Genomic DNA, 56,744 nt, shown 5'->3' on the forward strand with positions numbered 1-56,744 from the left:
ATTGATTCTGGCAACGTATCGCTTGCTTTAAAACAATTAATAGTTGCTTGATCAAACGTCTGCAAGATGGACAATCATCCTTCCTGCAGGCGCCTTCACAAGATACCTGCGCATACTTTCAAAGATCTTGGGAAGTGGCCTCAGCGCCGTTCCCGTGTGCTGCGAAGTTTCCTTCGTAGCGAGCCGCCCATTATGCCAGACTTTTTCAGTCCGTCAACACCTTCGTTCGATCATCTCGTTCGGCGGTGGTGGGCGCCCTGTTGTCGCTGAAGCCCCTTGGTGGCGACCCCTGCGACGGGGGAAGAGAAGTATGTCCCCATTCCCACCGTTTGTGAAGGGGGTGTGGCGATTTTTTTCACCGGATGTTGCATCCGTTCATCCGTCGCGCTGCGGGAGGCCCCCGCCAAGAGCAGCCAAGCGTGGGCTTGGCTCTACAAGAGCATCAAGGAAGGGCCGGCTGCGCCGGCCCTTCCTCTGTCTCAGGCAGCGACCAGGCGCACGCGGGCGAAGGTGCGCTTGCCGACCTGCAGCAGGCCTTCGAAGCCCGGCTGCAGCACCTGCTGGCCATCCTCGACCACTTCACCGTCCACCTTGACCGCGCGTTCCTTGAGCTTGCGGTTGGCTTCGGAGTTGCTCGGGGTCAGTCCGGCCGCGGTCAGCAGTGCGGCGATACGCAGGCCTTCGGCCGGGATCGCCACGTCCTGCAGCGGCAGCTGGGTGATGTCGCCCTGCCCGGTCACCGCCGTTTCCCAGCCGGCAATGGCCTGCTCGGCCGCCGCAGCGTCGTGGAAGCGGGTCGCCAGTTCACGCGCCAGGCGCAGCTTCACCACGCGCGGGTTCAGGCCGCCATTGGCCACCTGCTCGCGCAGCTGCACGGCTTCAGCCTGGCTGATGTCGAAGGACAGCAGCTCGATCCAGCGCCACATCAGGGTGTCGTCCACCTTCATGGTCTTGGTGACGATGTCGATGGCCGGCTCGCTGATACCAATGTAGTTGCCCAGCGACTTGGACATCTTGTTGACGCCGTCCAGGCCTTCCAGCAGCGGCATGGTCAGCACCACCTGCGGCTTCTGGCCGTGGTGTTCCTGCAGGCCACGGCCCATCAGCAGATTGAACTTCTGGTCGGTACCGCCCAGCTCGACGTCGGCCTCCAGGGCCACCGAGTCGTAGCCCTGCACCAGCGGGTACAGGAACTCGTGGATGGCGATGGACTGCTGGGCGGCGTAGCGCTTGGCGAAGTCGTCGCGCTCGAGCATGCGCGCCACGGTGTGCTGGCCGGCCAGGCGGATCATGTCGGCCGCGCCCATCTTGCCGAACCACTCCGAGTTGAAGCGGACTTCGGTACGGCTGCGGTCCAGCACCTTGAACACCTGCTCTTCATAGGTACGCGCGTTGGCCAGCACGTCCTCGCGGCTGAGCGGCTTGCGGGTCAGGCTCTTGCCGGACGGGTCGCCGATCATGCCGGTGAAGTCGCCGATCAGGAAAATGACCTGGTGGCCGAGGTCCTGGAACTGGCGCATCTTGTTCAGCAGCACCGTATGGCCCAGGTGCAGGTCGGGCGCGGTGGGGTCGAAGCCGGCCTTGATCCGCAGCGGACGGCCTTCCTGCAGGCGCGCACGCAGATCCTCAAGCTTGAGGATCTCGTCGGCACCGCGGCCGATCAGGGCAAGGGCTTCTTCAATCGAGGACACGTGACTACTCCCGGCAACGCCGATTCTTGTGTGGGGTGTTAAAGCAAAGTTAACCCGATTGGCTTCACAAAAGCCAATGGGCACAAGGGTTTGACGCGGTTTTCTCAGGTGTCTATGGTAACCGGCGATCAGGCCCTCGCTCCCGGGCTGCCAGGAAAAAACCGCCGATGCACAATTCCGAACAAGGGCGCGCACGCAAGCAGCGCTTCCAGGAACGCCTCCACGTCCTGCACGACAACGCCCTGCATCGGAAGCTCAGGCAACATCTTCCCGCCGCCTTCAATGAACGCTGGACCCGGCGCCATTGGATGCACGCCAGCCTGTTCGCGACCATCGGCGCCCTGGTGGCGACCATCGTGCCCGGCTTCTCGCACACCATCGACGCGCCCTTCGCCGACAGCCATACCAGCCTGGCGCTGCCGTTGCCGCCGCTGACCATGGCCCGCCAGCAGCAGGTGCCCGGCGACAGCTGGCAGGTGCTGCGGGTGCAGCGCGGCCAGACCCTGAGCGATCTGTTCGACAAGGCTGGCATCCCGGCCACCACCCTGCACCGGGTACTGGACCATCCGGGCGCGCGTGAGGCACTGACCAAGCTGCGCCCGGGTGCCGAGATTGCCTTCGACATGCCGCTGTCGGGTGACCTGCGCAGCATCCGCTTCGACCGCGATGCCGACAACCGGGTGGAACTGAGCCTGGCCGGCGACGACATCAAGGAGAAGGTGACCCAGCGCGAGACCTCTACGCGCACCGTGGTCACCAGCGGCGAGATCACCAGTTCGCTGTATGCCGCGGCCCGACGGGCCGGCCTGTCGCCGTCGGCGATCGCGACGATGACCGACGACATCTTCAAGTACGACATCGACTTCTCGAAGGACCTGCAGCCGGGTGACCGCTTCAGCGTGGTGATGGATGAAACCTGGCGCGAAGGCGAGAAGGTGGACACCAGCAAGATCCTGGCGGCGACCTTCACCACCGGTGGCAAGACCTATTCCGGCTTCCGCTTCGACCGCAACGGCAAGTCCGAGTACTACGACATCAACGGCCGCTCGCTGAAGAAGAGCTTCATCCGCATGCCGATCCCCTTCGCACGCTTGAGCTCGACCTTCGGCGCGCGCAAGCACCCGGTGCTGGGCAAGATGCGCATGCACAAGGGCGTGGACTACGCCGCGCGCACCGGCACCCCGATCATGGCCGCCGGCGATGCCCGCGTACAGTTCGCCGGCGTGCAGCGCGGCTACGGCAATGTGGTGATCCTCGACCACGGCCGCGGCCATACCACCCTCTACGGCCACATGTCGCGCTTTGCGAACATCAAGACCGGCCAGCGCGTGGCCCAGGGCACGGTGATCGGCTATGTCGGCTCGACCGGCCTGGCGACCGGGCCGCACCTGCACTACGAATTCCGCGTCAACGGCGAGCACCGCAATCCGCTGACCGTGACCATGCCGCCGCCGGAGCCGCTGAAGGGCGCCGAGCTGGTCGCCTTCCGCTCGCAGACCGCACCGGCGATGGCCCGCATCCAGGGCATGGAGAAGCTGATCTACGCCGACGCCAGCCCGGCACCGACCAGCCGCGACGAGGCCGCCCCCGAGGTTGCCAGCGCCAAGGACAAGCAGGCGACCGGCCGCAAGCGCGGCTGAGCACCCTGCGTTGACGAAGAAGGACGCGGCAGCCCAAGCTTGCCGCGTCCTTTTTTTATGCCTGCCATGAACACGACTGCCGACGCTGACGCCCCCCTGTACCTTGGCCTGATGTCGGGCACCAGCGCCGATGGCATCGATGCCGCGCTGGTGCAGTTCCCCGCCGGCGGCGGCTGCCGCTTCGTGCACGGGCTGACCGCCCGCTGGGAGCCGGTGCTGCGTGCGCGGCTGGTGGCGCTGGGTGAGGGCGGCCCGCTGGACTCGCTGGAGGAGCTGGGCGAGCTGGATGCGCGGATCGCGATCAACTTCGCCGAAGCCGCCAACCAGCTGCTGGCCGAGGCCGGCGTGGATCGCAGCCAGGTGCGCGCGATCGGCTCGCACGGCCAGACCGTGCGCCATCGCCCGCTGGCCAACCCCGCCTTCACCGTGCAGTTGGGCGATGGCAACCGCATCGCGGAGCTGACCGGAATCACCACGGTGTCCGACTTCCGCCGCCGCGACGTGGCAGCCGGTGGCCATGGCGCACCGCTGATGCCGGCCTTCCACCTGGGCATGCTGGGCACCGCCGATGAGGACCGCGCGGTGCTCAACCTGGGCGGCATCGCCAACCTGACCCTGATCCCGCGCGAAGGTGCGGTGCGTGGCTTCGATACCGGCCCGGCCAACGCGTTGATGGATGCCTGGTGCCAGCGCCACACCGGCCGCACCTTCGATGCCGACGGCGCCTACGCCGCCAGCGGCGCGGTGGACGAAAGCCTGCTCGCCGGCTGGGGTTCGGACCCGTGGTTCGCGCTGCCACCGCCGAAGAGCACCGGGCGCGAGCAGTTCCATCTGGCCTGGGCTGAGGCGCACATGGGCGAAGGCCAATACGCTGCCGCCGATGTGCAGGCCACCCTGCTGGAGCTGACCGTGGCGACGGTGGCCGATGCGCTGCTGGCGCAGCAGCCGCAGACCCGGCGCCTGCTGGTCTGTGGCGGCGGGGTGCGCAACCGGCAACTGATGAAGCGCCTGGCGGCGCGGCTGCCGGCGGTGCAGGTGGAGTCCAGCGCGGTGCACGGGCTGGACCCGGAGTACGTGGAAGCGATGGGCTTTGCGTGGTTGGCGCAACGGACGATGGACGGGCTGGCCGGCAATCTGCCGAGCGTGACCGGGGCGAAGGGGCCGCGGATCCTGGGAGCGATCCACCTGGCGTGAGTGGCGCCATCCACGCAGGTGAGGCGCCGTTGTAGAGCCGAGCCATGCTCGGCTGCTCTTGGCCCGGCCGCGCAAAGCCGAGCATGGCTCGGCTCTACAAAGGCGCTAATCGAAGCCCTGCCCTGCGGGCAAGGCCTGCAGGGCGGCGATGGCGTCGGAGAGCGCGTCCACTTCGGGATCGCCGAAGCCGGAGCGAACCTCCAGTTCACTGCTGAACAGACCCTGCTCCAGCAAGGCAGCGCAGGTCTGTTCGTGGGTCCAGCCGCGGGCGACCGCGACACGTCGGATGCGTTCCAGCAGCAGCGGGTCCAGGTCCCGCAGCACAACGTCGGCCATGCTCACTTCCCCGTTCGCAAGGCACCGCCCCCTCGGCGCGTCGGGGGCGATGATCCCGCAGACCGGGCGGGCAGGCAATCAGGTGGCGCTGGCGGCCTGACGACGGCGCTGCTGCAGGATCAGCAGGGCGCAGAGGATCACAACCGGGATCGCCACCAGCGCGGTACCGACGAAGAACAGCGCGTAGCCTTCCAACAACGTCCGGCCCTGTGCAAGCGTCTGTACCGACCACCCCGAGAGCCCCTTGAGCGCCTTGCCGGGCATCGCGTAGAACGAACTCAGCAGCGCGTACTGGGTTGCGGTGTATCCGATGCTGGTCAGGCTCGACATATAGGCGATCAGCGCCGTACCGGCGAAACCGCTGGCGAAGTTGTCGATTGCCATGGCCACGGCGAAATGGGTCGTGTCCGGGCCCGAATAGGCCAGCCAGGCAAACGCCAGGTTGGAGGCCGGTCCCAGCACGGCACCCACCATCAGCGCCACCAGCACCCCCCAGCGCACCGAGACCAGGCCCGCCGCGGCAATGCCGACGAAGGTCGCGACCAGGCCCACCGAGCCCCGCACAGCACCCACGGTGTCCTCGTCCAGGCCGAGATCGACGTAGAACGGATTGGCCATCGGCCCCATGACGAAGTCGGCCATGCGATACACGCTGATGGCCACCAGGATCAGGATCGCACCGCTGCGATGCTCGCGGACGAAGGCGATGAACGGCCCCGCCACGGCGTCGAACAATCCGCGCGGCGTCCACAGGGAAGTCGCCTGTGCCTGCACGGCAGCCACTTCCCGCGCGGGTTCACGGGCCATGACCACGGCCACGACGCCAAGCGCCATCAGCACGGCCATGATCTCGTAGGAAACCTGCCAGCCAACACGGGCCGCGATGATCAGGATCAGCGCATCGGTAACCAGCAATGCAGTGCGGTAGCCCAGTGCAGAGGATGAGGTCAGCAGCCCAAGCTGCTCGCTGTTGTCAGCACTTTCAATGCGCCAGGCATCGATGACGATGTCCTGGGTGGCCGAAGCAAACGCCACGATCACGGCCATCACGCCGAAAACGACAATGTGCTGCCAGGCGATGCCCAGGAACTGGATCTGGCCCCCCTTCGGCTGGACCAGCGCCATGCCGACCAGGCCCACCACCACAACCAGCTGGGACAGCAGCATCCAGCCACGGCGGCGGCCAAAGCGGCCGAACAGAGGCACGTCGGTCTTGTCGACGATCGGTGCCCACAGGAACTTCATGGTGTAGGCCAGCCCGACCCATGACAGGAAGCCGATCGTGCTCAGCTCGATGCCTTCCTTGCGCATCCAGAAGCCGAGCGTGTTGCCCACCAGATAGATCGGCAGGCCGGAACTGAAGCCGAGCAGCAGCATCGCCAGCACCTTGCGCTGGCTCAGGTTGGAAACCACCTGCTGCCACGGCCGGCGCGGCTTGGCAGCCTCGGTCACAGGTCGTAGTCCACGGTGAACGGCGCGTGGTCGGAGAAGCGCTCGTCGCGGTAGATCGAGCAGCTGCGCAGGCGGTCACGCAGGCCCGGGGTGATGAACTGGTAGTCGATGCGCCAACCGACGTTGTTGGCACGGGCGGCGCCACGGTTGCTCCACCAGGTGTAGTCCTCGCCGGTGGGGTTGAGCAGGCGGTAGGCATCGGCCCAGCCGCGGCCGGCGGCGACATCAGTGGCCTGGCCGTGGTCGGCGCACAGGGCGTTGAGCCAGTCGCGCTCCTCCGGCAGGCAGCCCGAATTCTTCTGGTTGGACTTCCAGTTCTTGATGTCCAGCGCCGAACGCACGATGTTCCAGTCGCCGCACAACACATAGTCGCGGCCGCTGCGCGCCCACTCCTCCAGGATCGGCCGCAGCCATTCCATCACTTCGAACTTGAAACCCTGGCGCAGGTCGCCCGAGCTGCCGGACGGGATATAGAAGGAGACCACGCTGAGGTTGCCGTAGCGTGCCTCGATGTAGCGGCCTTCGTCGTCGAACGGGGCCCAGCCCAGCGAGGTGATGACCTGGTCCGGCTCGCGCTTGCTGTAGATCGCCACCCCGCTGTAGCCCTTCTTGGTGATGGCATCGCGGTAGAAGCAGTGGTGGCCATCCGGGCGGAACATCGGGTCGGTCAGCTGGTCTTCCTGGGCCTTGGTTTCCTGGATGCACAGGACGTCGGCGTCCTGGGCACGGAACCAGTCGAGGAAGCCCTTGGTCGCGGCGGAACGGATGCCATTGGCGTTGAAACTGATGATGCGCATGCGGGGGACCTGCGGCGGGAAACCGGGCAAGCATACCGGTTGCCTGCGGGGCTGCGCAGTCCGCCAGGCCGGGCCGCGACACCCTTCACACGGGCCCGGACGAGCGCGAAACGCCCAGCTGGATTAGGATTTGTGCTCCAAATGAAGATGAATCGAGTTTTGATGAGCGACCACCGCCACCGTTTCCTGCAGCTGGCCCTGACTGCCGACGCCCTGCGCTTCGGCCAGTTCACCCTCAAGTCCGGCCGGCTGAGCCCCTATTTCTTCAACGCCGGTCGTTTCGACTCCGGTTCGCTGCTGTCGCAGCTCGGCGCCTGCTACGCCGATGCCATCGATGCCACCGGAATCAAGTACGACGTGGTGTTCGGCCCGGCCTACAAGGGCATTCCGCTGGCCACCGCGATGGCCTGCGAGCTGGCCCAGCGCGGCCGCGACCTGCCGCTGTCGTTCAACCGCAAGGAAGCCAAGGACCACGGCGAAGGTGGCCAGCTGATCGGCGCCGACATGCAGGGCAAGCGCGTGCTGATCGTCGACGACGTGATCACCGCCGGTACCGCGATCCGCGAAGCGCTGGGCATCATCCGCGCCGCCGGTGGCACCCCGGCCGGCATCGTGGTGGCGCTGGACCGCCAGGAGATCGCTTCGGAAACCGATCGCCGTTCGGCGGCGCAGTCGGTGGCCGAGGAAGCCGGCATTCCGGTGATCGCCGTGGCATCGCTGGCCGATCTGCTTGATTTCGCCTCCGGCAATCCGGAACTTGTGGGTTACCGGCAGCCGCTGGAAGCCTACCGGGCCCAGTACGGCGTCCGTTCGATCCGCTGACCGACCCAGGGGAAAGGTCATGTCCCGAGTTCCTGCTGTGCTCTTTGCCGGCCTGCTGCTGGCCGTACCGTTCACCGTGCCGGCGCAGCCGCGGGGCGGCGACAAGACGGAAAAGAAGCTGTACTGCTGGAACGAGGGCAAGGAGCGGATCTGCAGTGATTCGCTGCCGGCCGATGCGGTCAACCATGCCCGCGAGGAATTCAACGCGAAGAGTGGCCTGCGCAATGCGCAGGTCCAGCGCGCGTTGACCGACGAAGAGCGCGCCGCCGCCAGCACGGTGGCCGCGCAGCAGCAGCTGGATCTGATGGCCGAGCAGACCCGCCAGCGCACCGAGCAGGCGATGCTGACCACCTATGGCAGCGAGGACGACCTGCGCCGGGTGTTCGCCGAGCGCCAGGAAGTGCTGGACAACAACCTGAAGACGGCCGAGTACAACGTCACCAGCCTGCGTGAGTCGCTGGTGGCTCTGTTGTCGGCGGCCGGTGACCGCGAACTGGCCGGTGCCAAGGTGGCCGACAAGCAGGCCGAGGCGATCCGCCAGCGGCACGTGCAGCTGCAGTCGCAGCAGCGCCTGCAGGCCGGGTTCCTGCAGCAGCAGCAGGCGCTGAAGGCGGAAATTGAAAGCACCCTGCAGCGCTATCGCGAGCTGAAGGGGCTGGTGCCGGCGAGCCAGGCCCCGTGATTCCCGGGTAGAGTCGAGCTTGCTCGACTGTTCCAGCCCGGGAATCAGTCGAGCAGGCTCGACTCTACGGAAAGCATCACCCGGCATGGCGGGGGATACAGAAGGCGGGGCCTGGTTACGGCTTGGCCCATCGAATTTATGCACTCTTTACGCGTCGGCCCGGTCCGGCGCGTAGTGCGTTTATGGGGGGCAGGACGACGATGACGGCCTGAGGTGGAGGGGTTCCACCAGGACGCTATTGCAATGTCCCCCTGGCTGTCGTTGTTGTGTGGCGTGCTGGTGCTGGTCGCCGCCGCCTATCTTCTTTATGTCGTGCTGCGGCCCGAGTCGTTCTGAGCGGAGCCGGCCATGACTGAGATGCTTGTGATTATTGCCGCCAGCCTGCTGCTGGCGTGGCCGCTGGGCCTGTACCTGGCCCGCGTGATGCGTGGCACGCCGATGAAGGTCGACGTGCTGTTCCACTGGATCGAGAAGCCGCTGTACAGGGTGTTCGGTGTCGATCCATCGCGCTCGATGTCCTGGCGCGGCTACGTGCTGGCCTTCGTACTGAGCAACGTGGTGGTCGCGGTACTGACCCAGGCGGTGTTCATGACCCAGGCCTGGCTGCCGCTGAATCCGGATCAGATCCCGAACATGCGCTGGGACACCGCGCTGCATACGATGATCTCGTTCCTGACCAACACCAACCAGCAGCACTATTCGGGCCAGGCGCAGCTGTCCTACCTCTCGCAGATGACCGGCATCACCGGCCTGCAGGTGGTGACGCCGATGATGGGCCTGGCGCTGGCGGTGGCCACGCTGCGCGCGTTGTTCTCGCGTGCGCCGCAGACTGCGGCGGCCACCGGCAGCGGCGATGACCGCCAGGTGGCGGTAGGCAACTACTACGTGGACGTGGTGCGCCTGTGCGTGCGCTTCCTGCTGCCGCTGTGCCTGGTGTGGACGCTGGTGCTGACCAGCCAGGGCGTGCCATCGACGATGGCCGGTGGCCCACAGGCCACACCGATCGATGCCAGTGCCGGCATGGCCGCACAGAAGCTGCCGTTGGGCCCGGTAGCGGCGATGGTCGCGGCCAAGCAGCTGGGCGCCAACGGTGGCGGCTGGTACGGCCCGAACAGCAGCTTCCCGCTGGAAAACCCGACCCCGGTATCGAACATGCTGGAAGTGGTCGGCATCCTGCTGGTGCCGATGGCGGTGATCTTCATGATCGGTGCGTTCACTGGCCGGCGTCGCTTCGGCGCCTTGGTGTTCAGCTGCATGCTGGGCATGTCGCTGCTGTCCACCGGCGCGATGATGTGGAGCGAAGGGCATAGCGCCAGCGCCGCCACCCCGCTGCTGATGGAAGGCAAGGAAGTGCGCTTCGGTGCCGACGGCACGGCGCTGTGGGCGGCGGTGACCACCCAGGTCTCCAACGGTTCGGTCAACGGCATGCACGATTCGCTGGCACCGCTGAGTGGCGGCATCGCGATGGTCAACATGCTGGTCAGCGCGATCTGGGGCGGCATCGGTTGTGGCCTGCAGCAGTTCATCGTGTACCTGCTGCTGGGTGTGTTCCTGGCCGGGTTGATGACCGGACGTACGCCGGAACTGTTCGGCCGCAAGCTGGAGACGCCACAGGTGCGCCTGCTGGCCCTGCTGGTGCTGCTGCAGCCGATCACCCTGCTGGTGTTCACCGCGATCACCCTGGCCGTACCCGGCCTGGCGGGCACCTCCAACCCCGGTTTCCATGGCATCAGCCAGGTGTTCTACGAGTACGTCTCGGCCTACGCCAACAACGGCTCGGGCTTCGAAGGGCTGGGTGACGCCACGCTGTGGTGGAACCTGAGCTGCTCGCTGGTGCTGCTGCTGGGCCGCTTCCCGCTGCTGATCATCCCGCTGGTGGTGGCCGCACAGCTGGCCGCCAAGCGCCAGGCGCCGGAGTCTGCCGGCAGCCTGCAGATCGAAACCCCGACCTTCGCCCTGACCCTGGTCTCGGTGATCGTCATCCTGACCGTGCTGCAGTTCATGCCGGCGCTGGTACTCGGCCCGATCGCCGACCACCTGAGCCTGGGACTGCACTAAGGACACCCCGATGAGTACCCACGCAAGTTCAACCCGTAGTTCCCCTGCAGCGCGCCCTGCCCTGCTCGATGCCGCCGGCCTGCGCCGTGCGCTGGTCGAGGCGGTGCTGAAGCTGTCCCCGATGCATCTGGTGCGCAGCCCGGTGATGGCGGTGGTGATGGCCGGCACGATCGTCGCCGCCATCGTCACCCTGACCGGCAATGCGCCGCTGGGCTTCGGCCTGGCGGTGACCGCGATCCTGCTGGTGACCGTGTTGTTCGGCAACTTCGCCGAAGCGGTGGCCGAGGCGCGTGGCCGCGGCCAGGCCGCGTCGCTGCGCCGTGCCCGCCAGGATCTGGTGGCACGCCGGCTGGCTGCGCCGCAACCTGGCGCGGCCGAAGCCCAGGTGCCGGCCGCCGAACTGCGCCCGGGCGACCATGTGATCGTCAGTGCCGGTGAGCTGGTGCCGGCCGATGGCGAGATCGTGCAGGGCCTGGCCACCATCAACGAGGCGGCGGTGACCGGCGAATCGGCACCGGTGCTGCGCGAGGCCGGTACCGACCGTTCCGGCGTGATCGGCGGCACCAAGGTGCTGTCCGACCAGATCATCGTGCGGGTGACCGCCGAGCCGGGCCACAGCTTCCTGGACCGGATGATCGCGCTGGTGGAAGGTGCCAACCGCCAGAAGACGCCGAACGAGATCGCGCTGACCCTGCTGCTGGCAGCGATGACGCTGACCTTCCTGGTGGTGGTGGCAACGCTGCCAGCGATCGGCGCGTCCGTGGGCGTCAAGGTCGACCCGCTGTTGCTGATCGCGCTGCTGGTGTGCCTGATCCCGACCACCATCGGCGGGCTGCTGCCGGCCATCGGCATCGCTGGCATGAACCGTGCGCTGGCCGCCAATGTGCTGGCCAAGTCGGGCAAGGCGGTGGAAGTGGCCGGCGACGTCGACGTGCTGCTGCTGGACAAGACCGGCACCATCACCTACGGCGACCGCCAGGCCAGCCACTTCCACCCGCTGGCCGGCATCGACGCCAGCCAGCTGCGCGAAGCAGCCCTGCTCTCTTCGCTGGCCGACCCCACCCCGGAAGGCAAGTCGATCGTGCGCCTGGCGCGCGAACAGGGTTGTGCCACCGCCGAACCGGACCATGCCGAATACCTCGCCTTCAGTGCACAGACCCGCATGTCCGGCGTGGATCTGGAACATGGGCGGCAGATCCGCAAGGGTGCCGCCGATGCGATCCGTGCCCATGTACAGTCGCTGGGCGGCAATGTGCCGGCTGAACTGGCCGGTCGCGTCGAGCAGGTCGCACGCAACGGTGCCACCCCGCTGGTGGTGGCCGAGGGCCGCCACGTGCTGGGCGTGATCGAGCTGTCGGACGTGGTCAAGCACGGCATGCGCGAGAAGTTCGCGCAGCTGCGGGCGATGGGCATCCGCACGGTGATGATCACCGGTGACAACCCGCTGACCGCCGCCGCCATCGCTGCCGAAGCCGGTGTCGATGACTACATCGCCGAGGCCCGCCCGGAAGACAAGCTCGCGCGCATCCGCCAGGAGCAGGCCGGTGGCCGTCTGGTGGCGATGGTCGGCGACGGTACCAACGACGCCCCGGCACTGGCCCAGGCCGACATCGGCCTGGCGATGAACTCCGGTACCCAGGCGGCGAAGGAGGCCGGCAACATGGTCGACCTGGACTCGGACCCGGCCAAGCTGCTGGCGGTGGTGGAAGTGGGCAAGCAGCAGCTGATCACCCGCGGCGCGCTGACCACCTTCTCGCTGGCCAACGACGTCTCCAAGTACTTCGCGATCCTGCCGGCGCTGTTTGCCGCTGCCGTTCCCACCATGGCCGCATTGAACGTGATGCAGCTGTCGAGCCCGCGCAACGCGGTGCTGGCGGCACTGATCTTCAATGCCCTGGTGATTCCCGCCCTGATTCCGCTCGCCCTGCGTGGCGTGCGCTTCCGCCCGGCCACCGCAACGGCGCTGCTGCGCCGGAACATGCTGGTGTACGGCCTCGGCGGCGTGCTGCTGCCGTTCGCGGCGATCAAGGCGATCGACCTTCTTCTTGTCCTGGTATTCGGCGCATGAACCGTACTGTTTCCACTTCGTCGTCCCTTCCGCGCGAACAGAAGGCCGAGACCCGCGTGGCCAGCCTGCAGGATGGCGCAAGCTGGCGCCCGGCCATCGGCCTGGGCCTGGCCACGCTGCTGCTGGCCGGCGCGGTCTACGCCGGCATCGCCACCGGCTTCGCCGGCCTGGCTTACCCGACCCAGGCCGAGGGCAGCCTGCTGCGCGATGGCAAGGGCCAGGTACGCGGCTCGGCGTGGCTGTCGCAGCCGTTCACCGGTGACGGCTACTTCCAGGCACGCCCGTCGGCCGCCAACTACGACCCGATGGCCGCGGCCGGTTCAAACCTGGCGCGCAGCAACCCGGCACTGGCCGAGCGTGTTGCGGCCAGTACCGCTGCGGTGGCTGCGCGCGAAGGTGTCGCGCCGGCGCAGGTGCCGGCGGACCTGGTCACCCAGTCTGGTGGTGGCCTCGATCCGCAGCTGTCGCCGGCTGCAGCGCAGCTGCAGGTAGCTCGCGTGGCGCGTGCCCGTGGCCTGCCGGAGGAGCGCGTGCAGGCTCTGGTGCAGGCGCATACCGAAGGACGCCAGTGGGGCCTGTTCGGCCAGCCGCGGGTGAACGTGGTGACACTGAACTTCGCGCTGGACCACGCGGCCAAGGCGCCGTGATGCCGGCCTGCACCGGCTGCGCGCACAATGGCGGCCATGACAGCGGCACCCATGACTGATGCGCGTACCCGCCAGGCCGATGCCCTGGTTGAAGGCCTGCAACGCGAGGCCGGCGGCAAGCTGACCGTGTTCCTCGGCGCGGCGCCAGGCGTGGGCAAGACCTACACCATGCTGACCCGCGCGCAGGAACAGCTGCGCCGTGGCGTTGACCTGGTGGTGGGGCTGGTGGAAACCCACGGCCGCGCCGATACCCAGGCGCTGCTGGAGGGCCTGCCGCAGCTGCCGCTGAAGGCAGTGCCCTACCACGGCCACACCCTGCAGGAGATGGACCTGGATGCCGTGCTGGCACGGCACCCGGCGCTGGTGCTGGTGGATGAACTGGCCCATCGCAACGCGCCGGGCAGCCGCCATGAGCGGCGCTGGCAGGATGTGATGGAGCTGCTGGACGCCGGCATCGATGTCTGGACCACGGTCAACATCCAGCATCTGGAGAGCCTCAACGATGTGGTGATGCGCATCACCGGCGTGCGCGTCAGCGAGACCGTGCCGGACGGTGTGCTCGACCGCCTGCACGACATCGTGCTGGTCGACCTGCCGCCGCGCGAACTGATCGCGCGCCTGCAGCAGGGCAAGGTCTATGTGCCGGAGCAGGCCGCGCAGGCACTTCAGGCGTTCTTCTCGCCGGCCAACCTGACCGCGCTGCGCGAACTGGCCATGCAGGAAGCGGCCGACCGCGTCGACAGCAGCCTGCGCGAAGCACGCGCCGCGCGTGGCGAGAGCAACCTGCCGCTGCGTCGCGGCGTGCTGGTGGCCATTGATGGCGGCGGTCAGAGTGAATACCTGGTGCGCGTGGCGCGGCGCATCGCCGAGCGCCGCGACGCACCGTGGACGGTAGTGACCGTGCAGGGCCGTCGCCAGGACGAGGCAACCCGGCGCGAGATCGATGCTGCCTTCGCGCTGGCACGGCGGCTGGGCGGCGACGCCGAACTGCTGCACGGATCGAGCATCGCCGATGCCCTGCTCGACCATGCCGCACACAACGGCGTATCGACCCTGGTGCTGGGCCGCACCCGCGAGCGTCCGCTGGCGCGGATGTTCAACCGGACCCTGACCCAGCAGCTGATCCAGCGCGGCGCGCACTACGAGATCACCATCATCAGCACCCCGCAGGCGCGAGCGCGCTCGCGCCGCGAGGGTCTGCTGCCACCGATGCGCGGTATCAGCTACGAGCCGGCACAGGCACTGATCGCCACTGCACTGGCCTGTGCAGTGGCCTGGCTGGCCGAACGCTGGGTGGGCATGGCCGACCTGTCGATGGTGTTCATCGTGGCGGTGGTGCTGGTGGCCGCACGTACGCGCGCCAGCGTGGCGGTGATGGCGGCGATCCTGTGCTTCCTCGCCTACAACTTCCTGTTCATCGCGCCGCGCTTCACCTTCGCCATCGGCGCGCGCCAGGGCGTGATCACCGTGTTCCTGTTCCTGGCCGCCGCGCTGGTGGCCGGACGCCTGGCCTCGCGCCTGCGCATGCAGGTGATCGCGCTGCGTGCGGCGAATCGACATGCGCGTGCGCGCCAGCAGCTGGGCCGCCAGCTGGCCAGTGCCGCCGGCAACGGCGAGGTGGCGCAGGCGGGTCGGCATGCACTGGAACAGGCCATGGACGTGCCGGCGTGGCTGCGGATCGGCGCCGACACCGCCACCGGTGGCCGCAGCCAACCGGGCGATACCGACCTGGCCGCCGCCGACTGGGCACTGCGCCACGGCCAGCCCAGTGGGCGCTTCACCGACACGCTGGCCGGTGCGCAGTGGTGGTTCCTGCCATTGCTGGATGGCGAGGATCGTGCGATCGGCGTGGCCGGCCTGTACCTGCCCGGCGCACAGGCGCGCCTGCTGCCCGAACAACGACAGCTGGCAGAGGCGATGGTGGATGACATCGCGCAGGCCGCGCTGCGCACCCGGCTGGTGGCCGAACTGGAACAGGCCCACGTCAGCAACGAGACCGAGCGATTGCGCTCGGCCCTGCTCTCTTCGGTATCGCACGACCTGCGCTCGCCGCTGGCGGCGATGATCGGTTCGGCCGACAGCCTGGCCAGCTACGGTGCGGCGATGGATACAGCCGATCGCCGTGCCCTGCTGGACACCATCCTGGTGGAAGGCGAACGGCTGGACCGCTACATCCAGAACCTGCTGGACATGACCCGCCTCGGCCACGAAGGATTGAAGATCAACCGCGACTGGATCGGCGTGGACGAACTGATCGGCTCGGCGGCGCGGCGCCTGCAGCGCTACCAGCCCAAGGTACGGCTGGAGCTGGATATTCCTTCCACGCTGGCGCCGATCTGGGTGCATCCGGCACTGGTCGAACAGGCGGTGTTCAACGTGATGGAGAACGCGGCCAAGTTCTCGCCGCCCGACGCCGCCGTGCAGGTCCAGGCGCGCGAACTGGACGGCCAGCTGCGCATCGACGTGATCGATGCCGGCCCCGGCATTCCCGATGACGAGCGCGCACGCATCTTCGACATGTTCTACAGCGTTGAACGCGGCGACCGCGGCCGCCACGGCACCGGCCTGGGCCTGACCATCTGCCAGGGCATGATCGGCGCGCATGGCGGCAGCGTGCAGGCGCTGCCCGGACGCGACGGTCGCGGTACCCTGATCCGCATCACCCTGCCCCTGCTCAAGCCAGCCTCCCACGATGAGCCCGACCCCGATTGACGCCAGCGTGCCGGCCGCACGCGTGCTGGTGATCGATGATGAAACCCAGATCCGCCGGTTCCTGGACATCAGCCTGCGCGCGCAGGGCTACCAGGTTCGGCAGGCCGCCACCGGCGAGGAAGGCCTGCAGCTGGCGGCCAGCGAAGACATGGACCTGGTGATCCTGGACATCGGCCTGCCGGACATGGAAGGCCACGAAGTACTGGAACAGCTGCGGCAGTGGAGCCAGGTGCCGGTGATCATGCTGACCGTGCGTGCGGGTGAAGCCGAAAAGGTGCGCGCGCTGGATACCGGCGCCAATGACTACGTGACCAAGCCGTTCGGCACGCAGGAGCTGATGGCGCGGGTGCGAGCGCTGCTGCGCACGCGCAGCGTGCCCAGTGATGGCACGCCACCGGTGTTCGACGATGGCCACCTGCATGTGGACCTGGTGCGCCGTGAAGTGGCGCTGGACGGCGAGCCGGTGGCGTTGACCCGCAAGGAATACGCGTTGCTGTCGCTGCTGCTGCGCAACGCGGGGCGCGTGGTGACCCAGCCGCAGATCCTGCAGGAAATCTGGGGCCCGACCCACCAGCACGACACTCACTACCTGCGCATTCTGGTCGGCAAGCTGCGGCACAAGCTGGGCGATTCAGCGCTGGATTCGCGCTACCTGTTCACCGAACCGGGCGTGGGGTTGCGGTTCAAGGGGTGAGGGTGTGTCGACCAAGGTCGACACCTACCAACAGCTCCAGGACATTGTCAGGGGTGGGGCGGTGTCCCACGGATAGCCGGCCTTTGACGTTGACGTTGATGTTGCTTCGGCGGGTGCCGGGCGCAGCCCGGCCCGACCTCAGAACCCCAGCGGGGTGTCGCCCAGCACCGGCTGCAGCTGGCTGCGGAACAACGCCTGGATGCGTTCCAGTGCCGCCTCGTCGTTGCCCTCGAAGCGCAGCACCAGCACCGGCGTGGTATTGGAAGCACGCACCAGGCCCCAGCCATCGGCGAAGTCCACGCGCAAGCCGTCGATGGTCGACAGGCGGCCGCCCACATACGGGTTGTCCGGCGACTGCGCCGCCGCCACCAGCATCGCCACCAGCGCATGCGGCGTGCCTTCGGCCACCGGCACCTTCAGTTCCGGCGTGGCCACCATCTCTGGCAGTTCGCCCAGCACCTCGTCCGGGGTTTCCTCGCGCTGGGCCAGGATCTCCAGCAGGCGCGCCGCCGCATACAGGCCATCGTCGAAACCGAACCAGCGCTCCTTGAAGAAGAAGTGGCCACTCATCTCGCCGGCCAGCTCGGCGTCGGTCTCGCGCATCTTCGCCTTCATCAGCGAATGCCCGGTCTTCCACATCAGCGGGCTGCCACCATTGCGCAGCACGTGGTCGGACAGCTTGCCGGTGCACTTCACGTCGTAGATCACCATTGCGCCGGGGTTGCGCATCAGCACGTCGGCGGCGAACAGCATCAGCAGGCGGTCGGCATAGATGATCTTGCCTTCACCGGTGACCACGCCCAGCCGGTCACCGTCGCCATCAAAGGCTACGCCCAGGTCGGCACCGAAGCGCTTGACCGTCGCTACCAGATCTTCCAGGTTGGCCGGCTCGCTGGGGTCCGGATGATGGTTGGGGAAGGTACCGTCGACATCGCAGTACAAGGGGATGACTTCGGCGCCGATCGCTTCCAGCAGCTGCGGTGCGAGCGCACCGGCGACGCCGTTGCCTGCATCGGCCACCACCTTCAGCGGGCGGTCCAGCTGCACGTCGTCGGCGATGCGCTGGATGTAATCGGCACTGACATCGCGCTGCTGGTAATCGCCCGGCTCGGCAGCCTGCACCAGGCGGCCCTCGACAATGCGCTGGTAGAGATCGGTGATGGCATCGCCGGACAGCGTCTCGCCGCCGATCACCACCTTGAAGCCGTTGTACTCGGGCGGGTTATGACTGCCGGTGACCGCCACGCAGGTGCCGGTACGCAGGTGGAAGGCGGCGTAGTACACCAGCGGGGTCGGCGCCAGGCCGATGTCGATCACCGCGCAACCGGCACGCCGCAGGCCCTCGGCCAGGCCTGCGGCCAGCTCCGGGCCGGACAGGCGGCCATCGCGACCGATCACCACCTCGCGCAGGCCCTGCTCCAACGCTACGGTACCGATGGCCTGGCCGATCAGCGCCGCCGTCTTCGGCGTCAGTTGGCTGCCGACCACGCCGCGGATGTCGTAGGCGCGGAAGATGCCTGCCGCCAGTTCCTCGGCCGGAACCGGCGGCGGAGGCGGCGGTGCGCTTTCAGTTGCGCCGGCCTCGGCCACCGGCGGCGGCGCCATCTGCAGGCTCTCGCTCAGGGTCGGGCCATGATCCGCTTCCGCCACGGCCGCACGGCGCGGCAGCGGCAACGTCTTCGGCAGGCGACCGCGACCGACCACCAGCAGCACGGCGATGAACGCCAGCAGCAGCGCGACGATGGCGCTGGCCAACGAACCCAGGCCCAGCGGACCGGGTTCGACATTGGGTACCGCGGCCACCAGCCGCAGCGGTGTACCGGTGACCGGCCGTGCCAGTGCCTCGGCGCTTTCCGCCAGGCCGGAATCGCCCTGGGCGACGAGGTCGTGCGCGCCCTGGCGCAATCCGAGGAAACCCGCCGAGGGCGCGCTCACCTGGTCCAGCGGTGAGGTCAGCCGCAACAACGGCTGGCGCACATACAGCACCGCCGGGCCAAGACTGCCCAGTTGCACCGGCGCTGCCAGGCCCAGGCGATTGCCACCGCCATCACGGACCACGCGCAGGCTGGGCTTGCCTTCGGCCAACGCCGCTTCCAGCAACGCCAATCGGGCATAGCCGAACGTGGCCGGGTCGGCGTAGGCGTTGGCCAGATCGGCGGTCAGCACGTCAGCCTGCTCCACGCCGGTCCAGCTCTCGCGTACTGCCAGCGCCGCTGCCGCGGCATCACCGGCCTGCAGCGCCTGCTGCACGCGTTCGTTCTTCAGCTGCTGCTGCAGCTGCTTCAGCTGGCCGGCGGCCGCCTCCTGCAGGCCCTGCACGGCCTGGTCACGTGCTTCTTCCAGCGCCTGGCCGTTGGCCTCCTGGCGCCATTGCTGCACCGCGCTCCATCCGAACCAGCCAGCCAGCAGGACCAGCAGCACCCCCAATAGTGGCGCGCTGCGTCCCAACGACCGTCCCCGCTGTCCTTCCCCGATGCCGCTCATCGATGTCCCCCGTCAACGCACCCCGGTATGGCCGAATCCACCCGTTCCCCGCACGCTGTCGGTGAAAGTATCCACCACCTGCAGGCTGACGCGGGCAATCGGCACCACCACCAGCTGCGCGATGCGATCGCCCGGCTCGATGGTGAAGGCCTCGCGACCACGGTTCCAGACGCTGATCAGCAGCGGGCCCTGGTAGTCGGCGTCGATCAGACCGGTGCCGTTGCCGAGCACGATGCCATGGCGATGGCCCAGCCCCGAGCGCGGCAGGATCACCGCGCACAGGTTCGGATCGGCGATGTGGATGGCCAGGCCGCTGGGCACCAGCGCAGTGTCGCCCGGCTGCAGGGTCAGCGCGGTATCCAGCGCGGCGCGCAGGTCCATGCCGGCGCTGGCTTCGGTGGCGTAGGCCGGCAGCGGCCAGCTGTCGCCGAAGCGCGGATCGAGCAGCTTGACCTGCAGCGGTTGGGAAGTAGAAGCCTGGGTCATGCCTGGAGTCTCCGCGCGATCAGCGCCAGCAGTTGTTCGGCCAGCTCGCGCTTGGAGGTGGCCGGGAATACCTGTTCACCGTCCTGCCAGAAGGCAGTGGCGGCATTGTTGTCGCTCTCGAAACCGCCGCCGCTGATGCCGACCTGGTTGGCGATCACCAGGTCCAGGCGCTTGTCGACCAGCTTGCCACGCGCATATTTCTCCACGTCGTGGGTTTCGGCGGCAAAGCCGACCACCAGCTTCAGCGACTGCGTCTGCGCGGCAACTTCGGCAAGGATGTCCGGCGTGCGCACCAGCTCGATCACCAGCGACTGGCTCTCGGCGGTCTTCTTCAGCTTCTGCGGAGCCACCTGGCGCGGCGTGTAGTCGGACACCGCGGCGGCGCCGATATAGATGTCGGCCGGCAGCGACTTCAGCACGGCATCGCGCATCTGCGCGGCCGAGCGCACGTCGACCCGCTGCACGCCGGGTGGCGTCGGCAGCTGTACCGGGCCGCTGACCAGCACCACCTGGGCGCCCATCGTCGCGGCAGCCGCGGCCAGGGCGAAGCCCATCTTGCCGCTGCTGCGGTTGCCGACGTAGCGCACCGGATCGATGTCTTCATAGGTCGGACCGGCGCTGATCAGCAGGCGCAGGCCCTGCAGCGCGCGGATTTCCGGCGCGGCAACGGTCGCGGCGCTGCTGCCATTGGCGGCCAGCGCGGCCACGATGTCGCCGGGCTCGGCCAGACGACCCGGACCGGACTCACCTTCGGCCAGCGGACCGTCGACCGGACCGATCACCTGTGCGCCGCGCTGGCGCAGCAGGGCGATGTTGGCCTGGGTGGCCGGATGCAGCCACATGCGGTGGTTCATCGCCGGGCAGATCGTCAACGGCGCAGTGCTGGCCAGGCACAACGTGCTGACCAGGTCATCGGCGTGGCCCTGGGCCAGCCGTGCCAGCAGATCGGCGGTGCCCGGGGCGACCACGATGCGGTCGGCCCAGCGGGCCAGCTCGATGTGGCCCATGGCCTGTTCGGCGGCGCTGTCCCACAACGTGGTGCGGGTCGGCTGCCCGGACAGGGCCTGGAAGCTGAGCGGAGTGACGAACTGCTGGGCACCGGCGGTCATCGCCACCTGCACCTGGGCACCGGCGTCGCGCAGGCGCCGCACCAGTTCCAGCGCCTTGTACGCCGCGATCCCGCCGCCGACGCACAACAGCAGTTTCTGACCTTCCAGCGCGCGGGCCGGCGCGGGGGAAGCGTTGGGGGAGTCAGCCACCTGGAATTCCTGTGCAAACGAGGGCGCTAGCTTACCCGATGGTCGGTAATGTCCCGGTGCAGGGTGCACATAGCAGACAGCTATCAGCAGATGGAGCGCGCTGCGCTTGACCCGGAGTTTGCCGGGTATGGGTTTCGGACCTTTCCTATACCTCTGCGGCCCTGCTCTTTTGCAGAATCAGGCGTTGGCTGCCTCTCACCGTGGCCTGTTCGATCCTCAAGGAGCCGCGTGCATCCACGCATCATCATCGCCGACGACCATCCCGTGGTCCTGCATGGCATCCGTATCGTGCTGCAGACCCATCTGATGGACATCGTCGGCAGTGCACGTGACGGTGCCCAGCTGCTGGAGCTGGTGGACCACCACGACTGCGATGCAGTGCTGACCGACCTGTCGATGCCGGGTGCCGGCCCGGATGGTCCAGAGCTGATCGACGCGCTGCGCATGCGCCGCCCTGGCCTGCCGGTGGTGGTGCTGACCGGCGCCCGACATCCCGGCCTGCTGGACGGACTGCTGCGGGAGGGCATCAGCGGCCTGGTCGACAAGTGTGCCGATTTCGCCGAACTGCCCCAGGCGCTGAACGCCGCGCTGGCCGGGCAGGTATTCGTCTCCCAGCAGCTGCGCCACCACCTGCAGGCGCGCGACCTGCTGTTTCCGCGCGAACCGGCGCCGCTGTCGGCACGTGAACAGGAAGTGCTGGAGCTGCTGGCGGCCGGTCTCAACGTGAACGAAGTCGCCGAGCGCTGTGGGCGCAGCCCGAAGACCATCAGCCGGCAGAAGGCCGAAGCCAAGCGCAAGCTGGGCCTGCAGAACAACCAGGAACTGTTCGACTACCTGCAGACCCGGCGCGACTGAGGCATCGACCGACCCGGGCCTGCGGCAAGCCCTGATGGGAGACGCCGCCTGGGCTGGCGATGATGCAGGCATGCCCATCCACGACTGGCCCGAACAGGAACGCCCCCGCGAGAAGTTGATCGCGCGCGGGCCCACGTCACTTTCCGACGCCGAACTGCTGGCCCTGTTTCTCGGCTCCGGGTTCGGTGGCCGCGATGCCGTGCAGACCGCGCGCGACCTGCTGCAGGCGCATGGCCCGTTGCGGGTGCTGCTCGATCGGCCCGCGCGGGAGCTGGCCCGCCTGCCCGGGCTGGGCCCGGCGCGCAGCTGTACGCTGGCTGCCGGGCTGGAACTGGCCCACCGTTACCTGGCCGCCGAGTTGGAACACGGCGAAGCGGTCGGCAACAACCCGGCCGCGGTCGGCCGCTATCTGCAGCACCGCCTGCGGGGACAGGCCCGGGAGATCTTCATGGCCCTGTTCCTGGACAATCGCCACCGCCTGATCGCCTGCGAGGAACTGTTCCACGGCACCATCAACGCCGCACCGGTCTACCCCCGCGAAGTGGTCCGGCGCGCCCTGCTGCACAACGCGGCGGCGGTGATCCTCAGCCACAACCACCCTTCCGGCGACCCGGAACCCTCCAGCGCCGATACCCGCATCACCGACGAACTGCAGCAGGCGCTGGCAATGGTGGACGTGCGCCTGCTGGACCACTTCGTGGTGGGCGAGGGCCGTCCCGTTTCATTTGCTGAACGGGGCCTGCTGTCCCCGCCCCAGCCACGCCTGTTCGGCTGAGCGCGGCCCCTTCGGGCGCCATCGGCCGCCCCCACAGGCATGTTCTGGTCAGCGTGGGCGCGGGCATCTGCGCTAAAATGGGCGATTCCGCCGCTCATTCTCACAGCAGGCCTCGTGAAAAATCTCCTCCGCGCCCTGATCAGCCAAGGCATCGAAGCCTTGCGCGCCAATGGCACCCTGCCCGCCGACTCCCTGCCGCCGGACTTCGTGGTCGAGCGCCCGAAGACCCGCGACCACGGCGACTTCGCCACCAACGCCGCGATGCTGCTGGCCAAGGCCGCGCGCAGCAATCCGCGCGCACTGGCACAGGCATTGGTCGAGGCGCTGCCGCGCAGCGAGGACGTCAGCAAGGTCGAGATCGCCGGCCCCGGCTTCATCAACTTCCACCTGGCCCCGGCCGCGTACCAGCGCGAAGCCGCCTCGGTCATCAAGGAAGCCCACGACTACGGCCGCAACCTGTCCGGCAATGGCCGCACGGTGGGCGTGGAGTACGTGTCGGCCAACCCGACCGGTCCGCTGCATGTCGGCCATGGCCGCGCGGCGGCGATCGGCGACTGCGTGGCGCGCGTGCTCGATGCCAACGGCTGGAACGCCAAGCGTGAGTTCTACTACAACGACGCCGGCGTGCAGATCGAAAACCTGGCGCTGTCCACCCAGGCGCGGATCAAGGGCATCGCGCCGGACCAGGATGGCTGGCCGGAAGGTGGCTACCGCGGTGAATACATCGCCGACGTCGCCCGTGCCTACATGGCCGGTGCCAGCGTCGACCTGGAAGGCAGCACCGTGGTCGGCGCCAAGGACCCGGACGACATGCAGGCAATCCGCCGCTTCGCCGTGGCCTACCTGCGCAACGAGCAGAATCTGGACCTGGCCGCGTTCGGCGTCGACTTCGACATCTATTTCCTGGAAAGCTCGCTGTACGCCGACGGCAAGGTGGCCGAAGCGGTGGCCAAGCTGCAGGCCTCGGGTCATACCTATGAAGAAGGTGGCGCACTGTGGCTGCGCAGCACCGACTTCGGTGACGACAAGGACCGCGTGATGCGCAAGTCCGACGGCACCTTCACCTACTTCGTGCCGGACGTGGCCTACCACCTGTCCAAGTGGCAGCGCGGCTACGAGCGCGCGATCACCGAACTGGGGGCCGACCACCACGGCTCGCTGGCACGCGTGCGCGCCGGCCTGCAGGCGATGGAAGTGGGCATCCCGCAGGGCTGGCCGGAATACGTGCTGCACCAGATGGTCACCGTCATGCGTGGCGGCGAGGAAGTGAAGCTGTCCAAGCGTGCCGGCAGCTACTTCACCCTGCGCGACCTGATCGAGGAAGCCGGCCGCGATGCCACCCGCTGGTTCCTGATCGCGCGCAAGCCCGATTCGCAGCTGACCTTCGACATCGACCTGGCCCGCCAGCAGAGCAACGACAACCCGGTGTTCTACGTGCAGTACGCCCATGCCCGCGTCTGTAGCCTGCTGCGCCAGGCGCAGGAGAAGGGCCTGGTGTACGAACAGGGCAACGGCCTGGCCAACCTTGGCCGCCTGGCCGACGAGGCTTCGCTGCTGCTGATGAACGAGATCTCGCGGTACCCGGAAGTGGTGGAGGCGGCCGGCGTGGCGCTGGAACCGCATCTGGTGGCGCAGTACCTGCGTGAATTGGCGCACGCCTTCCACACGTGGTATCACGGGACGCCGGTGCTGGTGGAAGACGCCGCCGATCGCAACGCCAAGCTGACCCTGGCCTGCGCCGCGCGCCAGGTGCTGGCCAACGGCCTCGAACTCCTGGGCGTCAGCGCCCCGGAAAAAATGTAAGCATCAGGAGACGCAGTACACATGGCAGCACGACGCGGCAAAAACCAGGCACGACGCAACAGCAGCAGCCAGGGCACACCCGGATGGGTGTGGCTGGTCGCTGGCGTGGCGATTGCGGCCGTGGTGTTCCTGGCGGCGCCGAACCTGTTCAAGGGCGAAGGCGATGGCTTCCTTCGCGCCGGTCCGCAGCCGAACCCGAACGCGCAGCCGGCCCCGGTCGCGGATGCCGACAGCGATGTGGGCACCCAGCCGGCCGCGCAGCCGGCCACGCCGAAGCCGGCCGAACCGGAAAAGCCGGCCGCCACCCAGTACGACTTCTACACCCTGCTGCCGGGCAAGGAAGTTGAAATGTCCGACGCCGAACTGGCCGCCAGCGCGCGTGCCGAAGACCAGCGCCGGGCCAAGGCCGAAGCGCAGCGCGCGCAGGCGGCACTGGAAGGCAAGCCGGTTCCGCCGGCCAGTGCGGCCACTCCGGCACCGACGGCAACGGCCAGCGTCGCAAGCACCGCACCGGTGACCGCGACCAACCGTCCGCTGCCGGCACCGCTGAGCGAACGCCCGTCTGCAGCAACGCCGCCGGCCAGCGCCTCGACGGCGCCGGCCAATACGGCTGCCGCTACCGCAGCACCGCGCGCGGAAACCGCGCCGGCCGCGGCCAGTACGCCGGCCGCTGCTGCACCGGCTGCCGCCGACAACGCCCGCTACATCCTGCAGGCGGGTGCGTTCGGTGCCTCCGGCGATGCCGAAGCGACCAAGGCCAAGCTGGCGATGATGGGCCTGGCAGCACGCGTGGAATCAGCGCAGATCAACGGCAAGACCGTGTACCGCGTGCGCATGGGGCCGTATGGCAGTGCCGGCGAGTTGTCCGAAGCCAAGCAGAAGCTGGATGGCACCGGCCTGCAGGCGATGGCGATCAAGGCGCAGTAAGTCTGCCGCTATTAATGAAAAAGCCGGGCACTGCCCGGCTTTTTTGTTTCTGTAGAGCCGAGCCATGCTCGGCTGAATCCAGACGAAGCCGAGCATGGGCTCGGCTCTACAGGACCTACCCCACCAGCGATCACACGAGACGTCGCACGGTGCGGGTCAGCCTTCGCGTGCCACCTGGAAACCAGCAAATGACTGGCTGACCGGCATCAGTTCCAGGCGATTGATGTTCAGGTGCGGAGGCAGGCTGGCCACCCAGAAGATCTGTTCGGCGATGTCTTCGGCGGTCATCGGGTTGGCGCCGGTATAGAGCTTGTCCGATGCCGCCTGGTCGCCATGGGTACGCACCACGGTGAACTCGGTTTCGGCCATGCCCGGCTCGATCGTGGTCACGCGCACGCCGGTGCCGTGCAGGTCCGAACGCAGGCCCAGCGAGAACTGGCTGACGAAGGCCTTGGTGCCACCGTAGGCGTTACCGCCCGGGTACGGGTAGACGCCGGCCACCGACGAAATATTGATGATCGCGCCCTTGCGCTCCACCAGCTGCGGCAGCAGGCGGTGGGTCAGGGTCACCAGCGCGGTGATGTTGGTGTCGATCATCGTGGTCCAGTCCGACAGCTTGGCGCTCTGTGCCGGCGCGGTGCCCTGCGCCAGACCGGCGTTGTTGACCAGCAGATCGATCTGGCCGAAGGCCGGCGGCAGTGCCAGCAGCGCAGCTTCCATCGCGACCGGATCGCGGATGTCGAAGGCGGCCGCATGCACCACGTCCTTGCCGTAGCGCTCGACCAGCGGCTGCAGGCGTTCAGCACGGCGGCCGGTGGCGATCACCTTCCAGCCCGCCTGGGCGAAGCGGTGGACAGCGGCGGCGCCGAAGCCGGACGTGGCGCCGGTAATCAGGACAGTGCGGGTCATCAGGCAACTCCAGGGGGAAAACCAGACCCCCATTCTGGCACCGTCGGCCGGGGGTTGCGTTGCCTGATCAGCCAGATCCGGCCCCGCCTGCCGGGGTGACCGGTACAATTGGGCCATGATCAACAACGATGTCCTGCGCAGCGTGCGCTACTCCCTGGACCTGGGCGACCACCACGTGGTGACCCTGTGCCAGATGGCCGACCCGGCCTTCGCCGTGGATCCCGAACAGGTGAAGGCCTGGCTGCGCCGCGAGGACGAAGCCGGTTTCGAAGCGATGAGCGACAGCGCGCTGGCGCACTTCCTCGATGGCCTGATCGTGCACCTGCGCGGTCGCGACGAGAGCCAGCCGCAGCGTGCGGTGGAAACCCGCATCGACAACAACCTGGTGCTGAAGAAGCTGCGCGTGGCGTTCCAGCTGCGCGACGTCGATCTGATGGAGATTTTCGCCAGCGCCGGTTTCAACGTGTCCAAGTCGGAAGTGGGTGCATTGTTCCGCCAGCCCGGGCACACCAATTACCGGCGGTGCCTGGACCAGATGCTGCGCAACTTCCTCAAGGGCCTGAGCCTGCGCCTGCGCGGCTGAGCACGGCCTCGACGAACGCCCGCGCCGCCGGTGTCGGCAGCCGCTGCCAGACCAGGTGCACGCGGCGGGTCGGGGTCGGCTGCAGCGGAATCCGCACCACGCCTTCAAAGCCTTCGGCGATCAACGCCGGCACGATGCCAACCGCCAGGCCATGGCGGACGAAGCGCTCGACCAGTTCCATCAGGTTGACCTCGAAGCGCACCGTGTGCGGCAGGCCAGCGGCGGCGAAGGCATCGTCGGTCTGCCGCCGCGCACCGGTGCCGCGCGGGAAGTCGACCAGCGCCTCGTCCTGTAATTCCGTCAAGGGCAGCTGCTTGCGCCGGGCCAAGCGATGCGACGGCGCCAGCACCGCCACCAGGTCTTCTTCCTGCAGCATCTGGTGGCAGACGCCATCCAGCGCTGCCGAAGGCGCCAGACCGACCAGTGCCACATCCAGGTCGCGTGACTGCACCTGCGCGATCAGGTCCTCGCTCTTGTCGACCCGCAGCTGGAACTCGACCTGCGGGTGCGCCTGCTGGAAGGCAGCCAGCATTGCCACCACATCGATATCGGTCAGCGAGGAGATCTGCCCGATCGCCAGCAGGCCACGCACCTCGCCACTGACCGCAGCCACGTCGGCACGCAAATGGCGCAGGCTGGCCAGCACCTGGCGTGCGTGTACCAGGAGCGCCTCACCGGCCGCCGTCGCCCGCACCTGCCGCGGCAGGCGCTCGAACAGCGGCGTGCCCAGTTCCTGCTCCAGGTAGGCAATCTGGTGGCTCAACGCGGACTGCACCACATGGCAGCGTTCGGCAGCACGGGTGAAATTGCCCTCTTCGGCCAGGGCGACGGCAAATTCGAGCTGCTTGAGATTCACCCAACTATCTCGTTTCCAGATGGCATGGATGATGATGATTCATTTCCATCATGGTCGCAGCAGGCGGACACTGTGCACCCCGCTTCCTGGAACACCGCGTGAGTCCGTCCCTCCCCCCTCTGCACCGCTGGCAGGTGCTGCTGATGTCGGTGGCTACCGGCGTGGCCGTGGCCAGCAACTACTATGCGCAGCCGCTGCTGCACACCATTGCCGATGCCTTCGGTGTGCCGTTCGGCAAAGTCGGCATGGTGGTCACTGCCGCGCAGCTGAGCTATGCCGCCGGACTGATCCTGCTGGTGCCGCTGGGAGACCTGTTCGAACGCCGCCGCCTGATCGTGGTGATGAGCCTGTTGTCCGCCGGCGGGCTGGTGATCAGTGCCTGCGCGCCGTCGCTGACCTGGCTGCTGGTGGGCACCGCGATCACCGGCCTGTTCTCGGTGGTGGCACAGGTGCTGGTGCCGTTCGCCGCCACGCTGGCCGCGCCGGAACATCGCGGTCGCGTGGTTGGCACGTTGATGAGCGGCCTGCTGCTGGGCATCCTGCTGGCACGTACCGTGGCCGGCCTGCTTTCCAGCCTGGGCGACTGGCGCCTGGTATACGCGATCGCCGCCGGCACCCTGGTGCTGACCGCACTGGCACTGCAGCGCGGCCTGCCGCGCTTCCACCACAGCGCCGGCCTTGGCTACTTTGCATTGCTGCGCTCGATCGGCGTGCTGTTCGTGCAGGAGCCGGTCCTGCGCCAGCGCACGCTGCTGGGCGCCTGCAGCTTCGCCATGTTCGCGATCTTCTGGACGCCACTGGCGTTCCTGCTGGCACAACCGCCCTACGCCTACAGCGACGCCACCATCGGCCTGTTCGGACTGGTCGGCGCGGCCGGCACGCTGGCGGCCGGCCTGGCCGGGCGCATGTCCGACCGCGGGCAGACCGGACGTGCAACCGCCATTGCGCTGGTGCTGTTGCTGCTGTCGTGGCTGCCGCTGGGGCTGTCGGCACATTCGCTGCTGGCGCTGCTGGTCGGCGTGGTGGTGCTGGACCTGGCCGCACAGCTGCTGCACGTCAGTAACCAGAACCTGATCTATGCGCTGCAACCTGCGGCACGCAACCGCCTCAATGCCGGCTACATGACGGGCTACTTCATCGGCGGTTCGCTGGGTTCGCTGCTGTCGGCGCAGGTCTACCAGCGCTTCGGCTGGACCGGCGTCTGCGTGGCCGGTGCTGCGGTGGCCGTGCTGGCCCTGCTGCTGTGGCTGCCCGGCGCGCTGCGCGCGCGCCAGGCCTCGGCTGCCAACTAGAAGCTGCCCTGCAGTGCCAACTCCCATCGGCCACCGGCGTTGCCCGGGAACAGGCGCTTGGCCGCGTTGTCGGTGTCATGCACGGTGGCGCGCAGCTCCCATGCCGGGGCCAGCGTGGCGACGGCACTGAGCTGTCCATGCAGGTAGTCCGGCCCCTGCGCGGTGGCCAGCCAGTACTGGCCCACCGCCGCTTCCAGGCGGAAACGTTCATGCAGCGGCACACGCACGCCCAACTGGGCATAGGTGCCGCGATGGCCGCCCGCCAGCGCGTCGTTGGAATGGGCGACCTGCAACCAGGCGCGCTGCTTCCAGGTCACGCTGGTATTGAGTTCGGTCCAGTCCAGCGCGCGGCCAGTGCCCGGGTACACGTAGCGGGTCAGGTTGGCATCCAGCGTCCAGTCCGGGGCCAGCGCACCGGACCAGCCCGCCACCAGGTCGAACTCGCTGCGCGCGCCGTTGTCCGGCTTGAACGAAACGTTGGAGCCCCACACGCTGGCGTACCAGCCCGATGGGATCGAAACCTTCGCGCCCGCCTGCACCGCCGGGTCGCCGTCGCTCTGCGAGCTGCCGCGCCACACGTAGTCACTGGTCAATGCGGCACTGCCACTGACCTGCACCTGTGCCTGCGCGCTGCCGATCCCGAGCAGCCCTGCCAGGGCGGCCACCATGGCCGCCATCATCCCCTTGCTGTTCACTGCACTGTGTTCCTCGTCGAAGGCGGTCTTGCCGCCGGGAACGCAGTGTCGAGGCGGTAGCCGTAACGGATCGAGGGTGCTGCCGGGCCCGTGGCGCAAATTCGGCGTAAATCCCGTGAATCGGGGCCACATGCCAGCAGCGCGGTATCATGGCGCCCTGTTTCCAGGAACCAACCGCGTGGACGCCATCCTGACCCCGGTATCGATCGGCGAGCTGATCGACAAGATCACCATTCTCCAGATCAAGGCCGAGCGCATCGACGATGCGGCCAAGCTGGCCAACGTGCGCACCGAACTGGACGGCCTGCTGCCTTTGTTGCAGCAGCAGCTGCAGGCACAGCCGGCCCTGGCCGCGCTGCAGCAGCAGCTGAAGGCGATCAACGAGCGCATGTGGGACATCCAGGACCAGCTGCGTGACAAGGAAGCGGCCCAGGTGTTCGACGATGCGTTCATCCAGCTGGCACGCGGTGTCTATGGCACCAATGGCGAGCGCGTGCAGGTGAAGAACGAGATCAACCGCGTGGCCGGTTCGGCGCTGGTGGAAGAGAAGCAGTACCAGGGCGAATAGGCCCGCTCATCCGCAATCGAGCAGGTGCCTGATGCGGAACAGCTCACCATCGCTGTGGATGCCCAGCTTCTCGTAGGCGGTCCGCTTCTGCGTGCTGACGGTACTGGCCGTGCGCCCGAAGCGCCGCGCCACCTCCCCGGTGGTGCAGCCCTGCAGGACCAGCCGCAGCACCTCGCGCTCACGTCGGCTCAACGGCGTGAGCACCGGCGCCGGTGTGCGCCGCATGCGCGATCGGCTCAACTGCGTACGCAACTCCGGTGGCACGAAGCGGCCGCCACGGGCCAGTACGTCAACTGCGCGCCGCAGCATCTCCGGCGTGGTTCCCTTGGACAGGAAGCCACGCGCGCCGGCCTGCATCGCCATGGTGACTGTGCTCGCATTGCAGTGCGCAGACAGCACCAGCACCGGCAACAGCGGCCAGCGCCGCGACAACAGCCGCAACAGGGCCAGGCCCTGTTCGGGTCCGCACGGCGCCAGCAGGTCGATCAGCAACAGGTCAATGCCACCTGGCTGGCGCTGCAGCAGATCGAGCAGATCACCTTCGCGGGTGAAGCTGCCACAGACCTGCACGCCACCGTGCTGGCAAAGCACCACCTCCACCCCCAGACGCAGCACGGGATGCGGCGCCAGCATTGCCAGGCGGCGGGGCCGATCGAGGGGCAGAGCGGGAACGGCAGGCGGCATCACATGGATCCGACGGTACGAAGCGCCCACCGTAGGCCCGCGCCGGGAGCAGCGGAATCCAATTTATTGCAACGCAGCAGCGGCCCCGGAACATGCTCAGCTGCGGTTTCGGGTCGTCACAATGCAACAGGCCCGGCATGAGCCGGGCCTGTCGAGGCATCTTCAGCGCGCAGGCGCGCCGAGGCCGCAATTACCAGCTGAAGCGCGGGCCGACGGTGTATTCCTTGTCGCCGTCGCGGTTCATCTTCAGCTCGCCGTTCAGGCCCCAGTTCTGGTTCAGCTTGACCTGACCACCCAGGCGGCCGTACCACTGGCCTTCCGGATTGATGCCGTGCTTCTTCGAGAAATCTTCGTAGCCGACCATGCCGTAGACTTCGGCATGGGCACCGAAGGCGGTGCGGATACCGGCTTCAGCGCTGTAGCCGTTGAAGTCCAGGCCGTGCTTCTGGTCGCGCTTCTGGTAAGCAACGCGGGCAACGAAGTCGGTGGTCGGAGCGATTTCAACGTTGTAGCCGGCGCCGATCTTCCACTGGTCCAGCTTGATGTTGGTGTGGTCGATTTCCTGGCGGCTGTACTCACCGAAAGCGTGGAAGTTCGGCAGGAAGCCGTACGAACCCTTCACGCCCCAGCCGTCGGCCTTGAACGCGTCGATGTCGGTCTTGGCGTAGTCGGCTTCGGCGTAGTTGTAGGACAGGTTCTCAGCAGCCGAGGCGGTGAACGGCAGGGCAGCGGCCAGAGCCAGAGCAATCAGCGAATTCTTCATGGGGGTACACCTTTACTTTCTTATGGTGTGCAGCAGCGCCAGAGCGCCATCGCATCGGGAATGTAAATTCTCCGTTATTCGCCACAACGCTCCCTGAAAACAGCGGTCTTCGCATTGCTGAATTTTTTGGCTTGATTCAGGCTGCGTCTGGCATACGCGCGCGGCGCGCGTGCATTTGTGATTCGTCGTCGATTGCAACAGGAGGTTGCCTTGCACGTTTCCGATCCGCTGCTGATGCCTGTCCGCGCCGCCCTCGTGGCCTGCGCTGCCCTCCTGTTTCCGATCCACGCTGCGCACGCGCTGCAGGCGGCTGACTACCAGCGCGCCGAACGCGTGCATGACAGTCATCTGCGCGGTGCGCTGCGCAATGCTTCGGTGCTGCCCCACTGGCTGGCCGATGGGCGGTTCTGGTACGAACGCGAAGACGCGCAGGGCCGGCGCCAGGCGATACTGGTCGATCCAATCCAGGCTACGCGCCAGATCCTGTTCGAACCCGCTGCGCTGGACGCTGCGGTTGCACCTCTCGGTGCCGGCGGGCCACGCCTGCGCTTGAACAGTGTGCAGGTACTGGATGATGGCCTGCGCCTGCAGTTCAACGGCGAGGCGCCAATCAACTGCCAATGGCCACGCCTGCAGTGCACGGCCGCACCGCAGCCGTCGCCGCCAGCCGATGCATTGCCTTCGCCCGGCGGTGACGCCTGGCTGCAGGTACGTGATCACAATCTGTGGCTGCAGCGCTCTGGAACGGCGTCGCAGGTACTGACCCACGGCGGTGAGGCCGGGCATGGCTATGGCGTACTGCCGGACTTCACCCTGCGCGGCATTCCACGCCGTCAGGGCCGGATGCCGGTGCGTCCGTTCGCGGTCGGCTGGTCAGCGGACGGGCGCTACGTGGCCGGCATCCGCTACGACGAACGCGCGCTGCAGGACTACCCCTATCTGGAAAGCAGCCCGACCCACAGCGCGCGGCCGCGCGTGCATACCGTGAAGCTGGGGGTGCTGGGCGATGCACAGCAGGTCCGCGACAGCCTGTATGTGATCGATATCCTCAGCGGCAGGCAGCATGACATCGTGCTGCCCGAGGGCTGGAACACGCTCAGTGAGGCCGGCATCCTGGGTTGGGACGGTGATCGGTTGTATGCCGTGATCGCGCACTTCGGCACACCGCGCAGGCTGCGCCTGGTGGAGGTCGATGCCAACAGCGGTGCATTGCGCACGGTTCTGGAAGAAGCCAGCGACACTCGCCTGCAGCTCAACGTGTATTCCTACAACCGGCCCGCGGTGGCCATCCTGCCCGGGCAGGACACCGCTGTGTGGTTCTCGCAGCGCGATGGCTGGGGCCATCTGTACCGGGTGCGCCTGTCCGACGGCAAAGTGCTGCGCCAGCTTACCCGCGGCAGATGGGTGGTGCGTGACCTGCTGGGTGTGGACGCTGCGGGTGGCTGGGCGTACTTCAGCGCCGGTGGCGTCGACGGTGGCGACCCCTACGTGCGCGGCCTGTACCGGGTATCGCTGCAGGGCGGTTCGATCCAGCGCCTGGCCGCTGATGGCAACGACCACATGGCCGATGCCGGTACCGGCGCGCTGTTCGGGGCACGCGCGCCGCAGGCGCTGTCGCCTGGCGGCGGCTATCTGGTGGATACCGTTTCCCGTCTCGACCAGCCACCACGCACCGTGCTGCGGGCCAGCGATGACGGCCGTGAAGTGATGGTGCTGGAAACAGCCGATGACAGCGCGATCGTTGCTGCCGCCTGGCGCCCACCACGGCGCGAGCGGCTGCTGGCCGCCGATGGGCGCACGCCGATCTTCGCCACTGTCTACCTGCCCCGTGACTATCGCGATGACGGCAGCTTCCCGGTGATCGACGCGATGTACGGTGGTTCCTTCATCAGCAATGCGCCGGTGACCTACGCCGAGGCGGTATCTGCCTTGAATCCGGTGTCACGCGCCAGCCTGGCCGAACTCGGCTTCATGGTGGTCAGCATCGATGCGCGCGGCACCGGCGGCCGCGACAAGGCGTTCCATGACAGCAGCTTCCTCCGCGCCGCCGATGTGCAGCTGGATGACCATGTGGCTGCGCTGCGCCAGCTGGGCGAACGCTACCCGGGCATCGACCTGCAGCGGGTCGGCATCTATGGGCATTCGTTCGGCGGTTACAGCGCGGCGCGTGCATTGCTGCGCTACCCGGCGTTCTACAAGGTGGGCGTGGCCTCGGCCGGCAGCCACAATTTCCAGGGCATGTACGGCGGCGCGCTGCACGGCATGGACCGGCTGTTCGGTGGCGTGCTGCCAGCTACGGCCATGGCCGATGGCGTGCCGGCGCCCTTTGCCGGGCTCGACAATGCGGCACTGGCCGGCAACCTGCGCGGGCATCTTCTGCTGGTCTATGGCGAACTGGACGAGAACGCGCCACCGGCGCTGACCCTGCAGCTGGCCGCCGCCCTGAACAAGGCCCAGCGCAGCTACGACCTGCTGTACCTGGCCCGGCAGGACCACGAACTGTTCCGCAACGACGCCACCTACACGCACCGCATGTGGGACTACTTCGTGCGCCACCTGGCCGGCCAGCAGCCGCCGGATACGGTGCTGGCACCGCTGCCCGGTGGCCCGGGCTGAACAGGCGCACACAGGATGTCGATCCCCGACGCCCTGGTTCGTCGGGTACTTGAAGGCCGTGCATGCGGCACGGTCCATCCGGAGGCAGGCAATGAGCTACATCGATGGTTTCGTCCTGGCGGTGCCCACCGCCAACAAAGAGAAGTTCCTCGCCCATGCACGCACAGGGGATCCCGTTTTCATCGAGTACGGCGCGCTGCGCGTGGTCGAGTGCTGGGGCGACGACGTACCACACGGCAAGACCACCGACTTCTTCGGCGCAGTGAAAGCCACGCCGGACGAGACGGTGGTGTTTTCGTGGATCGAATGGCCGGACAAGCCGACCCGCGACGCCGGCATGAAGAAGATGATGGAAGACCCGCGGTTTGATCCGGCGACGAATCCGATGCCATTCGACGGCGCGCGGATGATCTACGGTGGCTTCGTACCAATCTACGAACTGACCCGCTGAACCCGGCGGACGTGCTCAGCGCGCGTCCGTTTCATCGCTGGCGGAGGCATGGCCGGCGCCCAGTGCGGCGCCGGCGCCGAGGCCCACACCGCCCATGCCGGCCCCCATTCCGCCACCGCCGCCTCCACCCGCACGACCGCCCTTGGCATCGCCGTCGTTGCGGCCCTTGCCACCGCCACTGGCACCGCCCGGCCGGGTCGGCCCCTGTGGCGGTATCTGCAGGTCGGCCGGAATCGGCGCCAGGTCCAGCGCTTCGCGCACGAAGTCGCGCAGCGAGACCACCAGTTCGTGGGTGTGCACCGGTCGCCCCTGCGCAAGATCGTTGGCAGCGCGCGCAGCCAGCCGCACCTGTTCGTCGGTGCCCAGCAACAGGATGTCCGACAGCGCCGCTTCAACAGCATCGCGGATGCGGCGCGCGCGATCCGAGCGGGGTTCGGCAATGCCTTCGGCATCTTCGCTCTGGCGCAGGTCACGGCGGTGGCTGGGATCCACGCCCAGTTCGCCGGTGAACGAACCGCCCAAGGTCTTGTAGGCCGCCATCAGCGTGCGCAGCCGTTCGTTGATCTGCCGGTTCTCGCGCTCGCGGCGCTGCTGCAGGGTCTGCATCACCAGCAGGCGGATGCCCACGCCCAGCAGGGTGATCAGGACCAGGCCGGCCAAGGTAGACAGCACGCCCTGCCAGGAACTGAAGTCGATACCACGCATGCACGGGGCTCCGGCGGGAAGAACCTGCATCTTGCCCCAGACCGCGCCCCAGAAACGCGAAAGGCCCCACCACCCGGTGGGTGGCAGGGCCTTCGGTCACGGCGCGATTACTTGCGCTTGGCGACCTTGCGCACGGCCTTCTTGGCCGGCGCCTTCTTGGCGGCGACCTTCTTCAGCGGGGCAGCCTTCTTGGCAACCGTCTTGCGGGTGGCGGCAACCTTCTTGCCCACTGCCTTCTTGGCAACGGCGGACTTCTTGCCGACCACCTTCTTGGCAGCAGCGGTCTTCTTGCCGACGGCCTTCTTGGCCACAGCAGCCTTCTTGCCGACAACCTTCTTGGCGACGGCGGTCTTCTTGGTGGCGACCTTCCTGGTGGCGGCAACCTTCTTGCCGACAACCTTCTTCGCAGCCACGGCCTTCTTGCCAGCGACCTTCTTGGCGGCGACGGTCTTCTTGGCAACGGCCTTCTTGGCGGTGGCGACCTTCTTGCCGACAACCTTCTTGGCGGCCGCGGTCTTCTTGGCAACGGTCTTCTTGGCGACGGCAGCCTTCTTGGTGGCGGCCTTCTTCACAGTAGCGACCTTCTTGCCGGCAGCCTTGGTGGCGGCCTTGGTGGTCTTCTTGGCAGCGGCGGCCTTCTTGGTCACAGCCTTGCCTGCAGCTGCCTTCTTCTTGGCCACTTCCTTCTTCAGGGCAGCGGCTTCGGCCTTGGCGTTCTTCTTGGCCGCTTCCAGCTTCTTCTTGGCGTTGGCAACGGTCTTGCCGACCGACTTGGCGGCCTTCTCGGCCTTCTTGGCAACGGTCTTCTCGACCTTGGCCACAGCCTTCTTGGCCTTGGCAACGCGGGTACCGGCAGCCTTGGTGGCGCGCTTGACGGTCTTCTTGACCGACTTCACGGCGTCTTCGGCGGCGTGGGCGATGGTCTCGCCAACGTTGGTGGCGGTTTCTTTGACGTTCTCGACGGCGTCGGTCACGACCGACACACCATTACCGTTGCTCATGTTGCCCTCCTGGGGGCCTTAAGTATCAAAACGGGGCGATGCTATACCGACATTGACGATCGTGGAACGGGGCACGCACCAGCAATCGCATCTGATGCGACGGCAATGGTGTAGCCCGCCACTGCTGCAGCAGTGGCGGGTTTACAGGAAACCCCTTTTTTTTAAGGACTACGCCACATCGACCGCGTGGTCGAAGATGGCCGTTGCGTGCCGTTGAACGGATGCAGCGTCCAGTGCGCGCTGTGACGCATTGCGGCGCCCTGTTGCGCGGAACTGCGCAAGTATCACTCTGTGTCCACGCGCCGTGCGATGGTCTTCGGTGGTGCAGGAATTGCCCCTGCGGGCGTCGCCACAGCCTTGTTGCCATCCTCCGCCCCCCCCTTCGCGGCCTGTGGTTTTCATGGCGCATTTATCCAGATCGCGACACACTCATTCAGCATGTTTTACCGTAGGGCCGAACCGTCCCCATCCACGCCAGCGAACCGACTCCCATGCGACCGCTTCCCACCCTGCTCACGCTCGCAATCGCCGCCGCCTTCGGTGGCTTCGTTGCCACCGGCATCAATGCGCACCTGGACAACCGGGCCGATGCCGCACCGCTGCCGGCGGTCGTGCCGACCACCGCTGCATTGCCGGCCTCGGTGGCCGGGCAAGCGGTACCGTCGCTGGCACCGATGCTGGAGAAGGCGATGCCGGCGGTGGTCAGCGTCAACACCAAGCAGGTGGTTCGCGTGCGCAACCCCTTCTTCAACGACCCGTTCTTCCGCCGCCTGTTCCCGGACATCCCGCAGGAACGCATCAACGAGTCGCTGGGCTCGGGCGTGATCATCGACGCCAAGGAGGGCCTGGTACTGACCAACCACCATGTCATCGACAACGCCGATGACGTACAGGTGACACTGGCCGACGGGCGCACGGTCAAGGCCGAGTTCCTCGGTTCGGACCGCGATACCGACATCGCGCTGATCCGCATCCCGGCGCAGAACCTGACCGACATCAAGCTCGGCAACAGCGACCAGCTGCGGGTGGGCGACTTCGTAGTGGCGATCGGCAATCCGTTCGGCTTCAGCCAGACGGTCACCTCGGGCATCGTCTCGGCGGTGGGCCGCAGCGGCATCCGCGGGCTGGGCTACCAGAACTTCATCCAGACCGACGCGTCGATCAACCCGGGCAACTCGGGTGGCGCGCTGGTCGATCTGCAGGGCCAGCTGGTCGGCATCAATACCGCCAGCTTCAACCCGCAGGGCAGCATGGCCGGCAACATCGGCCTGGGCCTGGCGATTCCGTCCAACCTGGCGCGCAGCGTGGTCGACCAGCTGGTCAAGCACGGCGTGGTGGTGCGCGGCACACTGGGCGTGGAAAGCCAGAACCTGACCGCGCAGATCGCGCAGGGCCTGGGCCTGGGCGAAACCCGTGGCGCACTGATCACCCGCGTGCTGGCCGGTTCGGCCGCCGCCGCTGCCGGCCTGAAGCCGGGCGACGTGGTGGTCTCGGCCAATGGCCAGCGCGTGGACAGCGCCGAGGCCCTGCACAACGTGGAAGGCCTGGCCGCGGTCGGCAGCGCGTTGACGCTGGACGTACGCCGCGAAGGCAAGCCACTGCAGATCAAGGCAACGCTGAAGGAACAGGCGCGCGCGGTCACCGGCGAGAGCCTGGACCCACGCCTGACCGGGGCCACCTTCGTCGATCTGCCCGAGTCACTGCGCCAGTCCGGAGTCGGCGGCGTGCTGGTCAGCGAGGTCAAGCGCGGCAGCCGCGCGGCCACCAACGGCCTGCAGCAGGGCGACATCATCACCGATGCCACGGTGGGCGAATTCGCCGACCTGGCCAGCTGGCGCGCCAACTTCCAGCAGCGCCCGCCGACCCTGGTGGTACGCGTGCTGCGCAACAATGGCCAGCAGCAGGGCCAGCTCGTGATGCGCTGATCGCCCTGCCGTAACACCCCCTATACCCCGGCAATGCTATTGCTGTCAGTCCAGGTCGGCACCGCCGACACCCGTTCCCCCATCGCAACAGGAGTGATTCGATGAGCCCCACCAATACCGAGAACCTGAAGGAACACCTGGGTGAAGCCGGTTCCCACCTGAAGCAGGCCGCGTCGGCCGCCGGCGGTGCGATCAAGGGTGCAACCGGCGCAGCCGGCGACGAACTGCGTATCGGCAAGGCCAACGTCAAGGCTGAACTGTCCGACAGCGCGCTGTCCGGCCTGGCTGCCGCCGAGTTCGGTGGTGCCGCCGCCAAGGAACAGGTCGACGCACTGATGGACAAGGGCAAGGACCTGATCGACAGCGCCGCTGAGCTCATCCGTGAACGTCCGCTGGCCTCGTTCGGCGTCGCCTTCGCTGCCGGCTGGATCATTGCCAAGCTGGCCCGCGGCAGCAGCGACAAGTAAGCCGCGGCGTGAGCGAAGACAACGCGCAAACCCCTGATCCAGCGGCCACCCCGCCGCTGGATGAGAGCATCCGTCAGGTCGGCGCGGCCGGTCGTGCCGCCGCCGATTCGGCCAAGCATTCGCTGCGATCACTGCGCCGGTTGGCCTCGGCCGACTTCGCGCTGGCGCGCAGCGCGTTCGGCCGTGCGCTGGCCTGGGCCGGCGTGGCGATCGTATTCGGTGCCTCGGCCTGGCTGCTGATGGCCGCCACCCTCATCGCCCTGCTGCAGAGCTGGGGCCTGAGCTGGCTGCAGGCCCTGCTGATCACCTCGCTGCTGAGCCTGGCCGTCACCGGTTATGCGATCTGGCGGGTGTCCTACTTCTTCCACCACACCGGCATGCACGCCACCCGGCGCCAGTTGTCACGCCTGGGCCTGTTCGACGAGCCCAGCGAAGACGATCCCGATGCCGATGTGCAGCTGCCTGAGGGCAAGCCATGAAGTTCGGTGCGCTGCAGCGGCGGGTGAAACGCTGCGAACAGGTGGTGACCGTGCGACTGGTCGAAACCCAGGACCACTGGTCCACGCTCAGCGACGTCTGGCGAAAAGGCTGGTCGCCGCTGCGCATCGTGGTGGTCGGCCTCGCCGGTGGCTTCATTGCCGGCAAACTGGAAGTCCCGGGCAAGGTCAACGGTGCCCGCTGGTTGCAGATGGTGGGTTCGGTCTCGAACCTGTTCGCCAGTGCGCAGGCCGCGTTCGCCACGGCGATGGCAGCACAGGCGGCGGCCACCGCCGACGATGCAGCCGAAGAAGCCGCCGACGCCAGCGAACAGGCACAGGCAGCGACCTCCGCTGCCGGAGCACGGCCGGCACCGGCACCACGCTCCGTGCCGGAGCCAGAACCGGACCTGCGCGGACCGCGTCCGGCCGAAGCGGCCACCGAGCTGTCCGAACGTTGATCCATGGAATCCGCCGCGCCGATCGCGGCCGGCGGATAATGCGCTCCCCTTTCCGGTTGATGCGTCGATGAGCGAGTCCCTCCTGTCCCCGCCACCGGCCGGCCCCGACGAGCCAGAGGCAGCGCTGCCACCACCGTCGCGCCCGCGCGGGCCGATGTCGCTGGTGGTGCTGGCGACCCTGGCGGTGGGCTACACGCTGTGGGCCGCGCAGGACATCATCCTGCCGGTGCTGCTGGCGATGTTCTTCGCCCTGGTCGGCAACCCGATCCTGCGCCTGCTGCAGAAGCTGTGGATTCCGCGCGCGCTGGGCGCACTGTTGATCCTCGGCGCCGGCCTGGGCGTGACCGGTTCGCTCGCCGTGCAGCTGATCGGCCCGGCGATGGAATGGGCGCAGGAAGCCCCACAGCAGCTGCGCAAGGTCGCCCGCCAGGTGCAGGACCTGACCAAGCCGGTGCAGCAGGCCAACCAGGCGGCGGAGAACTTCGCCCGTGTGGCCGGCGGTGACAGCAACCACAAGGTGCAGGTGATCCGCACCCAGCTGGACGACCCGTACCGCATGCTGACCCGTGCACCGCGGCTGGCTGCCTCGGTGTTGGCCGTGGTGCTGCTGACGCTGTTCTTCATGATCTACGGGCAGAGCCTGCAGCGCGCGGCGATCGCCCTGTTCCCCAACCGCCAGCAGCAGCGCTTCACTACGGACATCCTGCGTTCGATCGAACGCGAGGTCTCGCGTTACGTGCTGACCATCAGCGTCATCAACACTCTGGTCGGGCTGGTGTTCGCCGGCGTGCTGATGCTGCTCGGTATCGGCCTGCAGGAAGCGCTGCTGTGGGGCACGGTGGCCGCGCTGCTGAATTTTGCGCCGTATGTGGGTCCGTTGATCGGCGTGGCGCTGATGCTGTTGATGGGCTTCGTCGAGTTCCGCGACCCGCTGCAGGCCCTGCTGCCAGCGGCCGCCTACCTGGGCCTGCACACACTGGAAGGGCAGATGGTGACCCCGATCGTGCTGGGCCGTCGGATGAAGCTGTCGCCGCTGGTGCTGATCCTGGCGCTGATGGTGTTCGGCTGGGCCTGGGGCATGATCGGGCTGCTGCTGGCGGTGCCGCTGCTGGTGTGCATCAAGCTGGTGCTGGCACGCCTGGACGGCATGCAGGGCTGGGCACGCCTGCTGGAGTGACGGCATCAACAACGGATGGACGCAGGTGGTGGAACCAGAAACAGGGACGAAGTGGCAGACTATGACGCCCTACCCGGATGGATCCGCTCGGATGAACTCTCTCGCCACGCGTTGCCTTGCCTTGGCCTGCATTGCCGCTCCCGCGTTCGCCGCGACACCGCCGACTGCCGATCAGGCGCGCACCCAGCTTGCTGAGGCGGTTACCTGCAAGCGGCACCTCACGCCCATACAGTTCGACGCCATGGCCCGGATGCTGACACCGGCCCCGGCAAGGGTGCAGGACGGCGAATCCAGCGGCGAGTTCCGGCTGACCACGCCCTTGATGGTGCTGGGCCAGCCCGTGAACCGGCTGCAGTCCTATGACGGCGACAGCGGCGAGGATGGCATCGACAGTTTCACCGCGTACTTCAGCTCGGCCAGTGTGGAACAGGTCGCGGCACTGGCGAAGATGTCCGACCCGGTAGCAGGCACCTACACGAAGGAAGTTGGGCGGCACAACCTGGACGTGCAGCAGTTCGACGGCCAGACCACCATCGCCTGCTCGTACAACCTGCGCTGACCCGGCCCAGCCACAGTGCCCACCCGCCCGCCGCGTCGCATGAAAGCCCGCGCGGGCAGGGGTAGAATGGCGGGGTGAATTTCCCCGTCCAAGCCATCACCCTCGACCTTGACGACACGCTGTGGCCGTTCGCTCCGATCGGCGCCCGCATCGACCTGGTCCTGCACGAGTGGATGCGCGAACACAGCCCCGCCACGGCCGCGATGTATCCGGTGGCGGCGATGCGCGAACTGCGCGAACGCCTGTACCACGCCCATCCGCACCTCCATCACGACCTGAGCGCGCTGCGCCGGCTGACCCTGCACGAAGCGCTGCACACCAGTGGTGCCAGCCTGGAGCTGCTGGAGCCGGCGTATGAAGTCTTCTTCGCCGCGCGCAACCAGGTCGAGTGCTACCCCGATGCGATCGATGCGCTGGCGCGGATTGCCGCGCGGGTACCGGTGGCAGCGCTGAGCAACGGCAATGCCGATCTGGAGCGGATCGGCCTGGCCCATCATTTCGTCTTCCAGCTGGGCGCGCGCGAACACGGCGCGGCCAAGCCTGAGGCGAGCATCTTCCATGCCGCCTGCACCCGCCTGGGTGTTGCGCCGGCACAGGTACTGCACGTCGGCGACCATGCCGAAATGGATGTGGCCGGGGCGATCGCCGCCGGCCTGCGCGGCTGCTGGATCAACCGCGAAGCAGCCACCTGGACCCATCCGCAACTGCAGCCGGACCTGCAGTTCGACACCCTCACCGGCCTGGCCGACTGGTTGGATGCCAACCTCGACGCTGCCGCACCCCGGAGTACCTGACGCATGAGCGAGATCACTGGTTTCACTGCCGACACCGCCGCAGCGCTGCCGCTGTACGTGCTGGACCGCGAGCAGTTCGCGGCCTGGAAGGACGGCCAACCGGCCGCCACCCGGGCATGGCTGGCGTCGCAGGGCTTCACCGCCGGTGCCTTCACCACGGCGTTGCTGCCCGGCGCCGATGGCCTGGCCGGAGCGGTGATCGGCGTCGGTGATCGTGCCGATGCCTACAGCTATTCGCATGCCCCGCATGCCCTGCCGGAAGGCAGCGTGTGGCAGCTGGCCAGCGAACTGCCGGCCGCCGAACTGGCGCTGCTGCAGCTGGGCTGGGGCCTGGGCAGCTACCGCTTCGACCGCTATCGCAAGCGCCACCGTGCGCCGGCGCGCCTGGTGGCCGAGCCGACCGGCGAAGTGGCCGACCTGATCGCCGCCAGCCTGCGCGTGCGTGACTGGGTCAACACCCCGACCGAAGACATGGGTCCGCAGCAGCTGGAAGATGCCGCACGCGCGCTGGCCGATGCGCACGGCGCGCAGGTCGAGGCGATCACCGGCGACGAACTGCTGAAACAGAATTTCCCGGCCATCCATGCCGTGGGCCGCGCATCGCACCGCGCACCGCGCCTGGTCGTGCTGCGCTGGGGCAAGGACACCGATCCAGCACTGGTGCTGGTCGGCAAGGGCGTGTGCTTCGATACCGGCGGCCTGGACATCAAGCCGGCCGACGGCATGCGCAACATGAAGAAGGACATGGGCGGCGCCGCGCATGCCCTGGCCCTGGCCGGCCTGGTGATGGCACGCGGGCTGCCGGTACGGCTGACCCTGCTGGTGCCGGCGGTGGAAAACGCGATCGGTCCCGATGCCTTCCGCCCGGGCGAAGTGATCGCCACCCGCAAGGGCTTGAGCGTGGAGATCGACAACACCGACGCCGAAGGCCGCGTGATCCTGTGCGATGCACTGACCTTCGCCAGCGAGCAGAAACCGGACCTGGTGCTGGACTTCGCCACCCTCACCGGCGCCGCGCGCATCGCGCTTGGCCCGGATCTGCCGGCGCTCTTCAGCAATGACGACAGCGTGGCGCAGCAATGGCTGCAGGCTGGTGATGCGACCCGCGACCCGGTCTGGCGCATGCCGCTGTGGCGCCCCTACCTGCGTTACCTGACCAGCGGCATCGCCGATCTGGCCAACGCCGGCTCGCGCATGGCCGGTTCGGTTACCGCCGCGCTGTACCTGGAACGCTTCCTGGAAGACGGCCAGCGCTGGGCGCATCTGGACGTGTACGCCTGGAACGACGGTGAACGCCCGGGCCGTCCGGCCGGTGGCGAAGCGCTGGCGCTGCGTTCGGCGTGGGCAATGCTGAAGCAGCGCTACAGCTGATCGGGTGGGTGCCGACCGTTGGTCGGCACGCCGTCCCCGGAAAATCTGACGAAAAATTGAATTTCGGCCCCGGCCGGGTTCTGCGAGGATGTGTGGGTCGACCACCCACACGCTCCGTGAAGGCAGGACTCCGACCATGTCGCTCTTCCGCTACACCCGCGCCGGCCAGACGCCGGGCACACCGCGCACGCATTCGCCGCTGCCCTGGATCGCACTGATCGCGCTCATTCTGGGTGCCATCGCGCTGGCGTTCGCCTGGCTGGCCGGCTGGATCGGCGACCGCCTGACCGCGCAGCGCTTCACCGACACCATCGAGGCCACCGGCCCGACCCATCCGGGCTTCCGACGCGCGCACAGCAAGGGCATCTGCGTGAGCGGCTGGTTCGAACCCAGCGCGCAGGCCCCTACCCTGTCCAGCGCCCGCGTGTTCTCGCAGTCACGCGTACCGGTGATGGGCCGCCTGTCGATTGGCGGCGGTGACCCCTACGGTGCCGACAACACCGCACGCGTGCGCAGCCTTGCGGTGCAGATGGTCAGCGATGACGGCCAGGAGTGGCGGATGGCGATGAACAGCTTCCCGTTCTTCGCCGTGCCCGATGCTGAGGCGTTCTACGAACAGACACGCGCCTCCATTCCGGACCCGGCCACCGGCAAGCCCGACCCGCAGAAGATGGCCGCCGTACTGGCCAAGTACCCCAGTGCGCAGGCGTTCCAGCAGTGGGCCAAGACGGCACCGTGGACCAGCAGCTGGGCCGACACCACCTTCAACAGCGTCAACAGCTTCTGGTTTACCAATGCGCAGGGCCAGAAGCGCGCGGTGCGCTGGCGCTGGCAGCCACTGGCGCCGGTGGTGGAAATGGATGCGGAAACGCGCACGCAGGCCAGTGTCGATTTCCTCAGCCAGGAACTGCGGCAGCGCCTGGCCAGCGGCCCGGTGCGCTGGAACCTGGTGGTTACTACCGCCGAGCCTGGCGATGCCATCGACGATCCGTCGGTACCGTGGCCCGAGTCGCGTGATCAGGTAGTGGCCGGCGTACTCAGCCTGGACCGCATGCAGTCGCAGGAACAGGGTGCGTGCGGCCAGATCAACTTCGATCCGCTGATCCTGCCCAGCGGCGTGCGCGGCAGTGACGATCCGATCCTGGCCGCCCGCTCGGCGGTGTATTCGCAGTCCTTCAACCGCCGCGAACGCGAGCGCGCCAGCGGCAACGTCGAACAACCGAAGGAGGCCGCACGATGAGCACCGGCAACGGCCACTTCAACCTGCTGGCGCGGGTGCTGCACTGGTCCATGGCGCTGATGATCATCGCCATGCTGTTCATCGGCGTGACCATGGTCGCCTCACTGCACCTGCGGCCAATGCTGATCGACCTGCACCGCCCGCTGGGCATCGCCATCCTGGTGCTGGTGCTGCTGCGCCTGTACAACCGCCTGCGCCACCGCCCGCCGCCGCTGCCGGCCGACCTGCCGGTGTGGCAGGTGATGGCGGCCAAGGCCTCGCACTGGATGCTGTATGCGCTGATGCTGGCGATGCCGTTGATCGGCTGGGCGATGCTGTCGGCCGGCGGTTACCCGATCGTACTGTGGGGCGGCCTGCATCTGCCGCCGATCGTGCCACACACACCGGCGTTGTATGCCGCGCTGCGCAATGCGCACAGCTTGTTGGCGTATGTGTTGTTCGCCACGGTGCTGATGCATGTGGGGGCGGCGCTGTTCCATTTGTGGGTGCGGCGGGATGGCGTGTTCCAGGCGATGGCGCGCGGGAAGGATTGATCGGGTTCGCCGGGAATTCCCGGCGGATCGTTTCCGCGCCTGCGGAGAGGTGTCGCTTTCTTTGCGCGCAAAGAAAGTAACCAAAGAAACGCTCCGCCGGCCGCGAGCCGACGTGCTTCGCACGCCGGTGCCCTGCGCTCCTCGGTCCGTCGAGGGACGGCGCGGGAACTCGCTGCGCTCAGACACCCGCGCCTCTTTGCCTTCGCCGGACCTGCGGTGCTCGGCTCGCTCAAGGCGGACTTGAAGATCAAGATCAACAGCAAGAGCATCCACGCGCGGCGTGGATCTACCGGGTGCAGCTTTTTCCTTTGACGTTGGGTCCGCCTTGAGCGAGCCGAGCATCGCAGGGGAATCAGGGGCGAAGAGGCGCCGGTGTCTGAGCGCAGCGAGTTCGGCGCCGTCCCCTGATTCGCCGAGAAGCGCAGGGCACCGGTGCGTAGCACCGGCTCGCGCTCTGGCGGCGTGTTTCTTTGGTTACTTTCTTTGCACGAGCAAAGAAAGTGACACCCACCCGCGGTCGCGGAAACGACATCACCGGGAACAGCAGGACGCCGCTACAACCACCCCTTCTGCCGCGCCAGCCGATACGCCTCGATCCGATTGGCCACGCCCAGCTTGCCGATGCACTCGGACAGGTAATTGCGCACCGTACCGTGCGACAACCCCAGCTGCTCGGCAATCTCGCTGGCGGTTCGGCCCTCCCCTGCCAGGCGCAGCACACGGCGCTCGCGGTCGGTCAGCGGATCGGCCTGCGACCACGCATCCAGCGCCAGCTGCGGGTCGATCGCACGGATGCCCTGTTTCACCTTGCGCAGTGCATCGGCCAGGTTCTCGGCCGGGGCGTCCTTCAGCAGGTAGCCCAGCACGCCCGCCTCCAGCGCGCGGCGCAGGAAACCGGCGCGGGCGAAGGTGGTCACGATCACCACCTTGATCGGCAGCTCATGGCGGGCGATGCGCTGCGCCAGCTCCAGCCCGGACAGGCCCGGCATCTCGATGTCGGTGACCAGGATGTCCGGCATCAGCTGCTGCAGCATCCGCCACGCAGCTTCGCCGTCGGCCGCGCTGCCCAGCACCTCGATATCAGGCTCCAACCCCAGCAGCGCCGACAGCGCGCCGCGCACCATTGCCTGGTCCTCGGCCAGCAGAATGCGGATCATGCGGGTCCCCCCTGTGCCAACGATGCCGAGGACAGCGGCATGGTGGCGGCCCCCAAAGGCACGCGCACGGTCAGCAGCGTGCCTTCGCCGCGGGGCGACTGCAGCGTCAGCTGCCCACCCAGCGCCGCCGCACGTTCGCGCATGCCGCACAGTCCATTGCCCTCGGCCTGCACGCCACCGCGGCCGTCATCGCGTATCTGCATCGCCAACTGTCGGTCCTCCAGCATGAAATCCACCTGCACGCGGGTCGCCTGCGCATGGCGCACGATGTTGGTTGCGGCCTCCCGCAGCACCAGCGCCAGTCCACGTTCCACGTCCACCGGCATCGGCGGTGGCGTCGTGTACTGCAGGTGCACCTGCTGGCATTCCAGCAGCAGACGGGCCGACGCCAGTTCGCCGGCCAGGTCGCTGGCACGGATACCGGTCACCGCGCTGCGCACCTGTGCCAGCGCTTCGCGGGCGATGGCCTCGGCTTCACCGATCTCCTGCCGCGCCCGCGCGTCATCGCGGTCGTACAGCTTGCGTGCCAGTTCCAGCTTCAAGGTGATCAGCGAGAGCGTGTGGCCGAGCAGGTCGTGCAGGTCACGGCCGATGCGTTCGCGCTCAGCAGTGGTCGCCAGCCGCCGTACTTCGTCCTGCGACAGCTGCAGGGCAACGTCGCGCTGCTGGCTCAAGGCCTCCACGTTCACCACCAGCCCGACAATGAACGACACCGCCGGCATCCACACCATGGCTTGCCACGGATAGCCGAAGTAGAGCGCAGCACCGCAGAACAACAGGTTCAGCCCGGTGAGCTGCAACAGGTACACCCACCAGCCTCCACGGCTGCTCATGCGGATCATCACGCAACCGAACACGAAGTAGCTCAGGCCCGACGGGTACCACGGCAGCAGTACCAGGGCGAGCACGATCATGCCCAGCGCATAGCGCCACCCATGGTGCCGGGGTGCCAGCATCACCTTGGCATAGAGCAGCAGGAACAGCGGATAGCTGGCCAGGGTCAGCAGCAGCCAGCGCAGCGTGAAGCCATTGCCGAGCACCGGGGTGAGGAAGATCCATACCGACCACAGCAGGTGGATCGCTCCGCTCCAGGGCGACTTGCCACGTCGCAGCAGTTCGGCCACGGCCGAATCCGGCGCGGGGCGCAGCAGGGACGCAAGCCAACTCGACGGCACGGGAGAATCCAGGCGGGGACGATCGCTGCCGATCATGCCAGTTCAGCCGATCCGGCGCAGGCGACGCCGTGCCAACAGCAACGCCACCGCCGTGACCGCCAGCAGCACCAACAGATGGCCCCCGATGCTGCCCGCCGACGGCAACCCGACCACCGGCAGCGCCAGCTGCGCCAGATGCCAGGTCGGCCATAGCGGTGCCATCGTCGAGAACAACTTCGGCAGCGCCGAAAGTGGCAGCCACAGGCCCGACAGCAGGGCCAGCGGCAGGTAGACCAGGTTGACCATCGCCGGTGCCGCACTGGCACTGACATGGCTGCCGATCAGCAGGCCGATCGCCCCCAGCGGCAACGCCGCCAGTCCGGCCACCGCCATCAGCTGCAGCACCTGTAGCGCCTGCAACCGCACGCCACCCAGTACGTGCGCCGCGCCGATCAACAGCGAAGCCACCAGCAGCGCGAACATCACTGCCATCGCCAACCGTGCCAGCAGCGGCGCTGCAGCAGGCATCGGCAGCGCGCGCTTGAGGGTCAACAGGCCGCCTTCGCGGTCCAGCGCCAGCTGCACGCCGAAGCCGAACAGGGCCGGGGCCATCGCGCCGAACACACAGTAGGTGGCCAGCAGGTACAGCGGTGCGTGACCACGCCCCAGCAGCACACCGAACAGCAGATAGAACAGCACCGGGAACAGCAGCGAGGGCACCGCGAACGCCGGCGTGCGCCAGGCACGGCGCAGTTCGGCCACCAGCTCGGCGCGGTACGGACGCAGGGCCTGGCGCCAGGCAGATGCGAGCGCGGGTGTAGTGCCGGTACGGGTCATCGTGTTCATGCGGCCTCCCGGGTCATGTCGAGGAAAGCGTCGGCCAGTGCCGCGCCCTGTACTTCCAGCTCGCGCAGCTGCGCATCGGCGGCCAGCAGGCGTGCCACCACCGGCTCGGCCGGGCTCGCCAGCAGCTGCAGGTGCTCGCCGTCGCGCTGCACCTGCTGCACGCCCGGCCACTGCTGCACGTCTTCTGCGGGCAACACGCTGCGGCAACGGATCCGACGCGGCCGATCGGCCAGGCGCAGCTCGCTCAACGGCGCGTCGGCCAGCACCCGGCCCTGCTCCAGCACCACCACCTGCTGTGCCAGCGCTTCGGCCTCTTCCAGATAATGGGTGGTCAGCAGCACGCCGCAGCCTTCGGCCACCAGCTGCCGGATCGCCTGCCACATCGCCTGTCGCGCCTGGATGTCCAGTCCGGTGGTGGGCTCGTCCAGGAACAGTACCCGCGGGCGGCCACACAGGGCGATGGCGAACTGCACCGCGCGCTGCTGGCCACCGGAAAGCTGGCCGTAGCGGCGGCGTGCCAGTGCCTGCAGACCGGCGCGCTGCAGTATCTCCTGCAACGGCATCGGGTCCGGATAGCAGGCGCTGGCCTGCGCCACCAGTTCGTCCACCTGCAGCATCGGTGGCAGGCTGGTGCTCTGCAGCATCACACCCAGTCCGAGGCGACGGCTGCGCTGCTGCGGGTCGCCGCCGAGCAGCTCGACCTGGCCGGCATCGGCGCGGCGCAGACCCAACAGCACGCTGATCGCGGTACTCTTGCCGGCACCGTTGCGGCCCAGCAATGCCAGCACCTGGCCAGCGCGGACCTGCAGGTCGATGCCCTGCAGGGCGGTATGGTCGCGATAGCGCACCTGCACCTGCTGCAGGCGGGCCAGCGACGGGGCGATCGGATCCATGGGCGGTACCGGTAGCGGGGACGTTGCCATCCTGTGCCGCCGCGGTCACATTTCGCAGTTGCCGCCGTCAGTGTCATCGGGTGACAGCTGTCACTGCCGTCATCGCCGTACCTGCCTTCATGCTGTGCCGCACGCTCCACCGCCGGAACCGCCGCCGTCCGCTCTTCCGGCCACACCCGCCCGAATGCCTGTGATGGAACGAATGAACGCTTCTGCCGAGCTGTTGAAGGAACTCCGTATCGACCGCAAATCGCCGCCGCCCGCCTCCGGTGGCAGCAATGGCGGTGGACGTCGTTGGCTGTGGATCGCCATCATCGTGATCGTGCTGCTGATCGCCGCCGCCGTAGCCTTCCTGTTCGGCCGCGCGCCGGCCGTGGAGGTGGAAACCGCGCCCGCCGTGGCCATACAGCAAGGCAACGCCAGCAGTTCAGTGCTCGATGCCAGCGGCTACGTGGTCGCCCGGCGCATGGCCACGGTCTCGGCCAAGATCACCGGCAAGGTGCGTGAGGTGATGATCGAGGAAGGCATGCGGGTGGAGCAGGGCCAGATCATGGCCACGCTGGACCCGATAGATGCCGACGCCCAGCGCAGCCTGTATGCCTCGCAGCTGCAGGCCGCACGCAGCCAGGTGGCCGGGCTGGAGGCGCAGCAGAAGCAGGCCACCGCCGAGGCCAGCCGCCTGCAGGCACTGGTCGGCCAGCAGCTGGTGTCACGTTCGCAGTACGACCAGGCCGTGGCCCAGCGCGACAGCCTGCGTGCGCAGCTGGAAACGGCCCAGCGCAACGTCAAGGTGGCCAACGACCAGCTGGCCATCGCCGACCTGGGCGTGGACAACAACATCGTGCGCGCGCCCTTCTCCGGGGTGGTCACCGCCAAGGCCGCGCAGCCCGGCGAAATCGTCTCGCCGCTGTCGGCGGGCGGTGGTTTCACCCGTACCGGCATCGGCACCATCGTCGACATGGACTCGCTGGAGATCGAAGTCGAGGTCGGTGAGGCCTTCATCGGCCGCGTGCAGCCGAAGATGCCGGTGGAGGCCACGCTCAACGCCTACCCGGAATGGAAGATTCCCGGCGAGGTCATCGCCATCATTCCCACCGCCGACCGCGGCAAGGCCACGGTGAAGGTGCGCGTGGCGCTGAAGGTGAAAGACCCGCGCATCGTGCCGGAGATGGGCGTGCGGGTCAGCTTCCTGGAACAGGCGCAGCCGCAGGCGGCCGCCAAGCCGCAGGGCGTTCGCGTACCGGGCGGCGCAGTGGTCCAGCGCGAGGGCGCCTCGGTGGCCTTCGTGCTGGGTGACGAGAGCCGGGTGCAGCAGCGCACGGTCGAGGCTGGCCAGGCGATGGGCAAGGACCGCCAGATCCTCAAGGGCGTGAGCGCAGGTGAATCGGTGGTGGTGAACCCGCCGGACACCCTGCGCGATGGCGCCAAGGTGCAACAGAAACAAGCGCAGTAACGGCCTGGCGCCCATGGGCGCCGCCGGCAACACCGCTCGACGCACGCCTGCGCCACCGCAGGTGCGCTTCCCCGTTTCCCGCCTTCCGTGGAGAACCACCCATGTCGACCCTGGTTTCACTGCGCAACATCACCAAGACCTACCAGCGTGGCCCCGAGAAAGTGCAGGTGCTGCACGGCATCGACCTGGACATCGCCAGCGGCGACTTCGTGGCGCTGATGGGCCCATCCGGCTCCGGCAAGACCACCCTGCTCAACCTGATCGGCGGCCTGGACAATCCCAGTGGCGGCGAGATCAGCATCGAAGGCGAGCGCATCGACCAGATGAGCGGCGGCCAGCTGTCGACCTGGCGCAGCCATCACGTCGGCTTCGTGTTCCAGTTCTACAACCTGATGCCGATGCTGACCGCGCAGAAGAACGTGGAGCTGCCACTGCTGCTGACCCACCTCAATGCTGCACAGCGCCGGCGCAACGCGGAGATCGCGCTGACCCTGGTCGGCCTGGCCGACCGCCGCAGCCATCGTCCCAATGAACTGTCCGGCGGCCAGCAGCAGCGCGTGGCGATCGCGCGGGCAATCGTCTCCGACCCGACCTTCCTGATCTGCGACGAACCGACCGGCGACCTCGACCGCCAGTCCGCCGAGGAGATCCTGGGCCTGCTGCAGCAGCTCAACCGCGAACACGGCAAGACCATCATCATGGTCACCCATGACCCGAAGGCCGCCGAGTACGCCACGCACACGGTGCACCTGGACAAGGGCGAGCTGGCCGACGCGCCGCTGGCCCACTGACGGAGGCCACGGCAATGAAATACTTCTCGTTGGTCTGGGCGCAGCTGTTCCGCAGCCGCACCCGCACCCTGCTGACCCTGCTCTCGGTGGTGGCCGCGTTCCTGCTGTTCGGCATGCTCGACTCGGTGCGCGTGGCGTTCACCTCCGGTGGCAGCGTGGAAGGCGCCAACCGCCTGGTCGTGGCCTCGCGACTGTCGATCACCCAGTCGCTGCCGATCCGCCTTGAAACGCAGGTCCGCCAGGTAGCCGGCGTACGCGACGTGGCCTATGGCATGTGGTTCGGCGGCATCTACCAGGATCCGAAGAACTTCTTCCCGAACTTCTCGGTGTCGCCCAACTACTTCGATGTCTACCGCGAACTGCAGATCGATCCGGCACAGCTGGAAGACTGGAAGCAGACCCGCACCGGCGCCATCGTCGGCGAAACCCTGGCCAAGCAGTTCGGCTGGAAGATCGGCGACACCATCCCGCTGCAGGCCACGATCTTCCCGCGCGGCGGCAGCAACGACTGGCCGCTGGAACTGAAGGGCATCTACCGTTCCAAGGACCGTGCGCTGGCGGCCAACGAAGAACGCCAACTGATGATGAACTGGAAGTACTTCGATGAGTCCAACGACTACATCAAGAACCAGGTGAGCTGGTACACGGTGACGCTGGACAACCCGGACCACTCCTCGCGGGTGGCACAGGCCATCGATGCGATCTCGGCCAACTCCGACCACGAGACCAAGACCCAGACCGAATCGGCGTTCCAGCAGGCCTTCGTCAAGCAGTTCGCGGATATCGGCATGATCGTCACTTCGATCATGGGTGCGGTGTTCTTCACCCTGCTGCTGTTGACCGGCAACACCATGGCGCAGGCGGTGCGCGAGCGCGTGCCCGAACTGGCCACGCTGAAGACGCTGGGCTTCAAGGACAGCACCGTGCTGACCCTGGTGATGGTGGAGTCGGTGCTGCTGATCGGCCTGGGCGGCCTGATCGGCATGGGACTGGCCGCGCTGATCCTGCCGGCCATCGGCCCGAAGAGCATGGGCATGCTGCCGCCACACGTGCCAACCCCAACCTGGCTGATGGGGCTGGGCCTGATCGTGGTGATCGGCATCATCGTCGGGTTGCTGCCCGCGCTGCGCGCCAAGCGCCTGAAGATCGTCGACGCACTGGCCGGCCGCTGAGGAGGACACCGACATGTTCAAGAACAAACTCAAGAAGTGGCTGGGCAACGGTGTGATGGTGCTGCTGCTGGTGATCGGCCTGGTGCTGTGGATCAGCCTGCCGTGGTTTGGCGTGCTGGCCGTGGCCGTGCTGGTAGCGCTGTGGCTGCTGTTGACCCGCAGTGGACGGCTGGCGTTGGCCGCCACCCGCATCGGCGTGGCCAGCCTGCCGCAGCGCTGGGGCGCGTCCTCGGTGATCGTGGTCGGCATCGCCGGCGTCGTCGGCGTGCTGGTGGCGATGCTGGCGATGGGCGAAGGCTTCCAGGCCACGCTCAACAACACCGGCGATGACACCACCGCCATCGTGCTGCGTGGCGGCTCGCAGGCCGAAACCAATTCGGTCATCACCCGCGAACAGGTGCCGACGCTGTCCACCCTGCCCGGCATCACTCGCGATGCCGAAGGCCGGCCGCTGCTGTCACCGGAGCTGTCGCAGGTGGTCAACCTGGTGTCGAAGTCCGATGGCACCGACGTCAACGCGCAGTTCCGCGGCGTCGGCCCGCAGGCGTGGGCGGTGCATGACAAGGTCAAGATTGTCGAAGGCCGCAAGTTCGCCACTGGCCTGCGCGAGATCGTGGTCGGCCAGGGCGCCAAGGGCCAGTTCCGCGATCTTGACGTGGGCAAGACGCTGACCCTGGGTAACCAGACCTGGACCGTGGTCGGCGTGTTCGCCACCGGCGATGCGCATGATTCGGAGCTGTGGACCGACGCCGATACGCTGGCCACCACCTACCAGCGCAGCGCCTGGCAGTCGATCAGCGTGCGTACCGATGGCAAGGCAGGCTTCGAGCAGTTCAAGGCGGCGGTCGCCGCCGATCCGCGCCTGAAGCTGGACGTGGAGACCACCCGCGTCTACTACAGCAAGCAGGGCGGCGGGCTGACCAAGCTGATCGACATCCTTGGCAAGGTGATCGGCACGATCATGGCGGTGGGCGCGGTGTTCGGCGCGCTCAATACCATGTATGCCGCCGTGGCCACGCGCGCACGCGAGATCGCCACGATGCGTGCGATCGGTTTCCGTGGCCTGCCGGTGGTGACCGCGGTGATGCTGGAAACCATGCTGCTGGCCCTGCTGGGTGGACTGCTGGGATGCGCGGTGGCGTGGCTGCTGTTCAACGGCTACAGCGTGTCCACCATAGGCAGCAACTTCAGCGCGGTGGTGTTCAAGTTCCACGTCTCGCCGGAGCTGCTGTGGACCGGACTGAAATGGGCGCTGGGTATCGGCCTGGTCGGCGGCCTGTTCCCGGCGCTGCGCGCGGCGCGTTTGCCGATCACCACGGCGTTGCGCGAAACCTGAGCATTTCGCAGCGATACCACGCGCATCGCGCAGGGGGACGGAGCGAACACTCCGTCCCTTTTTGTTTGAGCGTCATCCACGCATGGATGCATGCGTACTCGCATCGCTACAGATTGCGCCAACACCGCCGCTATCGGTGCCTCTGCCCATCGCAAACGCAGCGCGCGTGACGCTGCGCACAACCCATCTGTGGATTGTTGGTTGCGATTCATTTTCGCGCCCATCCGCGGCGCAGAGACAAACAGTTACGAATGGAAACACTCTAGAATCGCGCCCCCCACGTTGGTTTGCAGCACCCCACGCGTCCAGAGAACGGGCGCTTGTTTTTCCTGAAACACGAGATGTCACGGATGTCCCTGAAAACCAATCCGCTGCGCAACGCGATCGTCATCGCGCTGGCTGCCAGCTGCACCACCCCCGCCTTCGCACAGAGCGCCGGCGAAACCCCGACCAACCTCGACCGCATCGAAATCACCGGCTCGCGCATCCGCCAGGCCAGTGTCGAAACCGCACAGCCGGTCGTCGCGCTCAACCGCGCCGAGATCGAGAAGAAGGGCTACATCAACGTCGCCGATATCCTGCAGGACGTCACCGCCGCCGGTGCTCCGAGCCTGAGCCGCTCGTCGTCGCTGAGTTCTTCGCGTGACTTCGGCGGCACCTACGTCAGCCTGCGCAACCTCGGCCCGGAACGCAGCCTGGTGCTGATCGACGGCCGCCGCATGGGCGTCAGCGCCGGTGGCTACTCCGACCTGGCTTCGATTCCCTCGGCAATCGTCGAGCGCGTGGAAGTGCTGACCGACGGTGCCTCGGCACTGTACGGCTCGGACGCCATCGCCGGTGTGGTCAACATCATCACCCGCAAGAACTTCGACGGCGGCGAAGCCAGCGTCTACGTCGGCCAGTACGGTGAAGGCGACGGCCAGAAGCGCTCCTACAGCGCCACCTTCGGCAAGACCTTCGACCGCGGCTGGTTCAGCGTCGGCGCCGAGCGCACCAAGGAAGACGAGATCCTCGGCAGCGAGCGCGAGTTCAGCCGCTACCCGGGTGGCCCGCGCCACGCCGATGACGTCGATGCCCTGAGCCCGACCACCCAATGGGGCACCGTCACCGTCGGCGGCAAACCGCTGACCGTGGGCCCGGGCGGTGATCCGAGCCAGGCCGGCAACTTCCACACCCCGGACCCGGCGGACGGTGCCAACGCCAAGACCAACATGAGCCTGCTGAGCGGTCTGGAGCGCACCTCGGTGTTCGCCAACGGTGGTTTCTCGATCACCGACAACCTGCGCATCGTGGCCGACGCGCTGTACAGCAAGCGCGAGTCCACCAAGCACCTGGCCGGCTACCCGTACTCGGTATCGGCCGCACAGGCCCGCAATGGCACCCGTGCCGCCCTGTCCAAGGACAGCACCTTCAACAAGTGGGGCCAGGACGTCCTGTTCTCGCACCGCACTGAAGAACTGCCGCGCGGCACCGAGAACAACCTGGACACCAAGCGTGCCAGCATCGGCCTGGAAGGCAGCTTCGAAACCGGTTCGCGTTACTGGGACTGGAACGTCAGCTACATGTACAACCGCAACGAAGGCGAGCGCATCGGTACCGGCAGCATGTACCAGCCGCACGTCGACCTGGCGGTCGGCCCGTCCTTCATGGATGGCACCGTGGCACGCTGCGGCACCCCGGGTGCAGTGATCGCCGGCTGCGTGCCGTGGAACCCGGCCGCACCCATGGGCTATGCGGGCCCGGGCTCGCTGAGCAACCAGGACGTACAGGACTACCTGTTCACCCGCTTCGTCGACAAGATGAAGAGCACCACCAAGGTGGCCAGCGCCAACATCTCCGGCTCGCTGTTCACTCTGCCGGCCGGTGACATCATGGGTGCGATGGGCTTCGAGCACCGCAGCGAAGAAGCCAGCTATACCCCGGACCTGATGGTGCAGAAGGGCCAGATCGCCGGCACCACCGGCCAGCCGACCCGTGGCGATTACTCGCTCAACGAGGTCTACCTGGAAATGCAGGTGCCCCTGCTGGCCGACCTGCCGTTCGCGCGTGAACTGTCGCTGGACCTGGCCGGTCGTTACACCGACTACAACACCTTCGGTTCGACCACCAACAGCAAGTTCGGCCTGAAGTGGAAACCGATCGACAGCCTGCTGGTGCGCGCGACCTACGGTACCGGCTTCCGTGCACCCACCGTGGACGATCTGTACGGCGGCGCAGTGTCCAGCCGCGATTCGTTCACCGATCCGTGTGATACGAAGTTCGGCATCGCCGCCAGCAGCCCGACCGTGGCAGCACGCTGCAAGGCGCTGAATGTGCCCGCCAACTTCCGTCAGCAGACCGGTGCGGACGGCAACCTTGCCAACCGCCCGGGCCAGCAGGCCACCTCCGATTTCAACTCGGGTTCCAACCCGGAACTGAAGCCGGAAACCGCCAA

General features: G+C 67.5%; 52 protein-coding genes (1 of these 52 running past the window's edge). 34 read left to right on the top strand and 18 right to left on the bottom strand.

The genetic code is table 11. From position 1 onward, the window contains the following. Window positions 1-479 precede the first annotated feature (479 nt). Window positions 480-1,691, bottom strand: coding sequence for a tyrosine--tRNA ligase (gene tyrS, locus HLA98_RS14305; protein WP_057499911.1), 1,212 nt, complete (start codon window positions 1,689-1,691; stop codon window positions 480-482). 167 nt (window positions 1,692-1,858) lie between these two features. On the opposite strand from tyrS, the gene HLA98_RS14310 reads away from it, so the two are divergent. Further along, a complete protein-coding gene (locus HLA98_RS14310) occupies window positions 1,859-3,331 on the top strand; it encodes a M23 family metallopeptidase (RefSeq protein WP_057499910.1) in 1,473 nt (490 codons plus the stop codon). A 66-nt stretch (window positions 3,332-3,397) separates the two neighbouring features. Further along, window positions 3,398-4,525, top strand: a complete 1,128-nt coding sequence (locus HLA98_RS14315; protein WP_080392845.1) for an anhydro-N-acetylmuramic acid kinase — start codon at window positions 3,398-3,400, stop codon at window positions 4,523-4,525. A gap of 105 nt (window positions 4,526-4,630) precedes the next feature. Here the strand turns inward: HLA98_RS14315 and HLA98_RS14320 are convergent, their stop codons facing one another. The 3 genes from HLA98_RS14320 to HLA98_RS14330 all read right to left on the bottom strand — a co-directional run bounded on the left by HLA98_RS14320 (window position 4,631) and on the right by HLA98_RS14330 (window position 7,110). Then, on the bottom strand, window positions 4,631-4,861 hold the full coding sequence (locus tag HLA98_RS14320) for a hypothetical protein (protein ID WP_005420465.1): 231 nt from the start codon (window positions 4,859-4,861) through the stop codon (window positions 4,631-4,633). Window positions 4,862-4,939: 78 nt separating this feature from the next. After that, window positions 4,940-6,313 carry an AmpG family muropeptide MFS transporter gene (locus HLA98_RS14325; RefSeq protein WP_054170778.1) on the bottom strand — a complete coding sequence of 458 codons (1,374 nt, stop codon included), beginning with the start codon at window positions 6,311-6,313 and terminating at the stop codon, window positions 4,940-4,942. Next, on the bottom strand, window positions 6,310-7,110 hold the full coding sequence (locus tag HLA98_RS14330; protein ID WP_005412008.1) for an exodeoxyribonuclease III: 801 nt from the start codon (window positions 7,108-7,110) through the stop codon (window positions 6,310-6,312). Before HLA98_RS14330 ends, HLA98_RS14325 begins: the two co-directional genes overlap by 4 nt. 162 nt (window positions 7,111-7,272) lie before the next feature. Between HLA98_RS14330 and pyrE the strand changes: the two genes are divergently transcribed. The 8 genes from pyrE to HLA98_RS14370 all read left to right on the top strand — a co-directional run bounded on the left by pyrE (window position 7,273) and on the right by HLA98_RS14370 (window position 16,793). Further along, complete coding sequence (pyrE, locus tag HLA98_RS14335; RefSeq protein WP_049448676.1) at window positions 7,273-7,932, top strand: orotate phosphoribosyltransferase; 660 nt, start codon at window positions 7,273-7,275, stop codon at window positions 7,930-7,932. A 19-nt stretch (window positions 7,933-7,951) separates the two neighbouring features. After that, window positions 7,952-8,614, top strand: a complete 663-nt coding sequence (locus HLA98_RS14340) for a hypothetical protein (RefSeq protein ID WP_057499908.1) — start codon at window positions 7,952-7,954, stop codon at window positions 8,612-8,614. Window positions 8,615-8,857: 243 nt separating this feature from the next. Then, window positions 8,858-8,950 carry a potassium-transporting ATPase subunit F gene (locus HLA98_RS14345; RefSeq protein WP_005407770.1) on the top strand — a complete coding sequence of 31 codons (93 nt, stop codon included), beginning with the start codon at window positions 8,858-8,860 and terminating at the stop codon, window positions 8,948-8,950. Between the two features lie 12 nt (window positions 8,951-8,962). Next, a complete protein-coding gene (gene kdpA, locus HLA98_RS14350; RefSeq protein WP_049448680.1) occupies window positions 8,963-10,672 on the top strand; it encodes a potassium-transporting ATPase subunit KdpA in 1,710 nt (569 codons plus the stop codon). Between the two features lie 10 nt (window positions 10,673-10,682). Then, window positions 10,683-12,740, top strand: a complete 2,058-nt coding sequence (gene kdpB / locus HLA98_RS14355) for a potassium-transporting ATPase subunit KdpB (protein ID WP_057499907.1) — start codon at window positions 10,683-10,685, stop codon at window positions 12,738-12,740. Continuing rightward, window positions 12,737-13,387 carry a potassium-transporting ATPase subunit KdpC gene (kdpC, locus tag HLA98_RS14360; RefSeq protein WP_057499906.1) on the top strand — a complete coding sequence of 217 codons (651 nt, stop codon included), beginning with the start codon at window positions 12,737-12,739 and terminating at the stop codon, window positions 13,385-13,387. The genes kdpB and kdpC overlap by 4 nt, the downstream gene beginning before the upstream one ends. 51 nt (window positions 13,388-13,438) lie before the next feature. Further along, window positions 13,439-16,099: an ATP-binding protein gene (locus tag HLA98_RS14365; protein WP_057499905.1), complete on the top strand. Its 2,661-nt coding sequence runs from the start codon at window positions 13,439-13,441 to the stop codon at window positions 16,097-16,099. Then, the gene (locus tag HLA98_RS14370; protein WP_057499904.1) at window positions 16,080-16,793 is read left to right on the top strand and encodes a response regulator transcription factor; all 714 of its coding nucleotides are present in this window, start codon (window positions 16,080-16,082) and stop codon (window positions 16,791-16,793) included. Before HLA98_RS14365 ends, HLA98_RS14370 begins: the two co-directional genes overlap by 20 nt. A gap of 138 nt (window positions 16,794-16,931) precedes the next feature. On the opposite strand, the gene HLA98_RS14375 is transcribed toward HLA98_RS14370, so the two are convergent. The 3 genes from HLA98_RS14375 to coaBC are packed head-to-tail and all read right to left on the bottom strand — an operon-like array spanning window position 16,932 to window position 21,022. Then, the gene (locus HLA98_RS14375; RefSeq protein WP_057499903.1) at window positions 16,932-19,277 is read right to left on the bottom strand and encodes a phosphomannomutase/phosphoglucomutase; all 2,346 of its coding nucleotides are present in this window, start codon (window positions 19,275-19,277) and stop codon (window positions 16,932-16,934) included. Window positions 19,278-19,289: 12 nt separating this feature from the next. Further along, a complete protein-coding gene (gene dut, locus HLA98_RS14380; protein WP_057499902.1) occupies window positions 19,290-19,763 on the bottom strand; it encodes a dUTP diphosphatase in 474 nt (157 codons plus the stop codon). Next, window positions 19,760-21,022 carry a bifunctional phosphopantothenoylcysteine decarboxylase/phosphopantothenate--cysteine ligase CoaBC gene (gene coaBC / locus HLA98_RS14385; protein WP_049435215.1) on the bottom strand — a complete coding sequence of 421 codons (1,263 nt, stop codon included), beginning with the start codon at window positions 21,020-21,022 and terminating at the stop codon, window positions 19,760-19,762. The genes dut and coaBC overlap by 4 nt, the downstream gene beginning before the upstream one ends. Window positions 21,023-21,250: 228 nt before the next feature. On the opposite strand from coaBC, the gene HLA98_RS14390 reads away from it, so the two are divergent. From HLA98_RS14390 to HLA98_RS14405, 4 genes are all read left to right on the top strand, one after another. After that, the gene (locus HLA98_RS14390; protein WP_049448694.1) at window positions 21,251-21,877 is read left to right on the top strand and encodes a response regulator; all 627 of its coding nucleotides are present in this window, start codon (window positions 21,251-21,253) and stop codon (window positions 21,875-21,877) included. Between the two features lie 70 nt (window positions 21,878-21,947). Next, window positions 21,948-22,652 carry a RadC family protein gene (radC, locus tag HLA98_RS14395; protein WP_049448728.1) on the top strand — a complete coding sequence of 235 codons (705 nt, stop codon included), beginning with the start codon at window positions 21,948-21,950 and terminating at the stop codon, window positions 22,650-22,652. A gap of 114 nt (window positions 22,653-22,766) precedes the next feature. Continuing rightward, entirely contained in the window at window positions 22,767-24,455 is a 1,689-nt protein-coding gene (gene argS / locus HLA98_RS14400) for an arginine--tRNA ligase (protein ID WP_057499901.1), read from the top strand. A 21-nt stretch (window positions 24,456-24,476) separates the two neighbouring features. Next, window positions 24,477-25,382, top strand: a complete 906-nt coding sequence (locus HLA98_RS14405) for an SPOR domain-containing protein (protein WP_057499900.1) — start codon at window positions 24,477-24,479, stop codon at window positions 25,380-25,382. 156 nt (window positions 25,383-25,538) lie between these two features. Here HLA98_RS14405 and HLA98_RS14410 read toward each other — a convergent pair whose 3' ends face one another. Beyond that, entirely contained in the window at window positions 25,539-26,291 is a 753-nt protein-coding gene (locus HLA98_RS14410) for an SDR family NAD(P)-dependent oxidoreductase (RefSeq protein ID WP_057499899.1), read from the bottom strand. Between the two features lie 115 nt (window positions 26,292-26,406). On the opposite strand from HLA98_RS14410, the gene HLA98_RS14415 reads away from it, so the two are divergent. After that, entirely contained in the window at window positions 26,407-26,874 is a 468-nt protein-coding gene (locus HLA98_RS14415; RefSeq protein WP_005411992.1) for a YehS family protein, read from the top strand. Here the strand turns inward: HLA98_RS14415 and HLA98_RS14420 are convergent. Beyond that, window positions 26,843-27,730 carry a LysR family transcriptional regulator gene (locus HLA98_RS14420; RefSeq protein ID WP_057499898.1) on the bottom strand — a complete coding sequence of 296 codons (888 nt, stop codon included), beginning with the start codon at window positions 27,728-27,730 and terminating at the stop codon, window positions 26,843-26,845. The two genes, HLA98_RS14415 and HLA98_RS14420, sit on opposite strands and share 32 nt — an antisense overlap. A gap of 143 nt (window positions 27,731-27,873) precedes the next feature. On the opposite strand from HLA98_RS14420, the gene HLA98_RS14425 reads away from it, so the two are divergent. After that, complete coding sequence (locus HLA98_RS14425) at window positions 27,874-29,022, top strand: MFS transporter (RefSeq protein WP_341271517.1); 1,149 nt, start codon at window positions 27,874-27,876, stop codon at window positions 29,020-29,022. Here HLA98_RS14425 and HLA98_RS14430 read toward each other — a convergent pair. Further along, window positions 29,019-29,717, bottom strand: coding sequence for a TorF family putative porin (locus HLA98_RS14430; RefSeq protein ID WP_057499896.1), 699 nt, complete (start codon window positions 29,715-29,717; stop codon window positions 29,019-29,021). The genes HLA98_RS14425 and HLA98_RS14430 overlap by 4 nt on opposite strands. Before the next feature lie 130 nt (window positions 29,718-29,847). Between HLA98_RS14430 and HLA98_RS14435 the strand changes: the two genes are divergently transcribed. After that, window positions 29,848-30,285 (top strand): DUF6165 family protein, encoded by a 438-nt coding sequence (locus tag HLA98_RS14435; RefSeq protein WP_049403467.1) that lies wholly within the window; start codon window positions 29,848-29,850, stop codon window positions 30,283-30,285. Between the two features lie 6 nt (window positions 30,286-30,291). On the opposite strand, the gene HLA98_RS14440 is transcribed toward HLA98_RS14435, so the two are convergent. Beyond that, entirely contained in the window at window positions 30,292-30,969 is a 678-nt protein-coding gene (locus HLA98_RS14440; RefSeq protein WP_057499895.1) for a response regulator transcription factor, read from the bottom strand. 190 nt (window positions 30,970-31,159) lie between these two features. Beyond that, window positions 31,160-31,732 carry an OmpO family porin gene (locus HLA98_RS14445; protein ID WP_032130335.1) on the bottom strand — a complete coding sequence of 191 codons (573 nt, stop codon included), beginning with the start codon at window positions 31,730-31,732 and terminating at the stop codon, window positions 31,160-31,162. Between the two features lie 210 nt (window positions 31,733-31,942). Here HLA98_RS14445 and HLA98_RS14450 point away from each other — a divergent pair, with 210 nt between their 5' ends. Both HLA98_RS14450 and HLA98_RS14455 read left to right on the top strand, forming a co-directional pair. After that, window positions 31,943-34,348 (top strand): S9 family peptidase, encoded by a 2,406-nt coding sequence (locus tag HLA98_RS14450; protein WP_057499894.1) that lies wholly within the window; start codon window positions 31,943-31,945, stop codon window positions 34,346-34,348. Window positions 34,349-34,439: 91 nt separating this feature from the next. Next, entirely contained in the window at window positions 34,440-34,799 is a 360-nt protein-coding gene (locus tag HLA98_RS14455) for a DUF1428 domain-containing protein (RefSeq protein WP_005407745.1), read from the top strand. A gap of 15 nt (window positions 34,800-34,814) precedes the next feature. On the opposite strand, the gene HLA98_RS14460 is transcribed toward HLA98_RS14455, so the two are convergent. Continuing rightward, window positions 34,815-35,504 (bottom strand): hypothetical protein, encoded by a 690-nt coding sequence (locus HLA98_RS14460; RefSeq protein WP_057499893.1) that lies wholly within the window; start codon window positions 35,502-35,504, stop codon window positions 34,815-34,817. 107 nt (window positions 35,505-35,611) lie between these two features. Further along, window positions 35,612-36,505, bottom strand: a complete 894-nt coding sequence (locus HLA98_RS14465; protein ID WP_049448705.1) for a hypothetical protein — start codon at window positions 36,503-36,505, stop codon at window positions 35,612-35,614. 491 nt (window positions 36,506-36,996) lie between these two features. Between HLA98_RS14465 and HLA98_RS14470 the strand changes: the two genes are divergently transcribed. The 10 genes from HLA98_RS14470 (at window position 36,997) to HLA98_RS14515 (ending at window position 45,508) form a co-directional block, all read left to right on the top strand. Further along, window positions 36,997-38,430 (top strand): Do family serine endopeptidase, encoded by a 1,434-nt coding sequence (locus HLA98_RS14470; protein WP_049448706.1) that lies wholly within the window; start codon window positions 36,997-36,999, stop codon window positions 38,428-38,430. Window positions 38,431-38,531: 101 nt separating this feature from the next. Then, the gene (locus HLA98_RS14475; RefSeq protein WP_032128158.1) at window positions 38,532-38,897 is read left to right on the top strand and encodes a hypothetical protein; all 366 of its coding nucleotides are present in this window, start codon (window positions 38,532-38,534) and stop codon (window positions 38,895-38,897) included. 8 nt (window positions 38,898-38,905) lie between these two features. After that, window positions 38,906-39,376, top strand: a complete 471-nt coding sequence (locus HLA98_RS14480) for a phage holin family protein (protein WP_057499892.1) — start codon at window positions 38,906-38,908, stop codon at window positions 39,374-39,376. Continuing rightward, window positions 39,373-39,834 carry a hypothetical protein gene (locus tag HLA98_RS14485; protein WP_057499891.1) on the top strand — a complete coding sequence of 154 codons (462 nt, stop codon included), beginning with the start codon at window positions 39,373-39,375 and terminating at the stop codon, window positions 39,832-39,834. The genes HLA98_RS14480 and HLA98_RS14485 overlap by 4 nt, the downstream gene beginning before the upstream one ends. Before the next feature lie 67 nt (window positions 39,835-39,901). Continuing rightward, window positions 39,902-41,011 carry an AI-2E family transporter gene (locus HLA98_RS14490; RefSeq protein ID WP_005411982.1) on the top strand — a complete coding sequence of 370 codons (1,110 nt, stop codon included), beginning with the start codon at window positions 39,902-39,904 and terminating at the stop codon, window positions 41,009-41,011. A 91-nt stretch (window positions 41,012-41,102) separates the two neighbouring features. After that, window positions 41,103-41,570: a hypothetical protein gene (locus HLA98_RS14495; protein ID WP_005407738.1), complete on the top strand. Its 468-nt coding sequence runs from the start codon at window positions 41,103-41,105 to the stop codon at window positions 41,568-41,570. Window positions 41,571-41,644: 74 nt separating this feature from the next. Next, window positions 41,645-42,364, top strand: coding sequence for an HAD family hydrolase (locus HLA98_RS14500; protein WP_129550589.1), 720 nt, complete (start codon window positions 41,645-41,647; stop codon window positions 42,362-42,364). A 3-nt stretch (window positions 42,365-42,367) separates the two neighbouring features. Further along, entirely contained in the window at window positions 42,368-43,735 is a 1,368-nt protein-coding gene (locus HLA98_RS14505) for a leucyl aminopeptidase family protein (RefSeq protein ID WP_049448717.1), read from the top strand. Window positions 43,736-43,871: 136 nt separating this feature from the next. After that, the gene (locus HLA98_RS14510) at window positions 43,872-44,975 is read left to right on the top strand and encodes a catalase family peroxidase (RefSeq protein WP_057500010.1); all 1,104 of its coding nucleotides are present in this window, start codon (window positions 43,872-43,874) and stop codon (window positions 44,973-44,975) included. Then, window positions 44,972-45,508 (top strand): cytochrome b, encoded by a 537-nt coding sequence (locus tag HLA98_RS14515; protein WP_049448721.1) that lies wholly within the window; start codon window positions 44,972-44,974, stop codon window positions 45,506-45,508. The genes HLA98_RS14510 and HLA98_RS14515 overlap by 4 nt, the downstream gene beginning before the upstream one ends. 554 nt (window positions 45,509-46,062) lie before the next feature. On the opposite strand, the gene HLA98_RS14520 is transcribed toward HLA98_RS14515, so the two are convergent. The 4 genes from HLA98_RS14520 to HLA98_RS14535 are packed head-to-tail and all read right to left on the bottom strand — an operon-like array spanning window position 46,063 to window position 49,558. Further along, the gene (locus HLA98_RS14520; RefSeq protein WP_049448262.1) at window positions 46,063-46,665 is read right to left on the bottom strand and encodes a response regulator transcription factor; all 603 of its coding nucleotides are present in this window, start codon (window positions 46,663-46,665) and stop codon (window positions 46,063-46,065) included. After that, window positions 46,662-47,876, bottom strand: a complete 1,215-nt coding sequence (locus tag HLA98_RS14525; protein ID WP_049448261.1) for a sensor histidine kinase — start codon at window positions 47,874-47,876, stop codon at window positions 46,662-46,664. The genes HLA98_RS14520 and HLA98_RS14525 overlap by 4 nt, the downstream gene beginning before the upstream one ends. A gap of 6 nt (window positions 47,877-47,882) precedes the next feature. Next, window positions 47,883-48,665 (bottom strand): ABC transporter permease, encoded by a 783-nt coding sequence (locus HLA98_RS14530; protein WP_057500011.1) that lies wholly within the window; start codon window positions 48,663-48,665, stop codon window positions 47,883-47,885. Continuing rightward, window positions 48,662-49,558: an ABC transporter ATP-binding protein gene (locus HLA98_RS14535; RefSeq protein WP_049448258.1), complete on the bottom strand. Its 897-nt coding sequence runs from the start codon at window positions 49,556-49,558 to the stop codon at window positions 48,662-48,664. Before HLA98_RS14535 ends, HLA98_RS14530 begins: the two co-directional genes overlap by 4 nt. Before the next feature lie 202 nt (window positions 49,559-49,760). Between HLA98_RS14535 and HLA98_RS14540 the strand changes: the two genes are divergently transcribed. The 5 genes from HLA98_RS14540 to HLA98_RS14560 all read left to right on the top strand — a co-directional run. Next, window positions 49,761-51,011, top strand: a complete 1,251-nt coding sequence (locus HLA98_RS14540) for an efflux RND transporter periplasmic adaptor subunit (RefSeq protein WP_057500012.1) — start codon at window positions 49,761-49,763, stop codon at window positions 51,009-51,011. Between the two features lie 101 nt (window positions 51,012-51,112). After that, window positions 51,113-51,802: an ABC transporter ATP-binding protein gene (locus tag HLA98_RS14545; RefSeq protein WP_004137569.1), complete on the top strand. Its 690-nt coding sequence runs from the start codon at window positions 51,113-51,115 to the stop codon at window positions 51,800-51,802. Window positions 51,803-51,816: 14 nt separating this feature from the next. Further along, on the top strand, window positions 51,817-52,974 hold the full coding sequence (locus HLA98_RS14550; protein ID WP_057500013.1) for an ABC transporter permease: 1,158 nt from the start codon (window positions 51,817-51,819) through the stop codon (window positions 52,972-52,974). A gap of 13 nt (window positions 52,975-52,987) precedes the next feature. Continuing rightward, complete coding sequence (locus HLA98_RS14555; RefSeq protein ID WP_057500014.1) at window positions 52,988-54,310, top strand: ABC transporter permease; 1,323 nt, start codon at window positions 52,988-52,990, stop codon at window positions 54,308-54,310. A 350-nt stretch (window positions 54,311-54,660) separates the two neighbouring features. Then, window positions 54,661-56,744 carry the 5' portion of a TonB-dependent receptor plug domain-containing protein gene (locus HLA98_RS14560; RefSeq protein ID WP_057500015.1) on the top strand. Its footprint extends 775 nt past the window's final position, so only the first 2,084 of its 2,859 coding nucleotides appear in the window; it begins with the start codon at window positions 54,661-54,663; its stop codon lies beyond the right edge, outside the window.

This window comes from Stenotrophomonas africana (assembly GCF_013004645.1).
Lineage (GTDB): Bacteria > Pseudomonadota > Gammaproteobacteria > Xanthomonadales > Xanthomonadaceae > Stenotrophomonas > Stenotrophomonas africana.

Excerpts from the sequence above, each read along its gene's own strand:
- HLA98_RS14310 (WP_057499910.1), top strand. The coding sequence starts at position 1,859 with ATGCACAATTCCGAACAAGGGCGCGCACGCAAGCAGCGCTTCCAGGAA.
- HLA98_RS14315 (WP_080392845.1), top strand. The coding sequence starts at position 3,398 with ATGAACACGACTGCCGACGCTGACGCCCCCCTGTACCTTGGCCTGATG.
- HLA98_RS14320 (WP_005420465.1), bottom strand. The coding sequence starts at position 4,861 with ATGGCCGACGTTGTGCTGCGGGACCTGGACCCGCTGCTGCTGGAACGC.
- HLA98_RS14330 (WP_005412008.1), bottom strand. The coding sequence starts at position 7,110 with ATGCGCATCATCAGTTTCAACGCCAATGGCATCCGTTCCGCCGCGACC.
- pyrE (WP_049448676.1), top strand. The coding sequence starts at position 7,273 with ATGAGCGACCACCGCCACCGTTTCCTGCAGCTGGCCCTGACTGCCGAC.
- HLA98_RS14340 (WP_057499908.1), top strand. The coding sequence starts at position 7,952 with ATGTCCCGAGTTCCTGCTGTGCTCTTTGCCGGCCTGCTGCTGGCCGTA.
- HLA98_RS14345 (WP_005407770.1), top strand. The coding sequence starts at position 8,858 with ATGTCCCCCTGGCTGTCGTTGTTGTGTGGCGTGCTGGTGCTGGTCGCC.
- kdpA (WP_049448680.1), top strand. The coding sequence starts at position 8,963 with ATGACTGAGATGCTTGTGATTATTGCCGCCAGCCTGCTGCTGGCGTGG.
- kdpB (WP_057499907.1), top strand. The coding sequence starts at position 10,683 with ATGAGTACCCACGCAAGTTCAACCCGTAGTTCCCCTGCAGCGCGCCCT.
- kdpC (WP_057499906.1), top strand. The coding sequence starts at position 12,737 with ATGAACCGTACTGTTTCCACTTCGTCGTCCCTTCCGCGCGAACAGAAG.
- HLA98_RS14365 (WP_057499905.1), top strand. The coding sequence starts at position 13,439 with ATGACTGATGCGCGTACCCGCCAGGCCGATGCCCTGGTTGAAGGCCTG.
- HLA98_RS14370 (WP_057499904.1), top strand. The coding sequence starts at position 16,080 with ATGAGCCCGACCCCGATTGACGCCAGCGTGCCGGCCGCACGCGTGCTG.
- HLA98_RS14375 (WP_057499903.1), bottom strand. The coding sequence starts at position 19,277 with ATGAGCGGCATCGGGGAAGGACAGCGGGGACGGTCGTTGGGACGCAGC.
- dut (WP_057499902.1), bottom strand. The coding sequence starts at position 19,763 with ATGACCCAGGCTTCTACTTCCCAACCGCTGCAGGTCAAGCTGCTCGAT.
- radC (WP_049448728.1), top strand. The coding sequence starts at position 21,948 with ATGCCCATCCACGACTGGCCCGAACAGGAACGCCCCCGCGAGAAGTTG.
- HLA98_RS14405 (WP_057499900.1), top strand. The coding sequence starts at position 24,477 with ATGGCAGCACGACGCGGCAAAAACCAGGCACGACGCAACAGCAGCAGC.
- HLA98_RS14410 (WP_057499899.1), bottom strand. The coding sequence starts at position 26,291 with ATGACCCGCACTGTCCTGATTACCGGCGCCACGTCCGGCTTCGGCGCC.
- HLA98_RS14415 (WP_005411992.1), top strand. The coding sequence starts at position 26,407 with ATGATCAACAACGATGTCCTGCGCAGCGTGCGCTACTCCCTGGACCTG.
- HLA98_RS14425 (WP_341271517.1), top strand. The coding sequence starts at position 27,874 with ATGTCGGTGGCTACCGGCGTGGCCGTGGCCAGCAACTACTATGCGCAG.
- HLA98_RS14435 (WP_049403467.1), top strand. The coding sequence starts at position 29,848 with ATGCCAGCAGCGCGGTATCATGGCGCCCTGTTTCCAGGAACCAACCGC.
- HLA98_RS14440 (WP_057499895.1), bottom strand. The coding sequence starts at position 30,969 with ATGCCGCCTGCCGTTCCCGCTCTGCCCCTCGATCGGCCCCGCCGCCTG.
- HLA98_RS14445 (WP_032130335.1), bottom strand. The coding sequence starts at position 31,732 with ATGAAGAATTCGCTGATTGCTCTGGCTCTGGCCGCTGCCCTGCCGTTC.
- HLA98_RS14455 (WP_005407745.1), top strand. The coding sequence starts at position 34,440 with ATGAGCTACATCGATGGTTTCGTCCTGGCGGTGCCCACCGCCAACAAA.
- HLA98_RS14460 (WP_057499893.1), bottom strand. The coding sequence starts at position 35,504 with ATGCGTGGTATCGACTTCAGTTCCTGGCAGGGCGTGCTGTCTACCTTG.
- HLA98_RS14465 (WP_049448705.1), bottom strand. The coding sequence starts at position 36,505 with ATGAGCAACGGTAATGGTGTGTCGGTCGTGACCGACGCCGTCGAGAAC.
- HLA98_RS14470 (WP_049448706.1), top strand. The coding sequence starts at position 36,997 with ATGCGACCGCTTCCCACCCTGCTCACGCTCGCAATCGCCGCCGCCTTC.
- HLA98_RS14475 (WP_032128158.1), top strand. The coding sequence starts at position 38,532 with ATGAGCCCCACCAATACCGAGAACCTGAAGGAACACCTGGGTGAAGCC.
- HLA98_RS14485 (WP_057499891.1), top strand. The coding sequence starts at position 39,373 with ATGAAGTTCGGTGCGCTGCAGCGGCGGGTGAAACGCTGCGAACAGGTG.
- HLA98_RS14490 (WP_005411982.1), top strand. The coding sequence starts at position 39,902 with ATGAGCGAGTCCCTCCTGTCCCCGCCACCGGCCGGCCCCGACGAGCCA.
- HLA98_RS14495 (WP_005407738.1), top strand. The coding sequence starts at position 41,103 with ATGAACTCTCTCGCCACGCGTTGCCTTGCCTTGGCCTGCATTGCCGCT.
- HLA98_RS14505 (WP_049448717.1), top strand. The coding sequence starts at position 42,368 with ATGAGCGAGATCACTGGTTTCACTGCCGACACCGCCGCAGCGCTGCCG.
- HLA98_RS14510 (WP_057500010.1), top strand. The coding sequence starts at position 43,872 with ATGTCGCTCTTCCGCTACACCCGCGCCGGCCAGACGCCGGGCACACCG.
- HLA98_RS14515 (WP_049448721.1), top strand. The coding sequence starts at position 44,972 with ATGAGCACCGGCAACGGCCACTTCAACCTGCTGGCGCGGGTGCTGCAC.
- HLA98_RS14520 (WP_049448262.1), bottom strand. The coding sequence starts at position 46,665 with ATGATCCGCATTCTGCTGGCCGAGGACCAGGCAATGGTGCGCGGCGCG.
- HLA98_RS14525 (WP_049448261.1), bottom strand. The coding sequence starts at position 47,876 with ATGATCGGCAGCGATCGTCCCCGCCTGGATTCTCCCGTGCCGTCGAGT.
- HLA98_RS14530 (WP_057500011.1), bottom strand. The coding sequence starts at position 48,665 with ATGAACACGATGACCCGTACCGGCACTACACCCGCGCTCGCATCTGCC.
- HLA98_RS14535 (WP_049448258.1), bottom strand. The coding sequence starts at position 49,558 with ATGGATCCGATCGCCCCGTCGCTGGCCCGCCTGCAGCAGGTGCAGGTG.
- HLA98_RS14540 (WP_057500012.1), top strand. The coding sequence starts at position 49,761 with ATGAACGCTTCTGCCGAGCTGTTGAAGGAACTCCGTATCGACCGCAAA.
- HLA98_RS14545 (WP_004137569.1), top strand. The coding sequence starts at position 51,113 with ATGTCGACCCTGGTTTCACTGCGCAACATCACCAAGACCTACCAGCGT.
- HLA98_RS14550 (WP_057500013.1), top strand. The coding sequence starts at position 51,817 with ATGAAATACTTCTCGTTGGTCTGGGCGCAGCTGTTCCGCAGCCGCACC.
- HLA98_RS14555 (WP_057500014.1), top strand. The coding sequence starts at position 52,988 with ATGTTCAAGAACAAACTCAAGAAGTGGCTGGGCAACGGTGTGATGGTG.